Below are 57,671 nucleotides of genomic sequence, written 5' to 3' on the forward strand. Positions count from 1 at the left end.
GGAGATTCGAACTCCCGACCCCCTCCATGCCATGGAGATGCGCTACCAGCTGCGCCATAGCCCCGGTCTTTTTCTGTTATCGACTCCCGCAGAAGCCTTAGCAAGTGTAACGCATAACCGCGCCACTACCAAGTCGGCGTGTCGTTTTTACGATGGTAGGCAAGCACAACACACAGCACTGGCTCAGATCATCCAGATCATGTACAGAGACTACAACACTCGCCCAAGGCCGTGCCTATGGCTTCGTAACAGCCCCAGTGGATCCCGACGAACCTCCGGTATTGGAACCACTACCGGCAGAGCCGCTGGAGCTTCCATCCGTCGACGGATTGCTGGGGTCGGTTGAAGTTCCGCTTCCACTATTGCCGTTCGACGAGGAACCTGAGCCACTCGATGAGCTATCAGAGTTACCCGAATTGCTCGAGTTGTCGGAAGAGCCGTTTGAACTATTGCCTGACCCTGTTGATCCGCTCGAATCCCCCGGCTTGCTGGAATCATTGCCTTGGTTGGACGAATTCGATCCGCTATTGCTGGAATCGTTTTTGCCGGAATCACTTCCACTGTTTTGAGACGAACCGGAGGAATCAGACTGGTTTTTTTTATTACCAGTGTCAGTGCTGCTTCCAGTACCCGTATTGTTGTCTGTTGTTCCCGAGTTTTTGTTGGAATCCTTTGTTTTGGAATTGCTGATGATGTTACGGGCCACGTCATCAGTGCCTTGCCCTCGGGTCACCAAAGAGATAATGCCGGCCGTTAGCCCCACAGCAAGCAACGCACTGACCACCGAAATGATGATGATGGTGCGCTTATGCTTTTCCTGTTCCCTGTGCAGCTGCGAGGAAGCGAGAACGTCGGTGCCCTTCCCATGTTCGTGCGATGCGTCTTTGGACGAAGCGGTGCGAGCTCCAGTCATGCTGGTCATGGCTTTTGTGCGATCCTCGTCGCCACCTTCACCGGAGCGCCCAATGGCTTTTGTTTCATCCGGCTTATGTGCGCCGTCCTGCGCATCAACTCCATTTGAGCTACTGGCCACCAATGATGAGAGACTGGCGCTTCCCCCACCCGGATAGAGTATCGTGGTGCTTTGGGTGCTCGCGTTTCCATGACTTTGAGAATCAATGTCGGCTTGCCCACGACGGTTTGTTGACGTGACGCCATTGCCGTGAACCCCAGCAGTGGCTGCCTCATCATCATCCTCGTCCGCGCCACCGGAAAACGGCACTGCGTCCTGCAGCTTCTTTCCGGACTCATTCAACACATTCTGATAGATTTGCGATGCTATGGCGGAGACAATTGAGCCAACGGCAACGCCGATGACAGATCCGGCCACACCGATTTTCGCAGACAACAAAAAAGACGTGACTGCTGCCAACGAACCCGCCACAATCTGCGTCCATGAGATGCCCTTGAAAAAATTCTTCATACCGTTATGATAACCAATCCGTCTGTAAACTTGCTGGGCAAAAACCTACAAGCAGAATGATTCACGCAATCTTCACAACCAATGTGTCCACTTGCGGTCGCTGTAGTAATTCATTAATTTGAGTACAGCCTCACGCTTGACAATCGAGAGCAATACAGCGGCGAAAATGAAACCAAACCCAAGCAGCGTGACTCCCCCGATGTGCTCCCCACCGAACATCGTGGCGAATAGCTGAGCAAACAGGCTTTCCGTACACATGAGAATCGAGGCACTGGTGGCACTCAGATAACGCAGGCCGACGTTCTGCATAATCTGAGCAAGCGTGGTGGCACCGAGGAACAGGAACAGGAACCCGGCAATGACATTCGGCCTAAGCCAGGCGGCGATGGGTCGAGGCTCAGTGAATACAGCACCCATCAAAAAACAGACACACGCCACGGCAAATTGAACGAACGTGACGACTATGGCATCGAAACGCTTGGAATAGATGCCCAGATAGGTGAGATTGAACGAGAAGACCACGGCGCAAAGCAACGTGAGCAGGTCCCCATGCGTGAGCGATATAGACGAACCGCCAGGCTTCAATGAAACCAGACCCACTCCTATGAGACATGCAATCGCAGCGACAAGGTTCAGCAAACCCGGGCGTCGGCCGAGCACCATCCACGCCACAAACGGCGTCAACACACAGTAGGATGCGGTCAGAAAGGCGCTCCGGCCTGGGTCGATGGTCTCCAAGCCGGTCATTTGAAGCACCATGGTACCGTAATAGGTCAGACCTACAACCAGCGCAGGCACAATGATCGACCTATCGAGTGCAGCGATGATGCGCCGATGAAAGATAACAAACATGATGATGCACGCGCCGCCCGTGCGCAACGTCATGAGCCATTGCGGAGGAATGGTGCCCATCACTATTTTTGCTACAAGATAGCTCGCGCCCCAAAGCGCCGCACAGCCCAAAAGCATCAGACGTGCAACATTGGGCGAAAGGCCGTGCCCCGAGGCGGGAGCGGCAGACCCTACACTATTATTCTCACCAAGTTTCCCCTGGACCACATGCAATTCAGCTTGAGCGGCCACTGCACATCCTTCCGACTCTCGTTCTCAACGCCACGACATACAGGAAACATCCTGCAGTCCTGCGATATACGCCATTAATGTACCGCTTCCTGCAATATGGCACGCCATGGGCAGACTAGGGCAACATGGATTTATATACAGTGATAATGCTCACAGATACATTTTCGTGAACACGGACAAACAGAGTAGGATTGTCTGCAAGGAATAAAACAAACGAAAGGAGCCCAACATGGCAACACTGACCCCACAGATGAAGGAATTCATCAACAATAATCTGGCGTGGATCGCCACTTCGAGTAAAGACGGACAACTTGATCTCGGCCCCAAGATGTCGATGTTCGCGCTGGACGACAACCACCTTGCCTATCACGAGCGCACCGCCGGACAGCACTACCGCAATCTTCTGGACGGCAGCGATTTGGTGGTCTGCTATGCCAACCTCGAAAGCAAGTCGGGCTACCGCTTCCGCGGCAACGTGACGCTGCACACCGATGACGCCATCTACGACGAACAGGTGAAAGTGGCCGAGAAGAACGGCACCAAGAAGCCAGCATGCATCCCCGTGCTCGAAATCACCGAGATCGACGACCTCTCCGCTGGCGCCAAGGCCGGAACCGTGATTTCCAAGGACTGAAACCGAGACATCCGTCCGGCTGCAAGGCCAAGGTCGATATATGCACTAAACACGAGGGTGGCTCCTGACAGGGTGCCACCCTCTGCTATTGGTGCAGACGAGTGCCTACAATTGTCTAATCGTTCCAAACCAGATTCCCCCATCAACATCATTCAACAAACCGTGGTCATACAACGACTCGCATCACGGATTTACAAGGAAAGAAGCATGCATGACAACTCCACGCATCGCAGTCGGATCCAGTGACCTCAAGGTGTTCCCACTCGTTCTGGGCGGCAACACCTTCGGCTGGACCAGCGACGAGAAGACCAGCGACGACGTGCTCGATGCCTACAGTGAGGCTGGCGGCAACTTCATCGACACCGCCGACACCTACAGTGCCTGGGCTCCGGGACACAGCGGCGGCGAATCCGAGATCGTGCTCGGCCGGTGGATGGCCGTGCGTGGCAACAGGGACAAGATGGTAATCGCCACCAAGGTGAGCGAACACCCGCAGTACCAAGGCCTTTCCGCCTCGAACATCGCCGCGGCAGCGGATGCCTCGCTGCTGCGCCTAGGCACTGACTACATCGATCTGTACTACGCACACTTCGACCACGAGGATACGCCTCTCGAAGAGACCGTCGAGGCCTTCGATAAGCTTGTAAAGGCCGGCAAGGTGCGTGCAGTGGCGCTTTCGAACTACTCCACGGAGCGCATCGAGGAATGGTTCCACATTGCCCGGGAGAATGATTTCACGCTTCCGGTGGCTCTGGAGCCGCAATATAATCTGGTCTCACGAGCCAACTATGAGCACACACTGGCTCCAGTGGCAGCCAAGGAGAATCTCTCCGTCTTCCCCTACTTCGCTTTGGCCGCCGGATTCCTGACCGGCAAGTACCGCAGCGTCGATGATGCCAAAGGCAAAGCACGCGAAGGAATGATGTCCGATTATCTGAATGCGGATGGATTTGCCGTAGTGGATGCGTTGGATGCCGTGGCAAAGGCACACAACACCGAAATTACAACAGTGGCGCTTGCGTGGCTGCGCAGTCGTCCACAGGTGACCGCGCCCATTGCTTCGGCACGCATACCTGAGCAGCTGCCTGCGCTGCTGGCCTCGGTTGATCTGACACTGGGCAGTGATGAGATAGCGGTCCTTGACAAGGCCTCCGAGCCATTCGCCAGGTAAGGCAAGCCCTTCGAGGCATTTCGAGGTACAGTTTGGGGAACGATTCTCAACGAATCGTTCCCCACTTTCGGTTTGAATGCACGTCTAGCGGATAGTGAATACACTCAGAGTGGACTTTCCCCGTTGACCATGCCCTTGCAAAAATCCAAAACCGCTGGAAATCCGCCATTCCTGATTTCGCCATGTCTCAGATTCCAAGAAAAAGTCCCCTCTGAAGGAAATTGGCACAGAATCTGATGGAAATTGGGGCGAATCCCGGAAGGGATTCGCCCCAATCCGACGTTCTCAATGAGAAAACGTCAGAACATCACTCAGGATTCGGAACGGCGGCAGCATCTGCCACATCGCCGTCTTCACTTTCTGGACCCTCGGGAATCTCGAGGTCGATGGCGGGGCAATCCTTCCAAAGGCGCTCCAAATCGTAGTAGGCACGATCCTCCTCGTGCATGATGTGAATGACGAAATCGCCGTAATCAAGCAGCACCCATCGGGCATCCTCCAAACCTTCACGGCTTCGCGGCTCCAGTTTGTCGCACTTCAGATAGAGGTCCCTCTCCACCTCCTCCGCCACAGCGAGCACCTGCCTCTCATTGGACGCCGTGGCGATAAGCATGGCATCCGTGATGGCAATGGGCTTGGTAACGTCGAATGCCACAATATCCGTGGCCTTCATGCGATCCGCAGCCGCAGCAGCGACTCGCAGCGCATCAATCGAACTTTGCAGTGCCGGCATCAGGCTTTCCTTTCCTCACTCCGCAGCCACGCAGGTTTCCAACCTGGAACGACGTGCTGGGAATTCTCAGAATACACCATGGAATCATCACTCACCTCGTGGCGAATCACAGAGCCGGCTCCCGTGGTGACATCATTGCCCACGCTGACGGGTGCCACAAAGAGGTTGCCCGCGCCTACGTGCACATTGGAGCCGATGGTGGTGTGGTTCTTGTGCACACCGTCATAGTTGGCGGTGATGGAGCCACCTCCGACGTTGGTGTGATCTCCCAGATCAGCGTCGCCCATGTAGCTCAAGTGCGGCACCTTCGTGCCAGTGCCGATATGCGCCTTCTTCATCTCCACGAATGCGCCGGCCTTGCTGCCCTCACCCAGTTCATTGCCGGGTCGCAGGTAGGTCCACGGACCGATGTTCGCATCCTTGCCGATGTGTGAATCCTGCACACGGGAACGCTCCACGGTGGCTCCAGCATCGACTTGGGCGTCGATCAGCGTTGTGTATGGCCCTACCACCGCGTCATGACCCACATGGCTATGCCCCTGAAGGAAGCAGCCAGGCAGAACGGTGACGTCGGACTCCAGCATGACATCATCTTCGATCCATGTGGTGGCCGGGTCAAGAATGGTGACCCCTTCATGCATCCAATGCTCGCAGATACGGGCATTGTGTTTGCGCGAAAGCGCCGAAAGCTGGAGACGGTCATTCACACCTTCCACACTCAAGGCATCCTGGGCGGCGTATGCGCCGATCTTCTTACCCGCCTTACGCGCCGCCTCCAACGCGTCGGTCAGATAGAACTCATCCTGGGCATTCTGCGAGTCCAAGCCCGATACGGCGTGGGCGAGCACCTGTGCATCAAAAACGTATACGGAAGTGTTGATCTCATGCACCGCCAGCTCACTGCTGTTGGCATCGCGCTGCTCGACGATGCGAAGCACACTGCCGTCTCCGGCACGAATGATACGGCCATATCCGGTAGGGTCCGTTAAGTGAGTCGTCAGCACAGTGGCACCATTTCCTGATTGTTCATGGAATTGCAACAACTCGGACAACGTCTGTGTGTCGAGCAACGGCATGTCGCTGGCAGCGATAAGCACCTGGCCCTCAAGGCTTCCGGTGTCATCGAGCTGTTGCATGGCACACTGCACTGCCCTGCCTGTTCCCGGCTTGTCATCCTGGTTCACTATGGTGACGCCTGCATTGTACGAGCGAGCGGCCTGGGCCACACGTTCGGCCTGATAGTGCACGACCACGGCCAGTATACCTGGCTTCAACCCTGCCACTGAGGTCATCACTCGGTTCAGGAACGTCTTGCCTGCAAGTTCGTGAAGCACTTTCGGTTTTGTCGAACGCATGCGCGTCCCCTCACCGGCCGCCAAAATAATCGCCGCGGATAACGCCATAGCGCCGCCTTCCTCTTATACCCCAAACCAAAGGCCCATCTTCAGCATACACACCGAGAGCTGACCATACACAACAAGCGGCCGGCGAACCGTTTCACCGATTCGCCGGCCGTCTATCCGTTCCTCCACCTGGATTCGAACCAAGACTAAGGGTTCCAAAGACCCGTGTGCTGCCATTACACCATGGAGGAGTAGGTTCAGCGGAACTGAACCCAAGTATCAATTATGCCATATGCTCTCGATTGCCGCAACACACGCTGCCACGATACACTTCTAAGCAAAGAGGAAGCCCTGACCGTGATGCTCCGGGTAGGTGTCGAACAGCTTGGCCACAGAACCACCTTCGAATACCGCCTTGATGGCACTGGCCAGCAGTGGTGCGATGGAGAGCACCGTCATGCCATCCCAACGCTTCGACTCATCAATCGGCACGGTGTCGGTGAGCACCACCTCGCGAGCGCCGCAGTTCTTGAGGTTCTCCACGGCATCGCCAGAAAGCACGCCATGCGTGGCCACCACGGTGATTGATGCCGCACCGGCCTCCTTCAAGACCTTGCAGGCTCCGATGATGGTACCGCCGGTGTCGATGAGGTCGTCCACCAGCACACAGTCCTTGCCGTCCACGTCGCCGACCACACGGTTGGCCACGGCGTGGTTGGCGCGAGTTATGTCACGGGTCTTGTGCACAAAAGCGAGCGGGCCGCCGCCCAGGCGCTGCGCCCACTGCTCGGCCACACGGATGCGCCCTGCGTCCGGGGAGACCACGGCGACGTTGTCGAGATGGCCCTCGAACCGGTCGCGGATATAGTCCACGAGCACCGGCATGGCAATGAGGTGGTCCACAGGACCGTCAAAGAACCCTTGGGACTGAGCGGCGTGCAAATCCACGCTCATTACACGGTCGGCACCGGCGGTCTTGAGCAAATCGAAGATGAGACGGCAGGAGATGGGCTCACGCCCTAGATGCTTCTTGTCCTGACGGGAATAACCCAGCAACGGGCAGACAGCAGTGATGGAACGGGCGGAGGCACGCTTCAAAGCGTCAATCATGATGAGCTGCTCCATGATGGCCTTGTTGACGTCCCCTGCATGGCTCTGGATGACGAACACATCCGCCCCTCGCACGGATTCGGTATATCGGACGTACATCTCACCGTTGGCAAAATCGTACTGGGTGGTCTCCAACACATCGATGCCCAACTGGTTGGCTACATCGTTGGCCAGCTGAGGATGAGCTCTGCCCGTCACTAGAATAAGACTTTTATCGGATTTGCAATTCAGGATCGCGCTCACCATGTCTCCAAACATTGTCTGACGTTCTGGGTGCTTCTCATTCTAACCAGCCAACCCGACGGGTGAGGGCAATGGGAAGTCTGCAAGCTTTAGGAATACAGCCCGTGCTTGGCGATGTACTGCACCACGCCGTCCGGCACCAGATACCACACTGGCTTGCCCTTCGAGACACGTTCACGTACATCGGTGGACGAAATCGACAGAGCCGGAATCTCCAGCGTATCTACCCTGTCCTTGATCTTCATGCGTTCGGGGTTGGAATACCCAGGACGTGTCACTGCGATGAACTTGGCCAGAGGCCACATCTTGTCGGTATCCTTCCAGCGCAGAATCTCGGCCACGGCATCTGCACCTGTGATGAAAAACAGCTCAGCGTCGGGGTAGAGCGCACGCATGTCGCGCAGCGTGTCGATGGTGTACGTCACTCCGGGGCGATCGATGTCGATTCGGGAGACGGTGAACCGTGGATTCGAGGCAGTGGCGATGACGGTCATCAAATAACGGTCCTCGGCATTGCTCACCTTCTTATCCAGCTTGAAGGAGGGGCGGCCAGTGGGCACGAAGACGACCTGATCGAGGTCGTAGACCCAGGCCACTTCCGAGGCCGCCACCAAGTGCCCGTTGTGGATCGGGTCGAAGGTGCCACCCATGATGCCAATACGCTTATGGCGTTTTTGAGAACCGATACGTGGAATCAGGCATACGCCGCCATCTTCCACGTCCGAATCCACTGATGTCGAAAGTCCCGACATCTCTCGCTTACTCATGCCTGGCATCCTGACTGTCAGGACGCTCACCCTGACGCTGTTCGTCCGCCTGCTCGGTCTGCTGCTCGATGGCCTCCACCGTGCTGCCTGATTCCTCTGGATTGATCTTGCCCACATCCTCTTCCCATTCAGCCTGCACCACGCGACGAATCTCTGCAAAGGTCGGCAATGGGAAATCGGGCTGGTACATGTGTCGAATCTGCGAAACCCTCCCGGTGGCTCGAATAAGTGAGTCCGTCATGGCATCGATTTGCCCGTCCGCCTCCTGCACACGGAAGTCGACAATGCACTGTTCCATGCCTTTCAACAGCTCCACCATCTGTCTGAAGCTGGCATTGTCAAGCTCGACGACCTCTTTATCGTCGGATTCCGGCCAACCAATAAGCACCGCATCGGCATATTCCAAGGCGGCACGTTGGCTGGCGCTGGCAATGCCATCCTCCACCTGGACAAGAAACACATAGCGCACAATGCTCAATCGTTCAGCTGCAAGCTTCAGACCTATGTATGAATCATTGACATTGATGCCGCGATCGCTGGCCAGATCGAAATCCGCATGAATGACCTCAATGCCCTTCTTATCAGGTTCAGCGCCCGTATCGACATCGCTTGCATCCAACGGTGCGTTTACATCATCAACCACAGCAGACACCTTCCCCAACATACGCTCCACCAGTTCGTCTGGTACGAAGCCCCTCTAAAACATACCAACATTGTAAGCCTAAACGCAGTCCGGTCAATTCTGCTCAACCGTGCGGGCCCATGCATGCGTTGCCCCTCGCTTTCGCTACAATGACTGTATGAGGCTCAGGCGAATGCCTGGCCGAAAACACTTGAACATGAGGGGCAAACAATGCCGACCTACTTTCACAGCACACGCAGCAAGAGCAGCAGACTGACCTCCAAACAGGCCATACGCCGGGGATTGGCGGACAATGGCGGCTTGTTCATCACCGATGATTTGGGTTCACAACAATTTGACTTGCGCGCATTGCAAGGCAAAAGTTACCAGCAAATCGCCATGAACGTGCTGGGTGTGCTGTTGCCGGACTACAGCGATGACGAATTGCGTGAATGCATACGGGCTGCGTATGGAAGGCAATGGGATGACAGCGCCATCACACCGCTCAAACCTTTGAACTCAGGCAATGACTGCTCGGATTTCGTACTCGAATTATTCCATGGCCCGACTTCGGCATTCAAGGATGTGGCACTCCAGATGCTGCCACAGCTTATGAAACGCACAAGAGAGGATACCAGCGACGAGGCCGCCGCCGGCTTAGGACTCGAACATTCTGGACGGTCTGAGTGCGCTTCAATCATGAATAATGCCCCTGCAATCAGCAATAACAGTAACACGACAAGCGGTTCCGACGAACGCATCATGATCCTCACCGCCACCTCCGGCGACACCGGCAAGGCCGCGCTGGAGGGCTTTGCGGACACCTCCGGCACCGGCATCACCGTCTTCTACCCTGAAGGCAAGGTCAGTGAGGTGCAACGCCGGCAAATGACCACGCAGAGGGGCGGCAACGTACACGTGTGCGCAGTACGCGGCAACTTCGACGATGCGCAGAGCGCAGTGAAGCGCATCTTCGCGGACGCGGAATTCGGCAAACGTCTGCAGGACGACGACCACGTGGCGCTGTCCTCCGCCAACTCCATCAATGTAGGCAGGCTCGTGCCACAGGTGGTCTACTACTTTGCCGCCTACATGCAGCTGGTGGAGCGCGGATCGGTGCGTCACCTTGGCGACCCGGTTCAGTTCGTGGTACCCACCGGCAACTTCGGCGACATTCTTGCCGGTTACTACGCCAAGCGGCTCGGACTGCCCGTCTCTCGGCTCATCGTTGCCAGCGACCGCAACAACGTGCTGTATGACTTTCTCACCACCGGCACCTACAACCGTGAGCGCCCATTCTTCCAGACCACTTCCCCATCAATGGACATTCTCGTCTCCTCGAATCTCGAGCGGATGCTCTATTACCTCTCCGGCGGGGACTGTGAGCTCATCGCAAACCTTATGCATGATTTGGACACGAAGGGTTCATTCACCGTACCGGCGCCGCTGCTTACTGCGATACAGAACCTATTCGGCTGCGGGTGGGCGGACGAAACGCAAGTGAGCGATGCCATCCGTGAGTGCTGGCAGACCAACCACTACCTCATCGACCCACACACCGCCTGCGGCTACCATGTGCTGCGTCAGATGCCGCGCGATGACGGTGATGCACCGCGCGTGCTGCTGAGCACCGCCAGCCCCTACAAGTTCCCACGCGTGGTCGGCAAGGCCATCGGCCTGGACTGCCCAGCCAATGACTTTAGGTGCATGGACACCCTTGCTGCCGCCACAGGCACCACCGCGCCCGCAGCGCTACGCAATCTCGAAACGAAACCCGAGCGCTTCACCGACACCATTGATATCACCGACATGCCGGAATATGTGGCAAACGCGGCGCAGTTGCTTGCTGCGCACCAATGACGCATCCATTGCCGACACCGACGCTGGGGCACTACGCCGATGCTGACATCAATGCCGACACCGATGAACGACACTATCTGCCGGAGAAAAATCAACGCCTACAGATAGTGCCCCCTAACGGCACATTCTGTAGGTCGGAAAAATGTTACCGACAGATAGTGCCTTATTCTGGTACTATCTGTCGGCATGATAATCAGGGCCGACACACAATGACGCAAAACGTCACTATTCGTCGGCAGAAAATGGAAGTCCGACAGATAGTGCCGATAAACGGCATTACTTGTCGGACTTCCGGTACTACAACCACTCAGAGCTCACGACGACCGAAGAAGCGGAACGAGAGCAGCATCGAGACGATGCCAAGGGCCACTATCACGCCGACCTCGAACAACACACTCGCAACGGCATTGACCAGGATGTGCTCTGCAACCCAGCCCGTGGCCGCCACGAACACAGGCATGCTGACCGCAATAATCGCAAGGGCAATCAACGCCACATACGTCACGCAGAACGCGATGGTGAGCGTCGGTGAGCCCGGGAAACGGTAGCAGACCGGAAACAGGACCAGGCACAGCAACAATACCGTACCGAAAGTGGAGAAGTCGCCCATGATCTCGCCGCGCACTATGGCGGCAGGAATATGCGACGGGCTGAATGCAAAGTAGAGCAGCCTCACCACCAGCGTCTCCATGAGGACCAGCACCGCGAAGGCGGCGACGAACACATACCTGCCCTCCACCTGCTGGCGGCGGGTCATCGGCACCACCCCGGAAAGCCTGCGAACACTGCCGTTGCTCTCGATGGTGGCGATGATGAACGGCATCATCGTGGCCACCACGGTGAGCATGCCACACATGAAACCGGTAACGCCATCTAGATCGATGTACCCTTTGGCACCGGGCCACACCAGCGCAATGAGACCCAGAACCACCGTCAGCGCAATCGGTACCAACACAACCGCCGCCACCAGCCAACGCCGCTTGCCCAGGAGCATCACCATATTCAGTTTCACTGATCGAACTACCTGTTTCATTTCCTCACCCTCACCGCTTTCATTACCTTCGCTTCAATGCACACACCGCCATGCGCCCCGCCGCATATTCCATCTTGATGTCGATTGCCGCGCATTCAGAACTCCCTCCTACGGACGATGTGTCGGGAGACCAGGAACGATACGGCAATCGCCGCAGCGACAACCGCCACGCCGATCAGCGCACCGGTCCAAGGCCCGACGAGCGCATGGACGATAAACCCAGCAAGCGCCTTGGTCAGCGCGGCCTGCATGTGTGCGGCTACGGACAGCAGCGCGTAGATGACAGTGAACGTGACGAGATACACAATGAAGAGAGCCGTTTTCGTGTGGAAACGGTACGTCGTAGGAATGATGATGACGTTGAAGAGCACTACGAGGGCGAAGACGGCCAACGCAACCACACCAATCAGCTGCACAAGGTCCGAATCAAACCTGACTGCGTGAATCAGCATGTCGAGCACAATGCACAGCGCCCCGTCAGCGACGGACAATAGATTGGTGAAAATCACGAATACATAACGCCCGTTGACCTGGTTGGCCCGACTCACGGGAACGATGCCGGTCAGCCTGCCGCCATCGGCACCGTTATCGACCATGGCAAAAATATAAGGCACGACAATCATAGTGGCCACAAGCAAACCGATGACCACCCCAAGCATTCCGTCAGCCAAATCCGAGTCCTTCGCAAACAGATTGACCGCGGCGACCAAGACCGGCGAAAGAACAAGCTCCGCAGGCCATGCCCACTTGAGCTTGGTGCCACCGACGAACCGCAGCCAGTCAAGCACAATGGCACGGAATATCTGGGCTGCTGTTCCCGCCGCACGCGGCTCCTCAGGCAGCCGAGACGGCGAAGGCTGCTGCGGTTGCAACCGGTCTGCCGAAGCATAACGATTCATTGCAACTCCCCCACTCATTGCCGTGACGCCCTTTGTCCGCTGAGGTTCTCCTTACTGGCCGAACCTGGATTCCCGCCAAGGAGCTCCGAACCATGCCTGCCGCCTCGCGCATTGGTCAGGCGGATGATGTCGTCGATCGTGGCCGGCTCGATAACGAAGCCGTTGGTATTGACACCGGCATCAGAGCCATCGTTACCACCGTTGCCGACGTTGCGACCATCGCTGCTGCTGCCGACAACGCTGCAATTGCCAAGCCGATTTATCTGCTCGGTGCGCACCAGGGCATCGAAACCTGTGGAGTAGCGGCGCAGGCCTACATCCAGCCCTTGCACCGCCTGCAATTGGTCCAGGCCGCCCTTGACTACGCGGAAAGCATCGGTGAACTCGTCCTTCGGACCGCTGTAGAACATCGATCCGGCGGTGATGTAGGTGATGAAATCGGCGGAACGCTCCAGATCGGCTGTGATATGCGTGCTGAAAAGCACGGAGCTCATACCGTCCTCGATGTAGGCGGCGAGGATCTCCATGAGCTCGTCGCGGGCGATCACGTCCAAGCCGCTGGTCGGTTCGTCGAGGATGAGCAGCCGAGCGTTGTGGCTCAGCGCTGCAGCGAGCATGAGCTTCATCTGCATGCCGCGCGAAAGCTCCTTGATTCGCTTCCTCGGGTCGAGCCCAAAGCGCTTGAGGTAGCCGTCGAAGGCTTCCTGATCCCAGGCGTCGTAGCTCACCTGCATGGCCTTCGCCACCGTCGACCCCCTCCACTGCTCTGGAAAATAGCTGGTGTCGAAGACCACGCCAAGTTGTTCCTTGACCGCCACCTCATCGGCGATGTTGTCTTTCCCGAGGATCGTAATGGAGCCCGAGTCACGGTGAACCATGTTCAAAATAAGCTTGATGAGCGTGGACTTGCCGGCGCCGTTGGGCCCGATGAGCCCCATGATGTATCCCATCGGCAGGTCGAAAGTGACCCCACTCAGGCTGAAGCCGGACTTGTACGTCTTGCCGACATCACTGACCCTCAGAGCCAATGAGGCACTGTCCGCACCACCATTTGTGGCACCTTGCATCGAAGAGGATTCCTTCATCTTCAATGTTCCTTTCCTATTCCTGAATCATTGACAACAAACCGGTAATTTTGGGCCTAGGGACCTACGCTCAGCTCTGACGCCCATATTCCCGGCGTAGGGCCTCCACCAAATCATGCAGCGGCATGCCGGCCGCCTTGGCGGCCTTCACCGCCTCTCCGAGGTGATTGGAAACTTGGGAGAACAACTGGTGTTTCATGGCTTCCCCACCACGCTCGGCCACGAAGGAGCCGCGGCCTTGCTGATTGACCACGATGCCTTCGTCGGCCAGTTCGTTGTACGCACGGGTGACGGTGAGAACGGAGACCCGCAGCTCTCGGGCCAGCTTGCGCAATGAGGGCAACGCATCGCCAGGCTGTAATTGCCCAGAGAGCACTGCCTGACGAATCTGGTCCTTGATCTGCTCGTAGATCGGTTTGCCGGACACTGACGAGATGATCAGTTTCATCGATGCCCCTTTCCTCTATCGTTCGCGATGTCAGCCAACCGGAAGTCCGATGCGCGAGGTGATGCGATACATCGCGCTATATTGATTTGCAATATAGCGTTTTACGTCGCAACACGTCTCGTTTCGCTTTCCCGATTAACTGTTGTACATAACACTATAACAGACAACATACAACTGTGCAACTTAACACCATAACAGTGTCACGAATTCGAAGAAGTCACCCACAGAGCACAATGAAAACCAGGGCGCTCTCATTCAAATTGTGCAACATGACGTTCAGTGGGTACTTTCTGCACACAATCAACGATTGCCTAATCAGTGAACCACCGAATTCCAACACTCTTAATCCATGCATGTGCCAAATTCCGTGGAAAAGTACCCACTGAACACCCTGAATCTGGAGATTTGCCATTCAGAGGGGACTTTTTGTATCAATCTGCGTCGTATTTTTTCCAAGAATGGCTGATTTCCGCCATTCCTAAAATTCTTCTTAATTCGATCTACGTGAAAAGTCCCCTCTGAATGAAACCGGCGGCAAAATCAGCCCAATATCACCGGCGCATCGGCGAAGTCATCGATAACGCCATCAGCCTCGGCGCGGATGGCCGGCCAGTCTGCACGAGATGCCTCATCGAGCATGGACCAGACCTTCATGTGTGCACTTTTGGCGGCGCGAACAGCCGGCAACAGATCCTCGAACACCGTACAATCGCCGGGATCGACGCCCAAACGCCGGGCCGCCAGCAAATAGACCTCCGGACCGGTCTTATCGGCATCTCCTGCATCTTCGGCGCTGACTGCGAGCTCAAAACATCCATCGAGTCCGGTGTGAGCCATCGCCGGCCGGTACATATGCTCGGGGAGCGCCGTGGCAACCGCAAGCCTTGCACCTGAAGCCTTCAGGTCGGCGAGATATTCAAGGGCATGCGGTTTGACCCCGACCGTGGTGGTGTAGGCCTTAAGCGCCATCGCATTCCAATGCGCCATCAATGCCTCTGGAGTGTCATTGAGTACGAACCGTTCCTTGGTGTATTCGGCCACCTGCCGAGACTGCATGGTGGAGACCACCGCCTGATAGTCGTCAGGCATGAGAATACCCCGCTCCGCAAAGAAATCGATGTCAATCTGGTTCCAGACACCCATCGAGTCGAGCAGCGTGCCATCGAGGTCGAAAATGGCCGCCTTGCCCACATTGTCCGCATCATCCACGATATCCGCACCATCCGCGTTGCCAGAAATCTCTGCCCTGTTCACAAAGCACCACCATAACAGCACTCCCGAAATTAATGCCATAGTACGGCACAAATCACGGGAGCGACATCAGGTTCCCACGAAACTGCCGCATAACGTCACCAATCAAGGGAACATCATCAAATCCCGTGATCAGTGCCACATTACGGCATACATCGCGGGAATCACGACCGCTTGGAGCACAACCCAGAAACAACACGCCGCACGACTGACTCGGCATGCGAGAATCAGTATTACAGTTTGCTTTCGGCAAGCAGCTCACGGGCATGGTCGAGCGAGGTCTCGGTCTCGTCGCCGGAGAGCATGCGCGCGATCTCGCGGACCCGCGCCTCGCCTTCGACCTTTGAAACCGTAGTCTGGACCACCGCGGCACCGGATGTGGCTGCGCTGAACTTAGCGCCAGATTTAGAGAGACTAGACTTATCGGACTTGGCGCCGTTGGACTTGGCGACACTCTCCTTGGCGACGACAAACTGGGCATCCGCCCAAGATGCTACCTGCGGCAAGTGAGTGACGACGATGACCTGCGAGGTCCGCGAAAGACGGGCAAGCCGTTTGCCCAATTCAACCGCAGCCTTGCCGCCGACGCCGGCATCCACCTCGTCAAAGATGAACGTCATGTCATTGCCGCCGTAACGCTTCTGGGCCGCAGCCAGCTCCAAAGCGAGCATCAGCCTGCTCAATTCGCCTCCCGAGGCGCTTTTGCCCATAGGCAGCTGCGGCGAGCCTGGGAACGGAGTGAACAGAAACTCGATGTCATCCATACCGTGAGCATCGAGTCCAGCAGATGATTCGCCATCTGACACCGACGATCCTAGGCGCTCGCCTTTATGAGCTGAATCGAGCTTGACACCACGGGCATCACTCGTTCGTTGCGCCTTCGACACATCACGTATGCCAGCGATCCCTGCGCTATTGCCTCCTTGGGACTCGGCACGTTCATCGGCCGCACCATCCGCAGGGGCACGTGTTGTGCCGTTTACCATTCCCTCTACCCGCGCTGTGACGCGAATCTCAAGTGATGCGCCCGCCATGGCAAGGCTCCCCAGCTCGGCTGTGACCTTGGAAGCCAGCGATTCTGCGGCCTTTGTGCGCGCCGCACTCAGCACCTTGGCCTTGACTGTGGCATCGGCAAGCAACTCGGCACGCTTGGCCTTGAGCTCCTCAAGTTTCTCAGGCGAGGCATCCAAATCCTCAATCTCGAAGGCCGCCTTGTCCCTCCAGGCGATGACATCCGCAAGGGACGGGCCCCAACGCCGCGTCAGCTCGTCGAGCTCATGAATACGCGAGTTGATGGAGTCAAGGTTCCCAACGTTCTCATCATCGTCCATTTGGCCGGAAAGGGAATAGACGATGTCGTTGAGATCGGCGTTGAGCGACTCCAACCTATCCGCGGCCTCACCGAATGAGCCACCGGCATGGATGGTGCGCAGCGCCTGGATGGCTCGGGTGATGGCATCCGTGGCACCAGATGCGTCAGAATCGGCATCCACCTGAGAGGTGTCGAGTTGGGAAAGCGCCGTGCCCACACCACGCGCGATCTGTTCCGAATTCTCGATGCGCGACCGCCTCTCCTTGAGCTCGTCGTCCTCACCCGGCTTGGGATTCACTTTATTGATCTGGTCGACCGAATCACGTAGATAATCGGCTCTTTGGCGCGCCGACGCCTCCTGCGATTCCAAAGCCTCAAGCTTGGAATCCATGGCTGCAAGTGCGTCCCAAGCCTGTCGATAGGCGGCAAGCTCTACACCGTCGCCTGCGACCATGTCCAGGAACTCACGCTGACGCGCCCCAGCCGCAATGCGCAGCTGATCGGCCTGACCGTGAATCGTGACCAGACCCCCGGCCACATCACCCAACACCGAGCGAGGCACACTGTGTCCATCGAGCATCGCTCGCGACCGCCCCGAAGACGGCACTTTACGTGCCAGGAACAACTCCTTGCGTCCCGCCTCATCGGGATCGGGGTCTCCGGCTGCACTAGCTTCGGGGAGCACTCCTGCGTCACGGGCCGAAGCGACCGCAGCGCTTTCCTCGCTCACGTCGAACACACCTTGGGCCCAGGATCCAGGAGCCCCGGGAGTGACACGGGCCGCACTTGCGGGCCCTCCCGAAATGAGGTGGACCGCACTCAGCAGCATCGATTTGCCGGCACCCGTCTCACCTGTGATGGCCGTCATGCCCGCTCCGAACTCCATCTTCGAAGAGAGAATAGGCCCCAGATTACGCACTTCCAGTTCCTCAAGCATTTCAGGCACCCTCCTTACCAAAATCCGCAGCGTCGATGTCACGGGTCGTGTCCAATCCGGCACTATGCAAGCCGTCCTCGTAGGCGATGTCGCGTTCTCCTTCGCGCTCCTCCTGAATGGCCCGAGTGCGCAAACTGACACTCGGCAAATCGAATTTCTTAACCAAACGACTGGTAAACGGCGTGCCGGAAAGATGGGCAAGACTCAATGTATGTGGTAGTTGGGAAACCTCGACAACCGTGCCGCGCGGCAACTTCCCGCTTCGTCTGCCATCGCTGCAGATCCACCCATCGGTTACTGAAGTCTTCAATATCTCAACCGTAAACCTGGACCCGGCACCGATGATGACCGGGCGGGCAAACAAGGCATGGGCTGCCAACGGCACGAGCTGCAGAGCACTCACATTGGGCCAAATAATTGGTCCACCGGCAGAGAATGCGTAGGCCGTGGACCCGGTAGGAGTGGAGATCACCACCCCATCGCCACTAAACGAACTCATTTCCACATCGTCCACGCTGACCGACACTTCCACCATCCGACCGCCACCCGGTTCACGAATCGTCACGTCGTTAAGCGCCCAATCGCTGGCTACGCTTCCGTCGGGAAACGAGACCTTCACACCGGCGAGCATGCGTTTGTCGATGGAATAATCGTGGTCGGCAACACGATGGATGGCCTCGCCAAGCTGAAAGCTTTCGAATTCCGCCAGGAAGCCGACATGCCCCAGATTGATGCCAAGAATCGGCACATTCGTGCCATACACCATCTCAGCCGCACCTAAAATCGTGCCGTCGCCTCCGAGCACAACCACGATTTCCGTGTCATCGCCCACCTTCTTGGCGGGTTCACCGAATCTGGGTGCGTCCAGGTTATCGACAATGCGAATCTGGAATCCGGCATGAGTCAACTGCCGTACGGCCTCACGGACAACATAGCCACTTTCACGCAGCCTCGTATGTGTCACCACCACTGCCTGCCGTTGACCAGTCATACAACCCACCTTTCACACACCAAACACTGCCTCGATTTTAATCGAACACCGCCTACAAATGCCCTCGGAGTCAGGCCAATGCAACGGCACTGCCACTTCACCTTGGCAATCAATCAATATATATATGATATATTTATAAGTAAATATCATCATATCTATCGGTAGCATTAAGCAAAGGAACAGCGATGATCCTGAACTTTTACGGAAGCGTGGTGCCTTCCGGCACGTATACGACCATCATTGCCCACAGTCAAGTGCAAATCAATAATGGTGTTCGTTTTACAACACTTATCGTAAAAGACAACGCGGTGTTTAACTGCAACGAGGCGGGAAACCTCATCTTAGAAGGAGGACTGGTCCATTGCACACACGACCTGCATTGCCGCAACATCTCGGGGCATGGCAGACTCTCCATCAAAGGCAATCTCCAATGTGCCTCCGTGACGGACTTCACGGGAACGATCAGAGCCAAGGCTATGCACTGCAGCGCCTCGCTCTCGATTCGAGGCCTGATCAAGACCAGACTCATGAACATCGATGAAACCGCCACAATAACGGGGCACGTCACAGCACAAAATCTGTGTGCCGAACACCTGACCGTATCCATGTTTGAAACCACAATGCTACCCCGCTTTCGTATGGGTGCCTACAGCAAGCGAAGCTCCATCGGCACCATCCAAGGTTCGCGTGTGACCGTTCAGGCAGTGACATGCGATGCCATATATGCAGATGCTGTGACACTGCAAAAGGGATCGTATGCACAATGCGTCTTCTACGGCAACGACCTCGAATACGATCAAACATCCTATGCGTCGTTGATACAACGAAGCACACACCGACACCAGGCTTACACACCGAATCGGTTCAACGGCGACGGGGAAATTCAGACGATGTATGCACTCGAAGATGAGGATCCCGACGAATGGCCGCAGGAGGCGTAGAGCAGGTATTCATGGTTTCCGTGAGTGCCCGTAATAGGTGAGTCGCAGGTGCCCACCACCTGCAAGCCATTGGCTCTGACACAGTCGCAGACTTTTTGTTGCGCCTTTTGACGCAGATCCGGATCGCTGACAATACCGTCATGACCTAGATTGCCTTTGCCCACTTCGAACTGGGGCTTGATAAGCAGCACGACATCGGCATCAGCCGCCGCAATGTCAGCTATGACGGGTATCACATACGTCAGTGAGATGAACGACACGTCAGAGACGATGAGCTCGGGGCGAAAAGGCAAATCGCCGACAGTGACATCACGAATATTGACACCGCTCATCTCGATGACTCTGGAATCGGCAGCTATGCTGCGGTCAAGCTGGCCATGACCGACATCAAGAGCCACCACTTGGCTGGCCCCCATTTTCAGCAGCACGTCGCAGAACCCTCCGGTCGATGCACCAATATCAAGGCATTTGCGCCCACCCGGCGAACACAGCCCCAAAGGGGTGAACCGTTCAAAGGCACCCAGCAACTTATAGGCACCACGTGAAACATAGGTCGGCGCATCGATGAGCGACACCACTGCATCGGCGTCCACTGGCATCGAGGGCTTGTCGGCAGGCGCTCCATTGAGCAGAACCCGTCCCCCACGAATCAGGCGCTGCGCCTTCGAACGGCTGGTCGAAAGACCACGTGCCAACAACAGCAGATCCAATCGCATACGTTGCACGTGAGCCTCTTCATCCTTTGAATCAACCAACCCTAGAGCCATCATTCCTCTTCACAATCCAATTCACCTTGCATGTCCTTGAGCACCTTGCGAAATTGTTCAATGGCTTGGGCTTCGAGATCCTCATCGAACGGTTGGCCCTCTTCGCCCTCTTTTTGAGTCTCGTGTCGGCCTGAAGCACATACCGAGAGCTCAGGATAGTTGCTCATCAAATCCGTCATGCCGCCCTCTTCGCTATAGCATGAACTGAGGCAACACGAATTTTACGGTTGCGTCCGTGCCCTCTCGCTCGTCATACTGCCAGAACAGATTGCATGCGGCACGCAGGGCATTGATGTCATGCACGTCACTGACCTCAAGGCTGTCCTCACTTAATTTCGCCGTGGCATTCTCGCAGTTCCACTCATCGTGGCCAATCTGATGGGGTTCAGGCATCGGCTCATTGAGCGACCGCAAGTCAGACGCAATGTAGGTAGGGCGTTGATACGCAGGGGCTTCAAACAGTTGTTCTGCATCGCAAACACCGGTGAGGACGGCCAAAGAATCATACCCTCCGCGGTTTCCAGCCTCAATGTCCGTGTCGAGTCGATCTCCCACCGCCAAACAACGCTCCTTGCCTATAGGTTGCCTGCCTTTATCGGCCGCAAGCAGCAAAGCCTCGTCATACATGGCCGATTCAGGTTTACCCGCCGAATCCTCAGGCTCCACTCCAGTGGCCGTCACCACGGCATGAACCATCGACCCGCTACCCGGGGCAATCCCAAGCTCCCTGGGAATCGTCATGTCGAGATTGGTCACGAAATACCGAGCTCCACGTTCCACGGCAAATGCGGACTGTGCCAACTCATTCCAAGTGATTTCCGGATACCATCCCTGGATGACCGCCTCAGGATCGTCCTGGGCGGAGTCCACCAGTTCAAGCCCCTGCTTACGCACCTCCTCACGTAGATGGTCCGCGCCTATGACCAACACCTTGGCCCCTGGCTCCACCTGCCGCGCCACCATTCGGGCGGCCACCACAGACGACGTAATAACCTGTTCGGGCTGCACGTCCAGTCCGAACCCATACAGTTGATCGGCCACCGTTGCCTGGAAGCGTGAGGAATTGTTCGTCGTGTATTCCATCCTCATTCCACGATGCTCCGCTTCTTTGATGCTCTCGGAAGCATGAGGCACAGGGTCTTTACCCTTGTAGACCACACCATCAAGATCGAGCAACGCAAGGGAATACACCTCGCTGATTGGTTTTGCAGTACCGCTTAACAATCCTCTCAGTCCTCCGTTTCGGCTTCGTCGGCTTCGGCCTCATCTACGTCGGCATCGGTGTCAGTGCCCTCTGCCTCGACATCGTGTTCAGCGTCCAGCTCGGTATCGGGATCTACATCCACCGCACTGTGCAAGTTCTCAGTTTCTTCAGCATCGTCAGTGCCGTCGTCACCTTCACTCGCCTTCTCATCGGCTTTGTCTTGAACAACCACCGGATCGGAAGCATCCTGGGCACCGTCCTCCACCATATCCGCTGGAAGTTGAGTCTCATCGCTGTCCGGACCATCGTTTTCCGCCGATTCTTCAGGCTCATCTTCGGCCTTGACCTCATCTGGAGTCACAGCCTCAACATGAGAGGGATTCTCGGCATCGTCCAGCGACCGCTTGTCTTCGGCAGCGCCCTCATCGTAATAACCGTTGCCGTACTCTTCTTCGTCCGTGTCGTCAAAATCATCAGGAGCATATTGTGCATCCTCATCGGTAATACCCAGCTCCTCCATCAGATCGTCGGGCAAAGCCTCAAGGTCATAGTCGATGACTGGTTCCTCGGTCTCGTCTTCCTCATCCGCATCCGCATACTTCTGTTCAAGCTTCTCCAGAACGACATCGAGATCCGCCGCTTGCTCATCGCGTCCGGCCTGTTCAAGGAAGTACTGCTCGGCCTGAAGGGCCCGCATGCGGTATTCCCCAGGCAAGCCCTTGGAATTACCGAGTTTATGGACCACAGCGATGGCCTGATCCCATGCGCCCAAATCTCCCAATGCACCGGCGTACACCAGGAACATCTCCGCCTTAGCCTCGCCCTCAAGCTTTTTGGCATCCTCGGAAAGCGCGATGTTGATGGCCTTCTTAGGCTCACCCAAACCGCGTTCACAGTCCGCGATGAACGGCAGATAATCGGTGAAGCCGTTCATACGCTGTGCCGTCTGGAATTCACGTAACGCCAATTTGTAATCGCCCTGACGGTACGCCACGAATGCCAACGTCTCACGGGCAAAATCGATGCGTGATGCCTGACGCGCAACCCACTTGGCGTGGTCGAGTGCAGACTTCGGCTCACTTTCCTCCAAGGCATAGGCTGCCAAGATGTGCAGCCCTATGTTCTCGGCATGCTCCTTGGAAAGCCCCCTCAGCCGCTCTTTCTCATCCTTGGACAGCATGGACCATTCCATACCCCGAGGCATACGTGGCTCGCCCGGTCGCCGGTCGGTATATGGGTTCTGGGAGGGGAACGACGTGGTACCGTCGGAATTACGGCGAATGCCCTTGTCCATGAACTCCTCACGCTTGCGGGCACGGTATTGGTCACGATCAGATGAGTGTCCACCGTTCCTGCGATCGTAGCCATCACGCGAATTGTTTCGGTCGTTGCGATGGAAATCCCGCCTATCGTCACGGCCACGGTAACCACCGCCATTGCCACGGTAGCCGCCACGGTTGTCATCACGATGGAAATCACGGCCACCTCCATTGCCACGGTAGCCACTGTGCTCGCGACGCTCCCCACGGTCGTCACGATGGAAATCCCGCCTATCGTCACGGCCACGGTAACCACCGCCATTGCCACGGTAACCGCCACGATCGCCATCACGGCGATTGCCCCGATAACCGCCAGGGTTGTCGTCACGATGGAAATCATGCCTATCGCCACGGCCGCGGTAACCACCGCCATTACCACCGCGATCGTCCCGATGGAAATCACGTCCACCGTCGCGCCTATCGCCAGACCTTGAAAAATTGCCGTCACGGTGGCCGCGGAAGTCACCACGCTCATTGTCACGATGGAAATCACGGTCGCGGTGGCCGCGATACCCTCCACGGCTATCATCGTGACCCCGATAGCCCCTGTTGCCGCGGAACCCGTCGCCATGGCCGTAATGCCTTGGACCTTCTGCATCTGAACGATTACCCCGGTAACCGCTGTGCTCACCGTCCCGATGGAAGTCCCTGCGGTCTCCATCGTGATGGAAGTCCCGATGTTCACCGTCCCGGTGGAAGTCTTGCCGGTCATCGTGCCCACGATACCCGCCTCTACCGGAACCATAACCGCCCGAATGGCCGTAGCCACCGTGCCCACCGGAAGATCTGCGATACCCACCGCTGCGATTGCCATTTGCATGCCCGGAGCCATAGCCTCCTGAACGCGAACCGTGTCCGTGAGAATTTCCTGAGTGGAAGCCGCCTTGGTTTTCTGCCATATTAATGCCCTTATCCGTTTCTCTTACCTTGCCTGCGTACAAACTGCGCAGCTATTGCCTTACTTTTCGCACCTGCTGAATCACAATTATCCCAACTTGTTATCGAAGGCGCCTCATGCCAAATGTTCTATACCCTGCAACATTTACATTCCACATTTCCAACTTACATAGGAACCACTAAATCTTGCGGTTATTATCACTAATGCCCACACGACACATTCTCATCGGGTCTCTACAACCACTGTTCGGCGCATCAACGCAACTCCACCGCGCCCACTGCCTTCTTTCCTCGCCGAATAAGAGCGAATCTGCCTAAGAGAAAATCAGAACCCTGCAACTGTTGATCCTGATCTTCCACTCGCTCATTATTGAGATACACGCCACCGGATTTGATGGTCTTGCGTGCAGCCGAGACAGATGGGAACAATCCCGCGGCAACGCCGGCCTGAGCCACCCTGTCTCCAGGAACCGCAGAGGCAAAGGCCTTGCCACCGTTGCCGTCATCTATCTTCAGCCCATCAATGCTGGTCTCGAGCACTTCCAAGCTAAACGATGATAGGTCTCCACCACGTCCGAACAGCGCATCAGCCGCATCCAATGCCTGCTGTGTGGCCTCTTCGCCGTGTACAAAGCTGGTGACCTCCCAAGCAAGCGTCTTCTGTGCCTCACGCACACCTGGGTTGTTCCGGGCCTCGCCAACCAATCGCTCGATCTCGGCTTTCGGCAGGAACGTGAAGGCCTTCAAAAGCTTATCCATCTGATCGTCAGGCTGGTTGAACCAGAACTGATAGAACCTGTAGGGACTGAGCATGGTGGGGTCGAGCCACAACGCATTCCCTTCGGACTTGCCGAATTTCTTACCCTGACTGTCGGTGATGATGGGGCTGGTGAAGACATTGACGGATTCCCCGCGCACCTTGCGGATGAGATCCAACCCGCTGGTGAGGTTGCCCCACTGGTCAGAGCCGCCTAGCTCCAGCGTGCAGTTGTATTCATCGTACAAGTGTAGAAAATCGTTTCCTTGCAAGACCTGATAGCTGAATTCGGTGAAGGATATACCTTCGTCCGAGTCCAGACGCCTGGCCACCACATCCTTGGAAAGCATGGTGCCCAAGCGGAAGTTCTTGCCCACGTCACGCAGGAAGTCGATGACCGACATCTGCGCCGTCCAATCGTAATTGGAGACGAAGCGCACCGGGTTGGAACCGTCCGTGCGCAGGATGCCGCCGATCTGCCCTTTAAGACGCTCGGCCCAAGCCGACACCGTCTCCTTGGGATTCAGCGTGCGCTCACCGCTTTGGCGCGGGTCTCCGATAAGCCCCGTGGCACCACCCACCAACGCAATCGGATGATGACCGGCCTCTTGAAGATGACGCATGATGATAAGCTGCACAAGGTTGCCGATGTGCAGGGATGCCGCTGTAGGATCAAAACCACAATAATAGGTCAACGGTTCCCCGTTCAGCGCCTTTGCCAGCTGACCACGGTCCGTGGATTGGGAAATCAGCCCACGCCACTGCAACTCGTCAAATGGCGAATCAAAACCCGCCTTCCTGAAATCCATGACTTCAGTCATACCCTACGTCTCTTCCCACTCATGCAGGTTGATTGACCAACCTCAGCAAAACCCAAAAACCGAGTCTCATTTTCGCAGAACATCACGACACTGGTCAAGACACACGGAAGCCCGCTTTTTCTCTTTTTACCCACTTCATGCACCACTAAGAAGGTAAAAAGCGTTTGAGTCCATAAGGAGAAGGAACACAGCATTTAGGCGCGTGCGCTTGACTCTGGCTGAACATAGGCCGGTCCATCACTGCTCGACGTGGCGAACCGCCGGCATTGGGCGACCTTATCCTGCGCCTCATCCATCTGTTCACGGACCCGAACCGGTGCGGTTCCGCCTGTGCCGTTCCTGGATGCAACCGATCCGGTGACATTCAGTACATCTCGGACATTCACGGATTGTGCGGCAGGAAGAAACACCTTGAAGATATCTGCAAAATCGTCATCATGGAGATCCCACAGCTCCACACCACGTTCTTCCGCCAGCTTGACGCACGCACCCGAAAGCTCATGGGCATTGCGGAAGGGGACGCCTTGCTTCACAAGCCATTCCGCAATATCGGTTGCCAGGGCGAAACCAGTTGGTGCCTGAGCCTGCATACGCTGGGTGTCGAAGTGCATGGTTCGTACCATACCGGCAAATGCCGGCAGCACGGTCTCAAGCGTATCGACCTGGTCGAACACCGCCTCCTTGTCTTCCTGCAGATCTCGCGCATACGCCGTGGGCAATCCTTTGAGTGTGGTCATCAGCCCGGTCAAATCGCCAATAAGACGGCCTGACTTGCCACGAGTGAGCTCCGCGATATCCGGGTTCTTCTTTTGCGGCATAATCGAGGAACCAGTCGAGTAGCCATCGTCAAGACTGACGAAGGCAAATTCCTGAGTGTTCCAGATGATGATCTCCTCACTCAGACGACTGAGATCAACACCCATCATCGCCGCCACGAAAGCGAATTCGGCCACCACATCCCTACTGGAAGTGCCGTCGATAGAATTGGGGCACACCTTGGAAAAACCGAGTTCGTGCGCAACGGCCTGCGAATCCAAACCCAGAGTGCTGCCGGCCAACGCCCCTGCGCCGTAAGGACTTTCATCCGCACGTATGTCCCAATGCTCAAGGCGCTCCACATCGCGCAGCAGCGGCCATACATGTGCCATCAACTGGTGAGAGAGCAAAATGGGTTGTGCATGCTGCATGTGCGTTCGCCCAGGCATAACCGCATCCCCTGCGCGTCGCGACTGGCCTATCAAGGCGTCAACCACATCGAGCACCAGCCCTGTCACCTTGCGGGCATGACGTCGCAGCCAGAGTCGAATCAACGTGGCTATCTGATCGTTGCGAGAACGCCCGGCACGCAATTTCCCACCCAACTCGTCGCCTGCAATCTCAATGAGACCACGTTCCAAGGCCGTTGCCTCATCCTCATCCTGCTCAACTGGAGCAAAGGAGCCAGAATCGACACGACGTTGCAATTCACCCAGTGCCGACTCCATACGATTCAACTCATCGTCGCTGAGCAAACCTGCACGGCACAGCGCTCTGGCGTGCGCACGTGAACCGGCGATGTCGTCATCGGCCAGGCGCCAGTCGAATTGTGTGGATTTCGACAGGCGCGAAAGCTCCGCCGAAGGCCCCGAGGTGAATCTGCCGCCCCATAAGGCCAGCCGACCATCCCCAGCCCCGCAATCGCTGCCAGGTTCCTCCTTATGCTCTGCCATGTCCTTACTCCTGCGACGTGTCAATGCCGTTGCCGAACTTCACGTCTCGAGCGGCAGCAATCTTGCTGGGTAGACCATAGATTTCGATAAAGCCATTCGAGGCCTTCTGGTTGAACTCGTCACCGGAATCATATGTGGCCAACTTGTAGTCGTACAACGAGGCATCCGATTGACGGCCAGTGACAACGGCCCGTCCACCATGCAAGGTCATCCTCACCTTGCCCGAAACATACTGCTGTGTATCGTCGATGAATGCGTTGAGCGAATGAACGGCCGGAGAGAACCATTGCGCATCGTAGACCAGCTCAGCCCAACGTTTGTCGACGTCACGCTTGATGCGATGCTGCTCTCGCTCAAGACAGCAGTTCTCAAGTTCCTGGTGCGCGGCGATGAGCGCTGTCGCCCCTGGCACCTCGTACAACTCGCGCGACTTGATGCCGACCAGACGGTCTTCGATGATATCGATGCGACCGACGCCTTGAGCGCCTGCCCTTCGATTCATCTCCTCAATGGCTTCAAGGGGAGTGACATCATGCCCGTCGATCGTTACCGGCACGCCCTGTTTGAATTCAATCACCACCTCATCGGCAGCAGGCGAATCGTCGGGGCTCTTTGTATAGGCATAGCATTCCTCAGTCGGCCCATTCCAGGGGTCTTCAAGGAAACCGGTCTCGATGGCCCTTCCCCAGACATTCTGATCGATGGAATATGGGTTTTCCTTGGTTTGTACAATCGGGAGCTTATGCTCCTGAGCGAACGCTATCTCGACATCGCGTGTGAGCGAAAGGTCGCGAATCGGGCTGATCGCCTTGAGTTGAGGATCAATGGACTGGATGGACACCTCGAAGCGCACCTGATCGTTGCCTTTGCCTGTGCAACCATGGGAAATGGTGTCCGCTCCGAATCGGTGAGCGGCCTTCACTAAGTATTTGGTGATCAGCGGGCGGGAAATCGCGGAAACGAGAGGGTATACCCCCTCATACATGGCATTGGCCTTTAGGGCAAGCATGCAATAGTCACGGGCGAATTCTTCACGGGCGTCAACCACATATGCCTCGACAGCGCCACAGGCCAGGGCACGCTGGCGAATTGTCTCAAGACGTTCACCCCCCTGCCCCACATCCAAGGAGACTGCGACCACATCCTTGCCCGTCTGCTCTTTAAGGTAGGGGATGGCCACAGAGGTGTCAAGACCACCTGAATACGCCAATACGATACGATTCTTGTCTGTCATAGCAATCCTTTCACCGGTACATAGATTTATAATATCTATTGTTGTGTATATATAATCATATCTATGTCGTAGAGGAGACACGCCTATGTCAACCCTACACAACGAACCTCTACATACACGAATATCCTAGATTTAAAGAGTAGAATCTGCGTTCCCCAATCCAGCAAACAAATTTCTCGTCAATTATAACTATATTTGAGATGCATAATTATACATATGCTCTTCGCGTCACCAACAACAGCCTAAACACATCCACGGCTTGACTGCAGAACCCTACCCCAGAGCCTCCGGACGGCCATGTCCGCCACACTCAAGCTCCACCAACCATGTCAATAGGGCTTTCTGAGCATGCAGACGATTTTCGGCCTCATCCCATACCGCGGATTGAGGCCCGTCGATGACGGAGGCCGTGACCTAACGGCCGCGATATGCCGGCAGGCAGTGCTGGAACATCGCATCAGGTGCGGCAGCGTGCATTAATTCGTCGTTGACCTGGAACGGGATGAACGACTTGGCACGCTCGTCATACTCGTCTTCCTGGCCCATCGACACCCATGTGTCAGTGAACACACAATCCGCGCCATCGACCGCGGCATACGGATCGGTGGTGACCAAGACCGAACCGCCTTCCCGCTGTGCAATACGTTGGGCATCGGCCAATACATGCCTGTCAGGAAGATAGCCTTCGGGGCCTGCGACGCGCACGTTCATGCCAGCCGTGGCGCCGCCCAACAAATATGAATTCGCCATATTGTTCGAGGCATCTCCCACATAGGCGATTGTCATGCCCTTCAAGGCATCGACTCCACCTCGATGCTGCGCCATCGTGAGCAAATCCGCCAACACCTGGCAAGGATGGAATTGATCGGTCAGAGCGTTGACGACCGGCACCGACGCATAGCGAGCCATGGTCTCCACATTCTCCTGTCCAAAGGTGCGCCAGACAATGGCCGACGTCATGCGCGAAAGCACCCGTGCCGTATCTCCAATGGGCTCACCACGGCCCAGCTGAGAAGAGGCTTTGTCAATAACCAGCGGGTATCCGCCAAGTTCCGACACCCCTACGGAAAAGCTGGACCGGGTGCGGGTGCTTGGTTTATCGAAAATCACAGCCACGCCTTGAGGCCCCGCAAAAGGCCTGCGATAATACCGGTCCCGACGAAATTGCATCCCCAGCTCAAGAATCTGACGCTGCTCATCATGCGTTATGTCGTCGTCCCGGAGCAGATGCCTGAGTGTACCTACCATGTTGCCCCCTTGAGTTGATTCATCACAATGTCCCCACATCACAAAACCATATACCCATATTCCATGTCGTACCCTTTATGGTTTAACAACCATAAATGTCGGCTTGCACAGACTCGATTGCATCAGTCACAGCCATTGAATACGCCATAACCCTCACTTCTTACCACTGTCTCAATGACTCCAATATCATATAATATATTTATAACTTTGTATAAATATAGATTTTGTCGGCGTGTTACTCTCTACAAAAAGGGAATTTTGAAACTATAATTAAAAAAGAATCTAGAGAATGAATAATTATTCACTCAAGCTATACCGCTCATTCGCCATTGAACGAATAGGACTTCCGCACGGTCAACGTACAGCAGAGTCAAAACGACATTGAGATTCAAACAACCGACACAACATCAATGAATGCACGTCTCACGCACACGGCCGAACCAATATATGTATATGGTGCCTACACGCTTACGAATACATCGGGCGCCAACGAGCCAACAGTGCCGACAGGGCACAAAAGACAACGTTCGAGTAGGAGCCACGAAATCACATCATTGCAATACGCTGCATGAATTCTGGACCAAGTGCCTGAGCCACACCAGCGGCCATCAACCGATACCCTTTGGAGCTGGGATGAAACCGATCATCCGAGTAGAATCCCTCTGACCCGGCATGTACATCGCGATGAATCATATTGACATACCTCGCACCGTGGCTTGCACACACCTCCTCACTGACTTCTGCCTGCTCATCCATGGCCTTGAGCAGTGAGCGTCGCAGTGCCCTGCCCAATGCCGGTTCATTCTGCATCTGGCCGGGGCTGGAAACCAACACGCAATCGCTTAAGGATGAGATGATGCCCAGGGCAGCATCCAAATCATCTCGCCACTCCCCAAGGCTTCTCCCCGCCATGATGTCGTTGGAGCCAGCGCATAGAAACACGATGTCAAATCTACCGCTCACCTGAGGAACCAAACGATAACGCACCCTACGCATAGTGGCACCAAGCTTGCCATGCGCCTGCCACGAAACCGACCTGCCAGAACCCGAAGCCAACTCACGGGCAATGCACGGCACCAAACCGTCCCGCTGATTCGAAGTGCCACAACCAGCCACCATGGAATCGCCTATGGCACACAACGTCACAGGCTTGGCACCAACACCATCAACGATGCCGACTGGTGCAGTGCCAGGCACCTCCAGACCCGACCTCTCACCCTCGGGAGCCTCGGAAAGATGAATATGATGCTGCGCCCACAACGCCTCGGCCATGGCCAATGGGTTGGACAATGAACGTCCCACTTTTTCTCACCAACCTCAACACAAAGGCCACTGCACCAACTGCACAGCGGCCATCAATCGGATTACATCCTTGTTGACGACACCAATAGCGCCAACAGTCATATTCCCCTAATCAGCCGCGTTCTTACGTTTCGAAGCAACATCCAGGAGCCATTTACTGCGATCCTTGGCCGTGTCACTATCAACGCAGATGAGCAACACCGTATCGTCTCCAGCCACTGTGCCCAAGATGCCATCTATTGGCTGCCTGTCAATGACACTGGCCATATACTGCGCCGCTCCGGAAGGGGTGTGCACAACCACCAGATTCTTGGCAGCAGCAACGGAAGTAATCAGACCTGAAAGCCCTCGGGATAGTTGCTTATCGATATGCTCAGTGGCACTGGCCTGACCTTCCCAAGGCTCCGCACCGATGGTGTACGCAATATGCCCGTTCTTCATACGAGTTTTGGTGGCGTTCATCTCGTCCAAATCCCGGCTGAGCGTTGCCTGGGTCACGTTAATGCCACGGTATGAAAGCAACTGCGAAAGTTCAGCCTGTGATGCCACCTGATTGTTCAGCAACAACTCTTGAATGATACTCAAACGCGCAGCGCGATTGCTTGGATGGTGCAGTCCTACAGTCTTTGCAGTGCCATTGTTCGGTGCACCCGCCTCGACATCGCCCGGCATCATAGCCTGTTCTGAGCCATTTGCAGTACCCACACCGCCGTTACCTATAGTGTCGTCAGTTGCATTGCGATATGCTACATTGTTGGTGAATGGTTGAACGTCATCGCGCCCAACGAACTCCTGATCTGTTATATGTTCCAAAACCACTCCTTAAAATTATCCTTTGTATGTCGTGCCACCACGTGGCAACTGCCTAAACAATCAAGCCGTCAACGGATTACCCCCACTGCTACCGGTACCCGATCCACCCATCATCGAATACAACGAACCAAGCAAGCCCTGCACTGCATCGGGATGCAGCAGAAGCCAAACTTGAAAAATCAGAGCCAGTATGCTGATGACGATGGCCGCTATGGCCAAACCACGTCCACGCATGTGGTAGACCTTGGTACGACGGACGGCCAGTAGGCCCATAATGAGCCACACCAGTGAGAACTCGAAGTTCCAAAGCGAGCAAAGAAACGAAGCGACAGCCAGAGCACTCCAATGGCCCCATAGCGGGTTTTGCTGGGGGTCGTTCATATCAACGCCATTAACGATGTCCGGCTCGTGGGGGCCGTGTTGAACATCGCCACCCCAACCGCGCTGATTCTGCGGGAATCCATTGAATCCAGGTGCACCAGGGTGCTGAAAACCGTTTGGTCTACGGCCACCATCCTGCCCGTTTTGTGGCCCGAGGCCGCCTTGCTGCTGGACTGGAGGTTCGTTCGAATTGTTCTGGTTGTGACGATACGGCAACGCTGAGTTCAAAGGATGACCGTTAGCTCCATATGCATAGTCTCTGGCGGAGGATGAGGCACCCTTCTGACGATTGCCATCTGCGTCCCCAGTTTTTTGGTCATTGTCGGATTCGGGTTTGCCGAATACATAAGGGTTATAGCCAGCCGAAAACTGGTTCATCATGGCTCCGTACTCAGGAACCTTGCGCTGGCCGTACTGAGGCTGAGCAATGCCAGATTCATCAATCCGGTGATGCTGTTGCTGTGAAGCCATACCATCCGATTCTGAATCGCTCATGTACACCATTCCTTGTTTGTCGCTCGTCAAAAGCACCAAATTATTCAACTTCACTCATATTATGTAAGTATTAACTCTAATCTAGGGCAATCTTGCAATGACTATTCCTTATCTCACAGCGGAACAAGATAGCGTAGCATCATCTGTCTGATTTTTCTCCATAGAATGTAGCATACATTCTCAATATGTATACCATATGTGTGTGTCGACTTATTCGCCTGAAAATTTAGTCGACACACTCGGCAAAAACACCTAAACGCTACACTGCAATTTTCTAATTGGTACATTCTTCACGATAAGCAAATCAACGGGACCGAGGCTAATCCTGGCGCATATAAGAGCATTGGGATGAGTGCGCCGGCAACAGCTTGGCGCACTCATCCCAATGAGATTTTTATCACACTCGCAGTTGAGCTCCCAAGTGCTCAAGTTCCTGTGATATATGAGTACGTAGCAGTTCCGTATCAGCTTGGGTCAGTGTCTTGGAGGCGGAACGGAACGTGACCGAATACGCCAGAGACTTCTTATGCTCACCAAGTTGACCACCGGTATATACATCGAAGAGTTCAATGGACTCCAAGTCGCTACCTGCAGCCTGAATTATCGCGGATTGCAGCTGAGCGGCGGTGACCGACTCGTCAACAGTGAACGCCAGATCCTGCTTGACCGGTGGGAAGGTGGAAATCGGTTTGGCCTGAACCGGTTTGCCGTCCAGATGGCTGAATACATCGGTGAGGTTCAACTCAAACGCAGCCGAATGTTCCGGGAAGCCTAGAGCAGCCGCCACGTGTGGGTGCAACTCTCCCACCATGCCTACAGCCTGTCCATCCATCTCAACACGTGCAGCACGACCAGGATGCCATTGAGCAGGCACATCCGAAGGCTCTGGCTGTTGGAGTTGGAACTTGGCACCGATGCGATCCATCACACGAGTCATGGCCTCGACGGCATCGCTCCAATCCACGCTGCGATGTTCATCCAACCACCCTGATTCCTCGGCCTCGCCGGTCAGCAGCGCTGCCACATGCAATGGCTGGTCCGGCAAGCCTGCATCGAGCGCTTTGAGCTGCTCTGGCGTTGGCTTCACGCCTCCAGGAAGGGCCGGAATGGCCGGTGCATTGGGGTTCCAAAGGTAAACATGACCAAGCTCATAGAGCGAGACGTTTTCCAAGCCACGGCGAATATTCCGCTGCACAGTCTGAGCAAGGGTGGGCAGGATGGTGCGGCGCAAGTAAGGCCTGTCGCCGGCAAGAGGATTGGCCACCTCCACGCTCACCGGCTCAATCTCATCAGGATCATAGCCGAACGCCTTATAGTCAGCCGGACCCACGAACGGGTAGCTCAGCGACTCCACAAGACCGTACTCAGCCAGCTCGTCGGCCACCTGACGCTGACGCAGCTGGTCGGGGGTGAGCCCCACAACACCGCCGACCGGTGCCGCAGGAACGGTGGTAGGAATCTCATCGTAGCCAACAAGCCTGGCCACCTCCTCCACCAAGTCGCATGGCATGGTGAGGTCCGGGCGCCACGTCGGCGGCACCACGGAGATCTCACCGGCCTCGTTGCCCACTGAGACCTTGCAGCCAATATCACTCAGAATCTCATGAATCTTGGCATCCGGTGTGGTAAGGCCGGTGAGCCGGGCAACCTCGGAGAACTTGAAATTGATGGGCTCGGGCACCTTGGTGTGGTTCACATCGACTGGCGTTCCAGAAGCCTTTCCGCCACCAAATTTGGTCAGTAGATCGGCAGCCATCTGGGCTGCAGCGGGCTGAAGTGCATAGTCCACACCACGTTCGAACCTATGCGAGGCTTCAGAAGGGGTTTTATGGCGACGGGCGGAACGCGCGATGGTGACATGGTCAAAATGGGCTGATTCGAGCAGTACATTCTTCGTTTCAGCAGTCACTTCGCCGTAGAGACCGCCCATTACACCAGCGAGACCCAATATTCTGGAACCACGCTTACCGTCAGGCGAATCTGTAATCAAAAGGTCTTCGTCACTCAAGTCATGGTTTTTCCCGTCCAGAGTAGTGAGCTTCTCACCTACCTTGGCTCGGCGCACCACAATCGGCCCCGAGATTTTGTCGAGATCGTAGGCATGCATGGGCTGGCCCAAATCAAGCATGACATAGTTCGTCACGTCGACGGCCAACGAAATGGATCGCATGCCGGCACGAATGAGCCTGCGGCGCATCCAATTGGGCGTATGGGCATTGGGGTCGAACCCACGCACCGTACGAGCGTAATACCTATCGCAGCCAATCACACCGTGAATCGGATTGTCATCGTCAATCTCAACCTCGATGTCCCGCTTGCTGTCACCGGCATCGGCAGGTGCTTCACCATCAAGCGCAATTGCGGGGTCCGTGTAGGCGGCGCCGGTGGAATGGTGGTATTCGCGCGCCACCCCACGGTAGGAGAATGCGTAACCGCGGTCGGCGGTGATGTTGATCTCGAGAATCGGTTGATCCAGGTGCAGCAGGTGCATCGCATCGTCGCCAGGTTTCAGGGCTTCGTACTCCTCCTCGGAGAAGCCGTAGTGACGCAGCAGGATGATGCCGCTGTGGTCGTCGCCCAAGCCCAGCTCACGCTCCGAGGCACACATGCCGTTGGAGATGTGACCGTAGGTCTTGCGTGGCTCGATCTTGAAATCTCCGGGAAGCACAGCGCCGGGAAGCGTAACGACAACCTTCTCTCCGGCCGCCATGTTCGGCGCACCGCAGACGATGCCGCGGGGCACCTTGTTGCCGTCCTCATCGGTGTCGTTGAACTCGTCTCCGACGTCCACCCTGCACCAGTTGATGGTCTTGCCGTTCTTCTGCGGCTCAGGCTCAGCCGAGACCACATAGCCCACCACGATGGGACCGGTGACCTGTGAGGCATGGATCTGCTCCTCCTCAAGGCCCACGTGCACCAGGTCGGCGGCAAGCTGTTCGTACGTCAGATCGGCCGGGACTTCCACATGGTCCTTGAGCCAGTCAATATCTACCATTGGCATGAGTCGTTCACTCCCCCATCACAAACTGATTGCTGAACCGCACGTCGCCCTCCACAAGGTCGTGCATATCGTTGATGTCGTGGCGCAGCAGCAGCGTGCGCTCCATACCCACGCCGAACGCGAAGCCGGTGTAGACATCCGGGTCGAGACCTGCGGACTTGAGGACATTCGGGTTGACCATGCCTGAGCCGCCCCACTCGATCCAGCCGGGGCCGCCCTTCTTGTCAGGGAACCACAGGTCGATCTCGGCGCTGGGCTCGGTGAACGGGAAGTAGCTGGGGCGGATGCGGCTCTTGGCGTCCGGGCCGAACATGGTGACCGCGAGCTTGTCGAGCACACCCTTGAGATCGCCCATCGTCAGGCCTTTGTCTACCGCCAGCGCCTCGCATTGGTGGAATACGGGAGTATGGGTGGCATCGAGCTCATCGGTGCGGAACACACGACCAGGAGAAGCAATATAGAGCGGAACGCCCTTGGAGATGAGCGCACGCACCTGGTCGGACGAGGTCTGCGTACGCAGCACCATGTTGGAACCGACGAAACCGGCGGCATCCTTGGCTTGGTTGCCCTTGACATAGAACGTATCCTGCATCTGGCGGGCAGGATGATCGGGGCCGAAGTTCAGGGCGTCGAAATCGTACCACTCACTCTCCACCTCGGGGCCCGAGGAAATGGTCCAACCCATGGAGACGAAGAAGTCCTCTACGTCCTCAAGCAACTTGGGCAGCGGATGACGGGCGCCAAGCGGCTTGCGCTTGGCAGGGAGCGTCATATCGACCGTCTCGGCCTTGAATTTGGCCGCTTCCTCGTCAGCCTTCAACTGGCTTTCCACCATGCCATAGGTGCGGCCGAAGTCGGCACGCAGCTTGCCGAGCAACTGGCCCGCGCCCTTCTTCTGATCCACAGGAAGCGAACCGATGGATTTGCTGGCAGCCACCACAGCCGAACCGGCACCCATATATTGTGTCTTGATTTCCTTGAGCTCGTTCAGGCTTGAGGCCCTGTTGATCTTTTGTATGCCTTCGGCGACCGCATCGGTCACCGCACCGGCATCGAATGCCGCACCCTGTGCCACGAGTACCCCTTCTATCTTGTTTTCCTCTTAAGGTTCCTAAGGTTAAAAACACCTTGGTTATACGGCGTAAAGCCGCGGAAATCAAGGTATTTCACTCGCTTCTTATTCTTTCAACATCGCTCGACATAGTGGCCCGGCTCATTACTGGTTTACAGCCCACGATGAATCACACGGCGGGACGTGCCGCACATATGGCAAGCGGCAATCAAGACGTTCCACGACAGTATTAACAGTATTAGAGCAGTATTATTTGTCGGCGAAACATCAAACTGCGGTGAAAAGTGACGCTTCATGGCATTATCTGCCGTCAGAACGCCTAACTGCGGCAAATAATGACGTTTTATGGCAAAATACGTCGGCAAAACACGAAAATGTAACCGAAAGTGCCAATATTCGACACAAATTGCCGGTTTAGAATGCAGCTGCAACAAGAAATGACATAATACAGCACTATTTGTCGGCGTAATAATTTGCTGCGACCGATAATGACATTTTTCGTCACTATCTGTCGTGGTTTAATCCATCGCCTACAAAAAAGGACCTCTGCCGCGGTCTTTCATCACTGACACAATCAACCATCATCTATACCAACGCGTAGAGCACCCCAGCAGAACCCCAAACATGTCGGAACAAACACAGCTAAGCCATCGCCAGCGCATAGAGCATCACGGCGCTGGACGTGGCGAGGTTGAGCGACTCGGCCTTGCCGTAGATGGGGATTGAGACGATGCGGTCGACACGCTCCAACACATCGGCTGGCAACCCGCGCGCCTCGTTGCCGAAGAGAATGGCACGATGGACAGCACCAGCACCGATGGCATGGGCGGCAACATCACCAACACCTGCGCCTACAACATCACCAGCACCAACGGCACCTGCAGCATCGCCAGTGGCACCTGTGTTTGTGGCATCGCCAGCGGCTCCATCCCGATCGCTTTCAGGGTCTTGAATGCGTACGTTGGAGGCCTGGCCGTCAGCGTTGGCCCTTTCGAATCTAAGCCCAGCAGCCACATCGATCAACGACTCCGGCCTGTGCTCGGGCGTGCCGTAGACATCCGCCGCCATGACCTCGACGCGAGTCCCAACGTCGCTTACTTTGTCCGAGTCGTCACCGGCATGGTCGCCATCACTGCTGCGGGCTTTACCGGTCTTGCCTCCGGTCCACCGGAAGAACTCATCCGTGCCCATCGTCAGCACTGGCAGGTGGAAGAGCGAGCCGGCAGTGGCGCGGATGACCTTGGGATTGAAACGGTCCACACAATCATCAACGAAAACCACAGCCCGGCATCCGGCGGCGTCCGCAGCTCGAATCACAGTGCCAGCATTGCCCGGGTCGCGCACCTGCCAGAATGCGGCGACGGTATCCGCCAAACCCGAACCAGATGAATATGCCGCACCGGCATGCCTATCCAACTGGCGCGAGGAAACCCGAAAATCAGCGGCATGGTCTACACCCAATCGACGTGCATCAACAGCGCTGTCACCCGAACCGGCCATCAACGAGTCAACACCAAACTTCATGGCATCGATGATGCCGACCGCCGCAATCCCCTGCGCGTCCGCGCTGATCTTGTGCATCACCGCATCGGTCACACGATGGACATACAGATTGTTGGCGAGCGCATCGTCCACAATCGAAGCGACGGTGTCATCAAGGAACTCGCCATCCTCGCCGATCTGCGCATAACAGTCCATCACCGCGTCCGGCCGCCAGCGCACCAATTCACGCACCGACTGCGGGCCCTCAACGAGGAACCGGCCGGCCTTCCTGCGCCGCTGCGAGCGCTCCAGCCCGGCCACGCGGCGCACACGATCGGATTTGACATTACTGATCACATCGGGGTTCATAGGCATGACTTCAGTCTACGCGGAACTTGCACCGTTAACACAACAATCATGCGAAACCGTAACCAGTTCGACAACGACTGTGAGACAATGGGCAAGAACGGCAATGAAGAAGACGGCGGTCGAAAATGGAAACAGACGAATCAATCATGCACAACAACGTGTGGGACAGCGAGTTCGGTCGATTCGCATACCTGACCAACCATGAGAAGCTCGACGGCAGCCGCACCGCCATTGTGTTCCTTGGCACGATGGGCATCAACAGCACCTACTTCGACTTCCGCGACGTCTTCACAGCGCTGGGAGAATCTGGCGCCGAACGATTCGACATCGTCAGCGTCGACATGCTTGGCGCCGGATTCAGTGGTGTCCCGAACGAGGTGAGACGCAGCTGCGAGCAATACGGACACGAAATAGCCGCCTTTCTCGACCATGTGTGCCCTGGCCCCTATGTTGTGGTCTCGCACAGCTTCAACGCCATTTACATGCTGCACGCCCTGGCTGATGGCAACAGCTCCGAGGCGAACGCCGGCGACATATCCATTCCGCGGTTCGAAGACCTGCAGGGTTTTATCGGCATTGATCCGACCGCCCCAAAGACCATGCTCCAACACCTCGATGAGCTTGAGAACAACCTGGCGGAAGCACGGCAAGGCGAAGGCATCGAGATCGACATCAACCCTGCGCTGCCGGTCGAACTGCAGAATCAGGCGCGCCACCTCTACTCCTCCATCTCGGGCAATCCATACGAAATCAGCGAGCTGGAAGAGGCACCGCGGACGCTGAAGCTGACCGAAAACGAGTGTATGCCCGACGATGTGCCGACGCTTTCCATCCTCTCGACGCTCAACTATCCTGATTACGCAGCGCATGGCAATCCTTACGCCAACGTCAACCCGCACTCGATGCAGGTGGTACTGCACGGCCACCACTTTATTCAATGGCAGCACCCCAGGCTCATCGCACGGCTCATCAGTTGCTTCATGGACGAAATACAGAGCTTGGACTAAACAGACGCCTCTAGCTCAATACACCAAACCATCACTTCGAGCAGGATTACTCATCCTAGTTGGCCCACAGTGACGGAAAACGACCCGAAAACGTCACTTTGAGTCAACTCACGTATCCAGGCTGACCGAAAGTGACAAATTCGGCAACGAACCGTCACTTTGCGTCAATCTTTGCCCTTGCTAAGTCTCACTTGACTTCGAGCACTTGAACAGCCTTAAACTATAAAACATTATTCGATGACTTTTGACGGTGCCGTAATCACAATGCGGCAACGCAATCACCGAGATTTACCAAGACAAAGGAACGCATCATGACAATCGCGAACAAAGTAGTACTCATCACAGGAGCCTCCTCGGGCATTGGTGCCGCATCAGCGAGACTACTGGCCAGCAAGGGGGCCAAAGTGGTGCTGGGCGCCAGACGTGAACAGAAGCTCGCCGACCTCGCAGACAAGATCACCGGCACTGGCGGTCAGGCCGCCTACAAGGTGACGGATGTCACCAAGCCCGAGGACAACGAGGCACTCGTCAAACTGGCGCAGGACCGGTTCGGGCAGGTCGATGTCATATTTCTCAACGCCGGCCTCATGCCGAGCTCGAACCTCTCCGAGCTGCACACCGGCGAGTGGAACCGCATGGTGGATGTGAACCTCAAGGGCGTGCTCAACGGCATCGCGGCCGTCATGCCGGTGTTCACCAAGCAGAAACATGGTCACATCATCGCCACTTCGTCGGTCGCAGGCCTGAAACCATATACCGCAGCGGGAGTGTACGGCGCCACGAAGTTCGCCGTCAAGGACCTGATGGAGATCCTGCGCATGGAATCAGCCCAGGAACACACCAACATCCGTACGACGACCCTGTTTCCCGCGGCAATCAACACCGAGCTGCTCAACACAATCACCTCCCAAGCCGCGGGCGACGACCTGCACGCCACCTATGAGCAGTACGGCATCACACCGGACCGCATCGCCAACACGGTGGCATTCGCCATCGACCAGCCCGAGGACACGAACATCAGCGGCATCACCGTCGGCCCAACAGCACAGCCCTGGTGAGCCACCGTCCACACCGCAGGATTCGGAAGAATCCAGGAATCGCAGACAATACGAAAACACCTGATACTCATAGAAAAGAACAATGATGCAAAAACGCAAAGTCGGCAGCCTTACAGTCTCACCTATCGGCATGGGTTGCATGAGTTTCTCACACGGATACGGCAAGGTGCCTGAGCGAAGCTACAGCATCGAGACAATCCGCGAGGCGGTCGAACTCGGCTGCAACTTCATCGACACCGCGGAAAGCTACGGCGAGGAACAGTTCCACGCCGGACACAACGAGCAACTCGTCGGCGAGGCGATCAAACCGATGAGGAAGGATGTCGTGCTGGCCTCGAAATTCCATCTGCGCGACGGGGTGGTTGACGCTCATTCCAATCTGGACAAGACCATACGGAAACATCTTGAGACGACGCTCAGAAACCTGCAGACCGACCATCTCGACCTGTATTACCTGCATCGAATCAACGAGGACATCCCGATCGAGGAGGTGGCCGCGGTGATGGGGAAACTCATCAAGGAGGGACTAATCGGCGAGTGGGGCATCTCCCAGGTCACCCTGCCACAGCTTAGGCGGGCGCAGGCGGTCACACCGCTGGGCGCCATCCAGAACATCTACTCAATGGTGGAACGCGACTGCGAAAAGGAGCTCTTCCCATACTGCAGAAAGCATAACATCTGCGTCGTGGCGTTTTCGCCGACATCCAGCGGTCTGCTCAGTGGCAAAATCACCGATAAGACCGAATTCAGAGGAGACGACGTGCGTAAGTTCGTTCCCCAGCTCACACGCGAGAACCTCAGGGCGAACCAGCCGCTCATCGATCTGCTTGACAGAGCCGCCGCCGCGAAGCACGCAACACCAGCGCAAATCTCGTTGGCATGGATGCTGCACAAGTACGACAACGTCGTGCCGCTGCAGGGTTCGAAGAACAAAAAGCACGTCAGGGAGAACCTCAACACCTGGAACATCGAACTCACCGACGACGAGTTCCGTGCAATCGACGACGGGCTTGACGCGCTGACCATCCACGGCCACCGCGGTGTGGAGGAATCGGAGCAGTCGTCGTTCGGCAACAACTGGACCAGCAAGTGAATCATGATTCGGTGACAGTCTCAGCGAAACTGTCTGCTGTGCATCTTGGTCAATCGTACAGATGCACAACAGGCCAGTACCACAATGATTGTTCCCGGATGATGCTGCATCATCATCCGGGAACAATCCTGACATTCGGCATATGCAACTCAAAATCTGATCGGTCATGGGAAACAGGCAAAACCACCGTTGTACTGCATCGTCTATTGAATTTATCGTTACTCACTACAATAGCGGGATGACGCTTGGGCTGCTCATGGCCCACGCCCGGATCAAGACTCACCAGCGCCACATCGCCATATCTCCATCGACTCACCATGCCTCGTTTCCCACAGCCGGACCAAAGGGATCCTCAGTGGCATGGTATTCCCCCGTGCAATCACGAAACACCTCATCCAAATCAGGAACCCTGATGACACGTAGATTATCGTGCACGGGCTTCAGCACAATGGCATCGCCCTTGACGCTTGCCTCGACCGCCGAACCATCCTTCATACCGACCTGCTCATGCATCCTCTTGGGAATCCTCAACGCCTGGGCATTGCCCCGCTTCGAAAGCTTCAATGTAGCATTCATGACACTCCCTTCCATAGAGATACGAGTATATACATTTCTGCATTGACGCAGCAACTGACTTCATGCAGCAAAACGCTGTCACCGCCTGTTCAAGTCGGCCTTATATCAGTGGACGGCAACGTCGAAAGGCTCCGGCCGCCGAGTTCGGCCAATACACTGCCTGCCGAGTACGAGTCGATACCTGATGAAACTCCGATGCCACCCATTCTTTCGACGCTCAACTATCGGAAATATGCGACGCACGACAACCCATGCACCAACGCCAGTGCAGGTGATGAACACTACTTCGTCCAACGGCAGTACCCTCAGGCTCATCGCACAGCTCATCAGTTGCTTCGTGGATGAGGTGCAAGCATCAGTCTGACGCAAACGGTCATTTGGAGCGCCGATTATGACCACTTGCGTCAGATTATTTATTTCGCCTGACATAAACGGTCGAATCTCGACTTCAAAATGACCGTTTGCGTCAGACCCTCCTCCTACCACCGGGTTGTAAGGCGTTATAACATACCTCGATAATCGCGCTGAGGCGCATCGGCGCGTCACGAAGCAGTGCATCTTACAGTTTGAAGGAAGAGAGGCATACGTCGCCTCACCGATCCAATCTAAGGAACGACAATGAGCGAAGAAACCAACACAACCCAAACACCGCACAAGTACCATTTCGAGACGCTGGAGCTGCACGCCGGCCAGGAGCACGCCGACCCGGTCACCGACTCGCGCGCCGTGCCGATCTACGCCACCACCAGCTACGTGTTCCATGACTTCGACCACGCCGAGGCCCGCTTCGCGTTGACCGACGACGGCAACATCTACGGGCGCCTGACCAACTCGACCGAAGGCGTGTTCGAGACCCGCATGGCCGCACTTGAGGGCGCCACCGCAGCGCTGGCCGTGGCATCGGGCGCGGCGGCCGTGGAGTACGCCATCCGCAACATCACCCAGAACGGCGACCACATCGTCTCCTCCAAGCACATCTACGGCGGCACGTTCAACCTCATGAAGCACACCCTGCCGCGCGACGGCATCACCACCACCTTCGTGGACCCCAGTGACCCGCAGAACTTCGAGGACGCCATCCAGCCGAACACCAAGCTCATCTACTTCGAGACCTTCGGCAACCCGAACGCCGACCTGCCTGACTTCGAGGCCATCAGCAAGATTGCGCACGACCACAAGCTGCCGGTCTTCGTCGACAACACCTTCGCCACCCCGTACCTCTTCCGCCCGCTGGAGCATGGCGCCGACATCGTGGTGGAGTCCGCCACCAAGTTCATCGGCGGCCACGGCACCACGCTCGGCGGAGTCATCGCCGAGGGCGGCCACTTCAACTGGGCCGAAGTGCCCGGACGCTTCCCCACTCTCACGGAGCCCGACCCCTCCTACCACGGCATGAATTTCTACGAGGCCTTGGGCGGCACCGCCTTCGTGACCCGAGCCCGCGCCATTCTGCTGCGCGACACCGGCGCCTGCATCAGCCCATTCGCCGCGTTCCTTCTGCTGCAGGGCACCGAGACACTCTCCCTGCGCGTCGACAAGCACGTGAGCAACGCACTTCAGGTGGTGAACTACCTGAAGACGGTGCCCGAGGTCGCCTCGATCTCGCACCCGTCCATCGAGGGCCGGCCGGACCACGCCCTCTACGAGAAGTACTTCCCAAACGGCGCCGGCTCCATCTTCACCTTCGACATCAAAGGCGGAAAGGACGCGGCACGCGTCTTCATCAACAATTTGCACCTCTTCAGCCTGTTGGCCAACGTGGCCGATGTCAAGAGCCTGGTGATCCACCCCGGCAGCACCACCCACTCGCAGGAGACGCCCGAAGAACTTGAGGACCAGGGCATCCACGAGGGCACCATCCGCCTCTCCATCGGCACCGAGCACATCGACGACATCATCGACGACCTCAAAGGCGGCTTCGAGGCTCTGCGCGAGTCCGGGCTGGCCAAGTAGACCAGCAACCCTGACCGTATAACCTTCAAAAGCTCCGGCAACAATCGTCACAAAAGCGAATGTTGCCGGAGCTTTTCGTTTGCGCATCCAAAGCCTGTCCCGTTGCACTGACTGACAACGGCTGAAAGCGATTGAGAGCAAAAACCGCACGCGTATCACTCGTCAACATACAACGTTCTTTGCTTGTTCCGCAAAAGCATAACACAACTACTTTATAAAACACTATTACTTGACAAAGTTATTCTTGTCGATTTATTATCAATCATTAGTGTTATATCAATAATTATCCTATCAGTTATCGCAAGGAACTCTTATGAAACTTAAAATAAATCTGATGATGCTGGGCATGTTCGTCATTGGCACAGACGGATACGTCGTGGCCGGAATCCTGCCCCAGCTGGCGGCCACCGCGCACGTGTCGGTCACCTCAGCCGGTCAACTCATCACCGTATTCGCACTGTGCTACGCCGTGTTCAGCCCAATTACCGCCTCGCTATTCGGACGAACCGACCGCAAGCGACTACTGATCGCCGCGTTGACGATATTCTCTTTGGGAAACATCGGCTTCGCAGTGGCCCCCACCTATGCGCTCATGGCGGCAGGCCGTATAGTGGCGGCGTTCGGCGCATCCATGTACACGCCGGTGGCCATGACCATAACCGGAGCCATCACTCCGCCGCAGACCCGAGGCAAAGCCATCGCCTACCTGACCGGCGGCATGACCGCGGCCACCGTCATCGGCGTACCCATAGGCACATTCGTCGGCGAGCGGTTTGGCTACCGCATTCTCTTTCTTGCCATCAGCATCGCATCTCTCGGGGCTGCGGCCGCCATCGCGGCACTCTTTGCACAGCTGCCTTCCCAAACCTCCGTATCGCTTCGAACCAGGCTTGCCGTGCTGAAACTGCCTGGCGTTGCATCCACGGCGCTAGTATCACTGTTCGTCTTCGTCGGCGCTTTCACCATGTATTCCTATGTCTCCCAATATCTCAAAGACGTGGCACACATGCCGGCGAACATGCTCTCGGCGGCGCTCCTGGCATTCGGCATCGGTGGCATGATCGGGAATTGGGCCGGAGGCAGGCTCACCGACCGTATGGGCGTAGCCAAAACCGTTGCACTCAGTGCCGGACTGCTGGCATTTGTGTTCATGACGATGCGCCTCTTTGCAGGCAACCCGACGCTCGCTTTCGCACTTACCCTCGTTTGGGGCGTCTGTGGATGGCTGCTTGCACCCGCCCAACAGGTTCGGCTTCTGGAACTTGGCGGGAACCAAGGCCAACTCCTCGTCTCTTTGAACTCCTCGGCCATGTACCTCGGCATCGGGTGTTCCGGCATCACCGGGGCCTTGTCCATCAACCTGCTCGGGACCAAAAACCTCCCTCTCGTAGGGCTTGCCTTCGCCCTTATCGCGCTAGGCATCACCCTGAAAACCTACCGCACCACCAATCATGCAAGATAATGAACTGTTCAGAGGGGACTTTTTCCTGATACGATGCAAATCTAACGTATTAGAATGGTGAAATTCCAACGAATCGTAACCAGTGCATCCCGTCGGTGTCTATAAAAGTCCCCTCTGAACGGCATTAAGGCCGCGAATAGCACACTTCGAACGCAGCAGGCCCTATATCTACGTCATCAAACATGAGTACTATGAACAGCATTGGTGAACAATCAACGTTCGAGGTTTCATGGCACATTTGACTTCACAGACTGCATCCGTCCAAGCGGGCGACGCGCTAAAAGACTGCGACCAATCCACAATCGCCTTCTGGACAGCCTTGCGCAAGGCCGAACGCGTCTTGACTGCTTCGGACACATCGGCACTGAAGACCCTTGACATCACGTTGACACAGTACGCAGCCCTCATGGGACTGCACACCCGTGGCGGTCGATCAGCCGCCGACATGGCACGCTGCCTAGGGGTTTCAGCACAGGCGGCACACAATGTCGTGACCGACTTGCAAACACAGGGGCTGGCGCAACGCGATGCGGACGAGTATTCCGATCTGATCATCATCAACACCCTCACCCACCGCGGTATACAGACATTCGAAAAAGTAAACGCCAGATTGGACGCCCTTGAACAGACGAGAATCGACACGTTGGGCAAAGTCGATCACCATGCACTGGTGCATGCTCTTGAACCGGTCGTCGTATTCGGCGATCCGTCACAACAGACGCAAGATGCGCACAACGCTCAGGACGATGCGGACAACCGCAACATCATCATCTCACACTTGGGCGCCGCCATCCGCAACGTCCATCGGCAAGCCACATACATGGCTACCGATGTGCTCAAGGCGACCGGAACCGGAATCAGTCTGAGCCAGGCGCTGGTGCTTGGCGAGCTGGGCCAGGGTGAACGCCCGATTCAGCGCATCGCGGATGCCATCGGACTGCCACAGCAGACCGTCTCATATGCAACCGGCAAACTCCTCACAACCGGATATGTCGTAGGCCGGACAGCCCCCAGACACAAGCGTCTCAAGATCTATTCCCTGACTCCATCGGGAGCGCAGATCATCAATCGGCACGCACCATCCGTCATCGCACCAGTATCTCAGCTCATCGGCGACTTTGACGTACCGGTGGAGAAACTGACCACGTTGCTCGATAAGGCGGGCCAAAAGCTATGACTCTCATTCCCAAAGTCCGTATCAGTGCCTGCTTTTGGCAAACAGCCATTACCTTATTCTCTATGAAACTCTTCAGCTGCCCAACCAGATGAATCCAACTGCAGCTTTTTGCAGAATTTCTGGTTTTAAAGTGCAGAAAATTGCAGAATTTGTCAATTTTAACTGCAGATTTTTGCACGAAACTGCTTTTTCAAGTGCAGAAAATTGTATGATAGATAGAAGAAAAGGCAAAATCACTGACTTTTATAAGGAAACCCATGTATCGAGATATAGACGCACAACTTGTGCAGTGGAGTCACTCCTCACGTCGCTTGCCTCTGGTGCTCAGAGGGGCCCGACAGGTCGGTAAGACATACGCATTACAACATCTTGGAGCGACGGCTTATGACTCCTGCGCCTACGTCAACCTCATGGACACTCAAAGCCGCGAAATGTTCGATGAACGTTTTGATGCCGGTCAAGTGTTGGAAAACATCGGCATACGCACTGGTGTAGATATCGTTCCCGGTCGTACGTTGATTGTCATCGACGAAATCCAGGAGAAGCCGCACGCCCTTGAGCTGATGAAAGCATTCCAAGAGGAATACCCTCAGCAGCATATCGCTTCGGCAGGCTCCTACCTCGGCATCGCCTATCACTCGGGAGCTTCGTTCCCAGTCGGAAAAGTAAAATTTCTCGACATGCACCCCATGAGTTTCTTGGAATTCCTGCGCGCAAACGGGGAGGATAGACTCACAGACCTGGTGACTCACCTCGAATTCGACCGTTTAGAACCTTTCAATGCACGTCTGGAGCGCTACCTGCGGCAATACTATTACGTCGGCGGCATGCCAGCGGCAGTCTCGGCTTTTCTCGACCAACAAGGCGACGCGCAAAACATAAAAAACGGCGCCAACCAAGGAACCATCGGTACGGAAGGCTACCGCTCGGCACGCGAGGTGCAAACCAATCTTCTCGAAGCCTACGATGCAGACTTCTCGAAGCACAGCGTGGAGAGCATCGACCCTGAACGTGTACGCCTTGCCTTCCGATCAATACCAACGCATCTGAGCCGTGAAAACCATAAATTCATCTTCGGCCATATTGCCAAAGGTGCACGAAGCGCCCAATACGATACGGCAATTCAGTTCATCGTCGATTCCGGCCTTGCCACGCGCGTATACAGAACCAATAAGTTGGCATTGCCGCTACGCGCCTACGAAGACCTTTCCGCGTTTAAGATGTATCTACTTGACGTCGGCCTTCTGGGGGCCTCCATGGGAGTGCACGTGGAAGACCTGCTTACCAGCGATTCCGGATTTGAGGAATATAAGGGTGCCATGACCGAGCAATATGTATGTCAACAACTGGTCGCTGCTGGAATCACACCATATTATTGGTCGGCCCAGGATTCTCGTGCGGAAGTTGATTTCGCGCTGCGGCACGGCAATCGCCCGGCGCCGCTGGAGGTCAAAGCTGAAGGCAATGTACACGCCAGGAGTCTGCGCTACATGTGTGATAAGATCGGTCTACACGGATACAGAGCCTCCATGCTCGGCTATCGAGAGCAGAGTTGGCTCACTGACATTCCATTGTGGGCAGTTGGCCCTTACTTCTCTGCCAAAGAGTAATCGTCTAATCTGCACAATCAAGCAAACAAGATTCCTTCACGCACTCAACAAAAAGATACGGTTCCAAGTGATTGACCATCCTCATCCGCAGCCATATCCTTGCCCTTCTTCCAGTCTTCTATCACTTACGCCACCGGCTTACGGGCCACGATCGCGAAGGTCAGCGGAATGCGCGGAGCACCTGCTGGCATGTGCCACGAATCGCGCTCCTTGCTGTATTCGAGCATCGGGATGGACTGCCAATCCGTCTCCTGCAGCTCCTGAACAGTCTCGATTTCGAGGCCAGCCGCGCGTAGCACACCAATCATCTCTTGGAAATCATGCGCCCAGTTGTGGTTATGAATGTGAGTGATGGCTGGCGAAGCAACGTGTCCACTTGAAACTCCACCATTGCCCACTGCACCTTTACTACCATTTTCCTTCGCACCATGGATGCCGTCTTCTGTTTCAATACCATTGACAGCATCAGAGCAAACATCGTTAGCCACCATATCGGCATTGTTGGCCACCCCAGCTGCGCCACCACCGCTGATATCGCCGGCCACCACAGCCGAGCCGGCAGCTGCACCATTACTATTGGCATCGCTCGATTCGTCAGGTGCAGCCATGGTGTAGGTCTCATTGGTGTCGTAGGAGTCCTCGGCACCGGAGCAATAATCCATCGCGATTTTGAGGCTGCCGTCCGTCTCGTCCTGGTCTAAGGCGAAGAGCAACGGGTGGTTGTCTCGAATCATGAAGATGCCGCCAGGCGCCAGCAACTCAGCGATGGACCGCGCCCACTCATCCAACTTGGGCAGCCAGGTGACGGTGCCGGCGCTGGTGACAATAACATCGAACGTGCGCTTCGGCAAAGTGGCTGAGGCATAGCGGGCATCGGCCTTCACATAGTCGATGTTCTCACCGGCCCGCGCGGCCAGATCGCGTGCATGTTCCAACGACTTCTCGGAGAAATCCAGCCCACACACATCGCGAGCGCCGAGCCGCGCCCAGCTGATGGTGTCGGTGCCGATGTGGCATTGCAGGTGCAGCAGCCGAAGTTCGGACAACGGCTTTGCAACACCCATTGACGCTGCATCATCGTCATCATTATCATCGTCATCGCCGGTATACCCGAATGAATCCAGCGCAGTGGACGAGCCTAGCAGCACCCGCTTGCCAAGTCCCGGCAGATACGGTTTCAGCACTGCCAGGTCACGACGTGCCACGCTGGTGATGGCATCGGGATCAGCCACGAACGCGTCCAGGTCGCCGTAACCGCTGGCGAAATGCACCTCCGCACGGTCGTCCCAATTCTCCTGGTTGTCTTTTACCGCAACATCATCGTCACAATCCGCAACATCCTCGTTATCCATTCATAACCTCATTCATTTGTTTTCCAGTGCGCTACCTTTTGCGACATTCTGCGTCGCAAAAGGTAACAGCAGAAGGATTCAGCCCAAGATGCCGTCGACGAAGCTCTCGGCATCGAACGGAGCAAGGTCGTCCGGGCCTTCACCCACACCCACCAGCTTGACCGGCACGCCGAGCTCCTTCTGCACGGAGATGACGATGCCGCCCTTCGCGGAGCCGTCGAGCTTGGAAAGCACCACGCCGGTGATGCCGATGGCCTGGGCGAACACCTTGGCCTGCTCCATGCCGTTCTGGCCGGTGGTGGCATCGAGCACGAGCAGAACCTCGTCGACAGGCAGGTTCTTCTCTGTGACGCGGCGAATCTTGCCCAGCTCATCCATGAGGTTCGACTTGTTCTGCAAACGACCTGCGGTGTCGACGATGAGCACATCAGTGCCTTGTTCCTTGGCTTGCTTGGAAGCCTCGAACGCCACGGAAGCCGGGTCAACGCCATCCTTCTCACCGCGCACCACGGGCACGCCCACCTTGCTGCCCCATGTTTCTAGTTGGTCGGCAGCCGCCGCACGGAACGTATCCGCAGCGGCGAGCATGACGGACTTGCCTTCAGAGACGAAGAGACGGGCGAGTTTGCCGGCCGTCGTGGTCTTGCCCGTGCCGTTGACACCCACCATGATGATGACGCTCGGCTTCTTGGCATCCGGCTTGTTGGCCGCAAGTGCTCGATCGTTCTGCGACTCAACTTGTTCGATGAGCTTGGAACGCAGGGCGGCTTGCACGTCCTTGGCCTCGGAGGTGCCGGTGATGCGGGCATCGTTGCGCAGACCCTCCACCAGTTCCTCGCTGGCCTCACTGCCCACATCGGCGAGCAGCAACGTATCCTCCACGTCTTCCCAATCGGACTGGGATAGTTTGTCCTTGGCAAGGATGTTGAACAGCACACGACCGAAGGGATTCGAGGATTTGCTGAGTCTCGACTTCATACGGGTGATGCGGGATTCTGAGGTGGCCGGAACGTCAAGCGACCCCTGCCCGCTCACCGGGTTGGAGGCGGAACCTTCGCTCTGTTTCTCTTGGACACCTGCATTGCCAGTGACATTGCTTTCCGAGGAAGTTGTATTGGTCGACTGTGCAGAATCAGCACCTGCAGGACCACCACCAGCCTCAACCGTTGAATTCCTTTGGACCTCGGATGCCGCTTGCCCTACATTCTTGCGCCTGTGGGAACGCTCAATCAACACTGCAGCGACGATGCACACCACCGCCACAAGCACCAGTACCGCCACTGCCACCATTACGTTCATATTCATAGGTACTAGCCTAAAGTCTTCAACCGACAGCAAGCCCTGAGCAAACGCTCAACAGGCCAACCGCCGACCCTCTTTGCCACGGACTGCGAATCGTAGTCCATAGTCACCGATGCCGTTACACACAATGCCTCCCAGCAAACATATCACCAGCCGCACCGACCGACGAAGCAGAACTTGCATCCAAACCGACAAATCATGCAAAAAGGAATGAGAATATCCAGCAGCGGCAGAAAATACCGATTTGATACGTGAAATTACAGTACGATGAAGTATAGGCAACGGAACGAACCGAGGGAAGGTAGCCACACATGCGAGATATCAGGATTGCTGTGGTGGAAGACGATCCAGCCTCATGCCAGCAGATACTCGGCTACCTGGAACGCTATGGCAGCGAGACTGGCGAAAACTTCACTACCTCCACATTCGACGACGGGGCGAAGATTGCGGAGCATTACCATGCGAACTTCGACATCATTCTTATGGACATCGAGATGAAGCACATGGATGGCATGGAGGCGGCCAGACGCATCAGATCAGTCGACAAAAGCGTCATCATCGTCTTCATCACCAATGCCGCGCAATACGCCATCAACGGATACGAGGTGCAGGCCCTCTCCTACCTGCTCAAACCGGTGCCCTACTTTGCCTTCAGCCAGGAGCTCAGGCGCTCCATCGAACAGTCCCGCCGCTACGAAAGCAAATCCATCATGGTGGAGGCCGGGGCAAGGCAGATGCGCTTGGAGCTGGGCGACATCCTCTACATCGAGTCGATCCGCCACACCATCATCATCCACACCACAGGCGGCAAACTCTCCATCACCTCGACGCTCAAAAGCTTGGAATCCCAGCTGGCCTCCAAGGACTTCTTCCGTTCCAACTCCTGCTATCTGGTCAACCTGCAGCACGTGTCCGGCATGGCGAACCAGGACTGCCTGATGGACAACGGCGACCGACTACGCGTGAGCAGGCCGCGCAAAAAGGCGTTTATGGCAGCGCTCACCGATTACATCAATGGCGAGGCGCTATGAACGGCACCATCACGAACGCATTGCCGGACATCCCACGGGTTTTCACCGCCATCAGCGAATGGGCGGCGTGCATGGTCTACCTTTTGGTGATTCATAGGCGCGTCAAGCCAGCACGCACAGCTGCTACTTCAGTGATTGGACTCGCTCTCATGATTGCAGTCCAGTACCTTGACGGCATCGCCCCGTTGTTCTTCTGGATTTTCGGCATGCTTCTGGCGTTCGGAGCGATGTACGCCATTGTCATGGTGGGCTCAGGCGCCAGTGCAAGAACGACGCTCTATATCACCACACGCGCCTTCGTATTGGCGGAACTGGTTGCCTCGTTACAATGGCAGATAGCCACATTCACCGGAGTCGACCTACACAACGCGCGTATGCCCTGGCTCAACGACACGCTCCTGCTGCTGGTCTATCTCGCCTGCTTCGCCATGGCATGGGCCATTGAACGGCGGAATTTCAATCGCGGTCAGCCAGACGCACCGAGCCTGAATTCCACCCTCGCATCGGTGGCCATCTGCATCGTCACCTTCGCCATGAGCAACCTCAGCTTCGTCTCCACCAACACCCCGTTCTCAGGAACTGTAGGCAAAGAGGTGTTCTACATCCGCACACTGGTGGACCTTTGCGGCTACGTCGTTCTCTACGCACAGCAGGAACAGAACAGGGTTCTGCAGACCAGAACAGAATTGAACTCAATCAACCAAAAGCTCATCAGCGAGCACCAGGAGTACCTGCAGTCACGTGAGAATGTGGAGTCCATCGGACGCATGGCCCACGACTTGAAACACCAGATCGTGGCTCTGCGCGCGGAGGTGGATCCGGAACATGCCGCGGCCGGGTTTGAACAACTGGAACACTCCGTGCAGAAATACAGCGTCCAGCAGCACACCGGCAACCCCGTGCTTGATGTCATCCTGACCACCAAGATGCAGACCTGCGCACGGCGCTTGATAACCCTCACCGCGGTGGCAGACGGCAAACTGCTAGAACCGATGAGTTCGATGGACATCGCCACACTGTTCGGCAACGCACTCGACAACGCCATCGAAGCCGCATCGAAACTCGGCAATCCCGAGCAACGGCTGATCCGGCTGGCACTCTACTCCCACAATTCCATGACGGTAATCCGAGTGGAGAACTACTACGATTCCGAACTTTCCACTGACGAAAACGGCAACCTGCGCACCACGAAAAACGACGCACCCTCCCATGGTTTCGGCGTGAAATCCATCCGCCACATCGCCCAGCAATACGGCGGCAGCATGAACATCAAAGCGCAGAATCACTGGTTCACTCTGACCGTGCTGCTACCGCGCAAGAAAGCTTGATTCACACCTGCCCCACACCAAAATCACCCTACACAAAGGCTTTATTCGCTCTTCTTGTTCTTGGGCATGATCCACCACTTGAGCAATGGATAGCTGACCACGACCGCCAGCAGCGTGTTGACAACGGTGGCGATGGTGGAGGAAATGGCGTTGTTCCAACCCCAGCCCTTGCAGATTGCCGTCACGTAGCCCGGTAGCACAAGGTTCACGACCACAATGATGACGGCGAGAATCACATACTTCCAAGCCGCATCCCTGAAGCTGGAATCCGACTTGAACACCCATTTCATCTGCACCACGAAATTGACGGCCTGAGCAGCCACCTCGGCGATGAGGAAGGTAAGGAATCCGCCCAAACCGTTGGTATCCGGCTTGGAATAGTTGAAAATCAGGAAGCTGAACGGCTGGGTCATGTGCATGAGACTGACGAAAATCGCCGTGAAGACCCAGACCAACACCATGCGCGTGATGGTGGAGATGTTCGAAAGCACATTGAACTTGATGAACTCCCAAATGTTCGGATACTTGTTGATCAGCTGCTTGCACGCGGCCAGGAAGCCACCCTTATCTCCGGGGTCCTGCACCTCGCCGTTATTCTGCTCACTCACTTGATTGCTCCATTCCCTTGAAAGATGTACATCAGCTGAAAACTGACTGCTTTTGAACCGCAGGGTCTCGCCGCACGCTCCAACCGACCCACTACGGACTACATATCCGCAAGTTCCTTCGCCATGCGTTTGTTTGCCGAGAAATTGCGGAAGAAACCGATGACGAACGATCCGATGCCGCGCCATGTATGCCCATTGGCGATCTTGACCACAGCCTGGACCATGGCCTGATCGACCAATCCGCCGGTCATCTTGCACATCGCACGCGGCGGCATGTTGAGAATGAACAAGGTATTGAGATCGGGCGAACCCGTCTTCTGACGAACATTCGCCTCGCGTTTCGTCAGGAACCTCGCGACGGTGCGGGCAGCGAACCCGCGGGAACGCACCCAGGACGAAATGGGATCATTCTCACCGAACACCTTGGGTTCGGGCGTGATCTCAACCTTTCGTCCGAAGAGCGCGTCGAGCTCGGAGTCGGTGACATGCCTCACGTCGGCATTGAGGTAATGCCCGAGCGCAGGATCCGCCGGCTGCGGATCGACTGAACCCGAGACCTGAAGCTTGGCTTCAAGAGGCAGATGCTCCACATCCGAGCCGACAAGAATGGTCCACTGACCCGATTCAACCTGCCAATCGTTCGTCTTCACATCGAAATGGCGGAACGTGGTGTCGTCAAAAGCAATATGCACCTGAGCGCTTTCGTTGGCATTCAGCGCGACCTTCGCAAAGCCCTTGAGCTCACGGTCCGGCCGAAGCACCCCACCTTTCGGCCCCCGCACATACAGTTGCGCGACGGCGGCACCAGGCACATCGGATCGATTGGTGACGGTGAAGTCCGCACCGCTTTCGTTCACTTTGAGGTCACTAAAGGCAAAGCTGGAGTAGCTCAGACCGAAACCAAACGGGAACCGCACCGGCACGCCGGCGGTTTCGTAATACCGGTAGCCCACGAACGGACCCTCGAGATAGATGGAATCACGCGTGGCTGCAGGGTACCAGCTGGAACTCGGGCAATCCTCATACTTCATTGGCCAGGTCTCAGCCAAATGACCGGAAGGATTGACCGCACCGGTGAGTATACGTGCGGTGGCGGAGGCACCGGCCTGACCGGAAAGCCCCACATACAGCATTGCCGAAACACCGTCGAACCAAGGAAGCTCAACGACCGATCCAGAGACCAGCACGATCACCAACGGCTTGCCCGTCTTGATGAGGGCTCCAACCAAGTCATTCTGCGCCTTCGGCATCGCCATCGTAGTGCGGTCAAGGCCTTCGGATTCGCTGCGCTCGTCCAAACCGACCACGGCGACAATGACATCTGATGCGTTGGAGGAGGCAAGCGCCACAGCCTCATCGATCAGCTGCTGATCCGCCTCACCCTTGCGTTCATAGCCTTGGGCGTATCCAGCCACGTCCACCCCATCAGCGGCCTTCAGCTCGTCCAATAGATTTTCCACGTGTGTGGCATTGATCTTCGAAGAACCTGAACCTTGGTATCTTGCGGTTTTGGCCATGTCACCAATCACAGCCACACGAGTTCCCGGTTTCAAGGGCAATGTTGAAGCGCCGTCTGCGGCCGCGTCGTTCTTGAGCAATACGGCAGACCCCTCAGCGATGCGTCGGGCGATTTCGTGATGATTTTTCACAATTTCTTCTGAGAGCAGATCATCACGACCCACACCCTCGAAATGCGTGCGTTGCGCGGTCTTCACCACCTCAGAAGCACGCAGATCTAGGTCGGCTTCCGAAAGCTCGCCGCTGCTGACGGCTGCAGTCAGCTCACGAACCGATGTATACCCCGGAGACGGCATCTCCAGCGACGCCCCGGCCTGTACAGCCTTCACCGCGGAATTCGAACCTCCCCAGTCGGAGACGACCATGCCGTCGAAGCCCCACTCACCCCGAAGAATGTCGGTGAGCAAATGCTTGTTTTCGTGGGCATAGGTGCCGTTGATTTCGTTGTAGGAACTCATGATGGCCCAAGGATGGGCCGTCTTCACCGCAATCTCGAAGGCGGTGAGATACAGCTCACGCAATGTGCGCTCATCGACCACCGAATTCGAAGCCTGACGGCGCAGCTCCTGGCTGTTGACCGCGAAATGCTTGGGACAGGCGGCCACACCGTTGCTCTGAATGCCCTCAATCAGGCCTGCGGCCATATGCCCCGCCACCTGCGGGTCTTCGGAATAGTACTCAAAGTTGCGGCCACAGAGCGGGTTGCGTTTGATGTTCATACCAGGGCCGAGCAGCACATTCACATCGAGGTCATGAGCCTCGCGGCCGAGCGCCTTTCCCATCGTCTTTGCAAGCTCCGGATCCCATGAATTGGCGACCGTTCCTGCAGTGGGGAAACACGTGGCAGGCTTGGAACCGCCGAGCCCGAGGTGGTCTCCCGCACCGAGCTGGCGACGCACCCCGTGGGGCCCGTCGCTCATCACAAAGCTGGGAACACCGGCCTTCTTGCTGCCGCGCGAGTCCCACTCGGATGCGCCCGAAAGCAGCGCCGCCTTTTGAATGACAGTTAGATTCCGAAGTTTCGGGTTTACCGCAAGCTCATTATTTACAGAATCTTTATCACTCATTATTTCTCATTCCCAATATCTAAAAACTTATTAAAAAATAAAATGATATTGATTGCGAACAAAGAGGGAATCCTTGCTCGCAATCAATTTCAGCACAACTGCCGCCGTCTACTTCGTACTACTGTTTTCCGTAGAGGTCTCTGTCTCTCTGCGTCGCTTCAAGAAACGACGAATGGACACGACTTCCACACCGGCCATCAAGACGATGACAACAACATCGACGATGTACAGTGCCGTCTTCCACATCGGTGTCTTCATCGCATCACTGTCGGCGTCATAGGCGCCGCTGTTGACCACAGTGTAGAGGATGTGCTTACTGGCAGTGCGCAGATGCTTGACGGATGAAGGATTCTTCTTGTCCTTCACCACGTTCGGCCCGCTGCCATAGGTGGAAAGCATGGTATCGACCCCGTTGGGGAAGGCGTTGTCCGCGTTCATGAAGCCACGGCCGTCCTCACCGAAGGAATCGGTAATCGCCATGCCATTGAAGCCCCATTCGTCGCGCATGATGGAATTGACCCATCCCTGCTCGCCACTCCATTTGGTGCCGATGAAGGCCCAAGCCACCATGGTGGCATCGGCCTTGCCGTTCTTCACGCTCATCTCGAAGGGCCTCAGGTAGACCTCACGGGCCGCCTGCTCGTTGCTCCAGACACTGACCATCATGGCATTCGAATCATAGAGCGCGAAGTGCTTGATATAGGCGTACATACCCTTTGACTTTGCACCTGCAACGACGTTCTCGGAGATTTCGCCGGCCAGTTCGCCGTCC

At 56.2% G+C, this 57,671-nt stretch carries 47 protein-coding genes, 2 tRNA genes and 1 pseudogene (2 of these 50 running past the window's edge); 13 read left to right on the forward strand and 37 right to left on the reverse strand.

Annotated elements, in window-relative coordinates:
• The 3 genes from ACSYSS_RS05520 to ACSYSS_RS05530 form a co-directional block, all read right to left on the reverse strand.
• A tRNA-Ala gene (locus ACSYSS_RS05520) sits at nucleotides 1–64 on the reverse strand; it reaches 9 nt to the left of the window's first position.
• Between the two features lie 171 nt (nucleotides 65–235).
• The gene (locus tag ACSYSS_RS05525) at nucleotides 236–1,423 is read right to left on the reverse strand and encodes a hypothetical protein (protein ID WP_491703056.1); all 1,188 of its coding nucleotides are present in this window, start codon (nucleotides 1,421–1,423) and stop codon (nucleotides 236–238) included.
• 72 nt (nucleotides 1,424–1,495) lie between these two features.
• Nucleotides 1,496–2,392, reverse strand: a complete 897-nt coding sequence (locus ACSYSS_RS05530) for a DMT family transporter (protein WP_491704244.1) — start codon at nucleotides 2,390–2,392, stop codon at nucleotides 1,496–1,498.
• A 343-nt stretch (nucleotides 2,393–2,735) separates the two neighbouring features.
• Here ACSYSS_RS05530 and ACSYSS_RS05535 point away from each other — a divergent pair, with 343 nt between their 5' ends.
• Nucleotides 2,736–3,140 (forward strand): pyridoxamine 5'-phosphate oxidase family protein, encoded by a 405-nt coding sequence (locus tag ACSYSS_RS05535; RefSeq protein WP_491703057.1) that lies wholly within the window; start codon nucleotides 2,736–2,738, stop codon nucleotides 3,138–3,140.
• 211 nt (nucleotides 3,141–3,351) lie between these two features.
• Nucleotides 3,352–4,311: an aldo/keto reductase gene (locus tag ACSYSS_RS05540; RefSeq protein ID WP_491703058.1), complete on the forward strand. Its 960-nt coding sequence runs from the start codon at nucleotides 3,352–3,354 to the stop codon at nucleotides 4,309–4,311.
• Nucleotides 4,312–4,618: 307 nt separating this feature from the next.
• On the opposite strand, the gene rsfS is transcribed toward ACSYSS_RS05540, so the two are convergent.
• The 6 genes from rsfS to ACSYSS_RS05570 form a co-directional block, all read right to left on the reverse strand.
• Nucleotides 4,619–5,044 (reverse strand): ribosome silencing factor, encoded by a 426-nt coding sequence (gene rsfS / locus ACSYSS_RS05545; RefSeq protein ID WP_491703059.1) that lies wholly within the window; start codon nucleotides 5,042–5,044, stop codon nucleotides 4,619–4,621.
• A complete protein-coding gene (glmU, locus tag ACSYSS_RS05550) occupies nucleotides 5,044–6,447 on the reverse strand; it encodes a bifunctional UDP-N-acetylglucosamine diphosphorylase/glucosamine-1-phosphate N-acetyltransferase GlmU (protein WP_491703060.1) in 1,404 nt (467 codons plus the stop codon). The genes rsfS and glmU overlap by 1 nt, the downstream gene beginning before the upstream one ends.
• A 120-nt stretch (nucleotides 6,448–6,567) precedes the next feature.
• Nucleotides 6,568–6,638, reverse strand: a tRNA-Gln gene (locus tag ACSYSS_RS05555).
• A gap of 82 nt (nucleotides 6,639–6,720) precedes the next feature.
• Entirely contained in the window at nucleotides 6,721–7,743 is a 1,023-nt protein-coding gene (locus ACSYSS_RS05560; RefSeq protein ID WP_491703061.1) for a ribose-phosphate diphosphokinase, read from the reverse strand.
• A gap of 86 nt (nucleotides 7,744–7,829) precedes the next feature.
• Nucleotides 7,830–8,507, reverse strand: a complete 678-nt coding sequence (nadD, locus tag ACSYSS_RS05565) for a nicotinate-nucleotide adenylyltransferase (RefSeq protein WP_491703062.1) — start codon at nucleotides 8,505–8,507, stop codon at nucleotides 7,830–7,832.
• Nucleotides 8,500–9,069, reverse strand: a complete 570-nt coding sequence (locus ACSYSS_RS05570; protein ID WP_491704245.1) for a phosphoribosylglycinamide synthetase — start codon at nucleotides 9,067–9,069, stop codon at nucleotides 8,500–8,502. Before ACSYSS_RS05570 ends, nadD begins: the two co-directional genes overlap by 8 nt.
• Before the next feature lie 291 nt (nucleotides 9,070–9,360).
• Between ACSYSS_RS05570 and thrC the strand changes: the two genes are divergently transcribed.
• Nucleotides 9,361–10,989, forward strand: coding sequence for a threonine synthase (gene thrC / locus ACSYSS_RS05575; RefSeq protein WP_491703063.1), 1,629 nt, complete (start codon nucleotides 9,361–9,363; stop codon nucleotides 10,987–10,989).
• 307 nt (nucleotides 10,990–11,296) lie between these two features.
• Here thrC and ACSYSS_RS05580 read toward each other — a convergent pair whose 3' ends face one another.
• From ACSYSS_RS05580 to ACSYSS_RS05610, 7 genes are all read right to left on the reverse strand, one after another.
• Nucleotides 11,297–12,022, reverse strand: coding sequence for an ABC-2 transporter permease (locus ACSYSS_RS05580; protein WP_491703064.1), 726 nt, complete (start codon nucleotides 12,020–12,022; stop codon nucleotides 11,297–11,299).
• Nucleotides 12,023–12,117: 95 nt separating this feature from the next.
• The gene (locus ACSYSS_RS05585) at nucleotides 12,118–12,921 is read right to left on the reverse strand and encodes an ABC-2 transporter permease (RefSeq protein ID WP_491703065.1); all 804 of its coding nucleotides are present in this window, start codon (nucleotides 12,919–12,921) and stop codon (nucleotides 12,118–12,120) included.
• Between the two features lie 14 nt (nucleotides 12,922–12,935).
• The gene (locus ACSYSS_RS05590; RefSeq protein WP_491703066.1) at nucleotides 12,936–14,006 is read right to left on the reverse strand and encodes an ABC transporter ATP-binding protein; all 1,071 of its coding nucleotides are present in this window, start codon (nucleotides 14,004–14,006) and stop codon (nucleotides 12,936–12,938) included.
• 70 nt (nucleotides 14,007–14,076) lie between these two features.
• Entirely contained in the window at nucleotides 14,077–14,454 is a 378-nt protein-coding gene (locus ACSYSS_RS05595; RefSeq protein WP_491703067.1) for a GntR family transcriptional regulator, read from the reverse strand.
• Nucleotides 14,455–14,994: 540 nt separating this feature from the next.
• Nucleotides 14,995–15,645, reverse strand: coding sequence for an HAD family hydrolase (locus ACSYSS_RS05600; RefSeq protein ID WP_491704246.1), 651 nt, complete (start codon nucleotides 15,643–15,645; stop codon nucleotides 14,995–14,997).
• A gap of 293 nt (nucleotides 15,646–15,938) precedes the next feature.
• Nucleotides 15,939–17,954: a DNA repair protein RecN gene (gene recN, locus ACSYSS_RS05605; protein ID WP_491703068.1), complete on the reverse strand. Its 2,016-nt coding sequence runs from the start codon at nucleotides 17,952–17,954 to the stop codon at nucleotides 15,939–15,941.
• Nucleotide 17,955: 1 nt separating this feature from the next.
• Entirely contained in the window at nucleotides 17,956–18,945 is a 990-nt protein-coding gene (locus ACSYSS_RS05610; RefSeq protein WP_491703069.1) for an NAD kinase, read from the reverse strand.
• 185 nt (nucleotides 18,946–19,130) lie between these two features.
• Between ACSYSS_RS05610 and ACSYSS_RS05615 the strand changes: the two genes are divergently transcribed.
• Nucleotides 19,131–19,886, forward strand: a complete 756-nt coding sequence (locus tag ACSYSS_RS05615) for a bactofilin family protein (RefSeq protein WP_491703070.1) — start codon at nucleotides 19,131–19,133, stop codon at nucleotides 19,884–19,886.
• Here ACSYSS_RS05615 and ACSYSS_RS05620 read toward each other — a convergent pair.
• The 14 genes and pseudogenes from ACSYSS_RS05620 to ACSYSS_RS05685 all read right to left on the reverse strand — a co-directional run bounded on the left by ACSYSS_RS05620 (nucleotide 19,829) and on the right by ACSYSS_RS05685 (nucleotide 38,763).
• Nucleotides 19,829–20,656: a TlyA family RNA methyltransferase gene (locus ACSYSS_RS05620; protein ID WP_491703071.1), complete on the reverse strand. Its 828-nt coding sequence runs from the start codon at nucleotides 20,654–20,656 to the stop codon at nucleotides 19,829–19,831. The genes ACSYSS_RS05615 and ACSYSS_RS05620 overlap by 58 nt on opposite strands.
• On the reverse strand, nucleotides 20,653–20,832 hold the full coding sequence (locus tag ACSYSS_RS05625; protein ID WP_491703072.1) for a hypothetical protein: 180 nt from the start codon (nucleotides 20,830–20,832) through the stop codon (nucleotides 20,653–20,655). Before ACSYSS_RS05625 ends, ACSYSS_RS05620 begins: the two co-directional genes overlap by 4 nt.
• Nucleotides 20,833–20,845: 13 nt before the next feature.
• Nucleotides 20,846–21,877: an HAD-IIA family hydrolase gene (locus tag ACSYSS_RS05630; RefSeq protein WP_491703073.1), complete on the reverse strand. Its 1,032-nt coding sequence runs from the start codon at nucleotides 21,875–21,877 to the stop codon at nucleotides 20,846–20,848.
• 5 nt (nucleotides 21,878–21,882) lie between these two features.
• Nucleotides 21,883–24,075 carry a tetratricopeptide repeat protein gene (locus tag ACSYSS_RS05635; RefSeq protein ID WP_491703074.1) on the reverse strand — a complete coding sequence of 731 codons (2,193 nt, stop codon included), beginning with the start codon at nucleotides 24,073–24,075 and terminating at the stop codon, nucleotides 21,883–21,885.
• 253 nt (nucleotides 24,076–24,328) lie between these two features.
• Nucleotides 24,329–25,651, reverse strand: coding sequence for a tyrosine--tRNA ligase (gene tyrS, locus ACSYSS_RS05640; protein ID WP_491703075.1), 1,323 nt, complete (start codon nucleotides 25,649–25,651; stop codon nucleotides 24,329–24,331).
• Between the two features lie 194 nt (nucleotides 25,652–25,845).
• Nucleotides 25,846–27,360 (reverse strand): argininosuccinate lyase, encoded by a 1,515-nt coding sequence (gene argH, locus ACSYSS_RS05645; protein WP_491703076.1) that lies wholly within the window; start codon nucleotides 27,358–27,360, stop codon nucleotides 25,846–25,848.
• Nucleotides 27,361–27,364: 4 nt separating this feature from the next.
• Nucleotides 27,365–28,594, reverse strand: a complete 1,230-nt coding sequence (locus ACSYSS_RS05650; protein WP_491703077.1) for an argininosuccinate synthase — start codon at nucleotides 28,592–28,594, stop codon at nucleotides 27,365–27,367.
• A 273-nt stretch (nucleotides 28,595–28,867) separates the two neighbouring features.
• Nucleotides 28,868–29,842, reverse strand: a pseudogene (gene argF / locus ACSYSS_RS05655) (ornithine carbamoyltransferase).
• A 546-nt stretch (nucleotides 29,843–30,388) separates the two neighbouring features.
• Complete coding sequence (locus tag ACSYSS_RS05660; protein ID WP_491703078.1) at nucleotides 30,389–31,144, reverse strand: SGNH/GDSL hydrolase family protein; 756 nt, start codon at nucleotides 31,142–31,144, stop codon at nucleotides 30,389–30,391.
• A gap of 108 nt (nucleotides 31,145–31,252) precedes the next feature.
• Complete coding sequence (gene argR / locus ACSYSS_RS05665) at nucleotides 31,253–31,816, reverse strand: arginine repressor (RefSeq protein WP_491704247.1); 564 nt, start codon at nucleotides 31,814–31,816, stop codon at nucleotides 31,253–31,255.
• Between the two features lie 201 nt (nucleotides 31,817–32,017).
• Nucleotides 32,018–32,833 (reverse strand): DUF4190 domain-containing protein, encoded by an 816-nt coding sequence (locus ACSYSS_RS05670; protein WP_491703079.1) that lies wholly within the window; start codon nucleotides 32,831–32,833, stop codon nucleotides 32,018–32,020.
• 397 nt (nucleotides 32,834–33,230) lie between these two features.
• Nucleotides 33,231–35,834 (reverse strand): phenylalanine--tRNA ligase subunit beta, encoded by a 2,604-nt coding sequence (pheT, locus tag ACSYSS_RS05675; RefSeq protein WP_491703080.1) that lies wholly within the window; start codon nucleotides 35,832–35,834, stop codon nucleotides 33,231–33,233.
• A 7-nt stretch (nucleotides 35,835–35,841) separates the two neighbouring features.
• Nucleotides 35,842–36,909 (reverse strand): phenylalanine--tRNA ligase subunit alpha, encoded by a 1,068-nt coding sequence (pheS, locus tag ACSYSS_RS05680; protein WP_491703081.1) that lies wholly within the window; start codon nucleotides 36,907–36,909, stop codon nucleotides 35,842–35,844.
• A gap of 639 nt (nucleotides 36,910–37,548) precedes the next feature.
• Nucleotides 37,549–38,763, reverse strand: a complete 1,215-nt coding sequence (locus tag ACSYSS_RS05685) for a TrmH family RNA methyltransferase (RefSeq protein WP_491703082.1) — start codon at nucleotides 38,761–38,763, stop codon at nucleotides 37,549–37,551.
• Nucleotides 38,764–38,903: 140 nt separating this feature from the next.
• Between ACSYSS_RS05685 and ACSYSS_RS05690 the strand changes: the two genes are divergently transcribed.
• The 3 genes from ACSYSS_RS05690 (at nucleotide 38,904) to ACSYSS_RS05700 (ending at nucleotide 41,915) form a co-directional block, all read left to right on the forward strand.
• Nucleotides 38,904–39,764: an alpha/beta fold hydrolase gene (locus ACSYSS_RS05690; RefSeq protein WP_491703083.1), complete on the forward strand. Its 861-nt coding sequence runs from the start codon at nucleotides 38,904–38,906 to the stop codon at nucleotides 39,762–39,764.
• Between the two features lie 311 nt (nucleotides 39,765–40,075).
• Nucleotides 40,076–40,822 (forward strand): SDR family oxidoreductase, encoded by a 747-nt coding sequence (locus tag ACSYSS_RS05695; protein WP_491703084.1) that lies wholly within the window; start codon nucleotides 40,076–40,078, stop codon nucleotides 40,820–40,822.
• Nucleotides 40,823–40,904: 82 nt separating this feature from the next.
• Nucleotides 40,905–41,915, forward strand: a complete 1,011-nt coding sequence (locus ACSYSS_RS05700; protein WP_491703085.1) for an aldo/keto reductase — start codon at nucleotides 40,905–40,907, stop codon at nucleotides 41,913–41,915.
• Nucleotides 41,916–42,027: 112 nt separating this feature from the next.
• On the opposite strand, the gene ACSYSS_RS05705 is transcribed toward ACSYSS_RS05700, so the two are convergent.
• Together ACSYSS_RS05705 and ACSYSS_RS05710 are read right to left on the reverse strand one after the other, a co-directional pair.
• Nucleotides 42,028–42,234 carry a type II toxin-antitoxin system PemK/MazF family toxin gene (locus ACSYSS_RS05705; protein ID WP_491703086.1) on the reverse strand — a complete coding sequence of 69 codons (207 nt, stop codon included), beginning with the start codon at nucleotides 42,232–42,234 and terminating at the stop codon, nucleotides 42,028–42,030.
• The gene (locus tag ACSYSS_RS05710; RefSeq protein WP_491703087.1) at nucleotides 42,228–42,491 is read right to left on the reverse strand and encodes an AbrB/MazE/SpoVT family DNA-binding domain-containing protein; all 264 of its coding nucleotides are present in this window, start codon (nucleotides 42,489–42,491) and stop codon (nucleotides 42,228–42,230) included. The genes ACSYSS_RS05705 and ACSYSS_RS05710 overlap by 7 nt, the downstream gene beginning before the upstream one ends.
• 618 nt (nucleotides 42,492–43,109) lie before the next feature.
• Between ACSYSS_RS05710 and ACSYSS_RS05715 the strand changes: the two genes are divergently transcribed.
• The 4 genes from ACSYSS_RS05715 to ACSYSS_RS05730 all read left to right on the forward strand — a co-directional run bounded on the left by ACSYSS_RS05715 (nucleotide 43,110) and on the right by ACSYSS_RS05730 (nucleotide 48,693).
• Complete coding sequence (locus ACSYSS_RS05715) at nucleotides 43,110–44,444, forward strand: O-acetylhomoserine aminocarboxypropyltransferase/cysteine synthase family protein (protein WP_491703088.1); 1,335 nt, start codon at nucleotides 43,110–43,112, stop codon at nucleotides 44,442–44,444.
• 313 nt (nucleotides 44,445–44,757) lie between these two features.
• Nucleotides 44,758–45,906, forward strand: a complete 1,149-nt coding sequence (locus tag ACSYSS_RS05720; protein ID WP_491703089.1) for an MFS transporter — start codon at nucleotides 44,758–44,760, stop codon at nucleotides 45,904–45,906.
• Between the two features lie 229 nt (nucleotides 45,907–46,135).
• The gene (locus tag ACSYSS_RS05725) at nucleotides 46,136–47,083 is read left to right on the forward strand and encodes a MarR family winged helix-turn-helix transcriptional regulator (protein ID WP_491703090.1); all 948 of its coding nucleotides are present in this window, start codon (nucleotides 46,136–46,138) and stop codon (nucleotides 47,081–47,083) included.
• Between the two features lie 257 nt (nucleotides 47,084–47,340).
• On the forward strand, nucleotides 47,341–48,693 hold the full coding sequence (locus tag ACSYSS_RS05730; protein ID WP_491703091.1) for an ATP-binding protein: 1,353 nt from the start codon (nucleotides 47,341–47,343) through the stop codon (nucleotides 48,691–48,693).
• A 125-nt stretch (nucleotides 48,694–48,818) separates the two neighbouring features.
• Here ACSYSS_RS05730 and ACSYSS_RS05735 read toward each other — a convergent pair whose 3' ends face one another.
• A complete protein-coding gene (locus ACSYSS_RS05735; RefSeq protein WP_491703092.1) occupies nucleotides 48,819–50,045 on the reverse strand; it encodes a class I SAM-dependent methyltransferase in 1,227 nt (408 codons plus the stop codon).
• 78 nt (nucleotides 50,046–50,123) lie between these two features.
• Nucleotides 50,124–51,350 (reverse strand): signal recognition particle-docking protein FtsY, encoded by a 1,227-nt coding sequence (gene ftsY, locus ACSYSS_RS05740; protein ID WP_491703093.1) that lies wholly within the window; start codon nucleotides 51,348–51,350, stop codon nucleotides 50,124–50,126.
• A 308-nt stretch (nucleotides 51,351–51,658) separates the two neighbouring features.
• On the opposite strand from ftsY, the gene ACSYSS_RS05745 reads away from it, so the two are divergent.
• On the forward strand, nucleotides 51,659–52,378 hold the full coding sequence (locus tag ACSYSS_RS05745) for a LytR/AlgR family response regulator transcription factor (RefSeq protein ID WP_491703094.1): 720 nt from the start codon (nucleotides 51,659–51,661) through the stop codon (nucleotides 52,376–52,378).
• Nucleotides 52,375–53,706, forward strand: a complete 1,332-nt coding sequence (locus ACSYSS_RS05750) for an ATP-binding protein (RefSeq protein ID WP_491703095.1) — start codon at nucleotides 52,375–52,377, stop codon at nucleotides 53,704–53,706. The genes ACSYSS_RS05745 and ACSYSS_RS05750 overlap by 4 nt, the downstream gene beginning before the upstream one ends.
• A 41-nt stretch (nucleotides 53,707–53,747) precedes the next feature.
• Here the strand turns inward: ACSYSS_RS05750 and ACSYSS_RS05755 are convergent, their stop codons facing one another.
• The 3 genes from ACSYSS_RS05755 to ACSYSS_RS05765 form a co-directional block, all read right to left on the reverse strand.
• Nucleotides 53,748–54,290, reverse strand: coding sequence for a GtrA family protein (locus ACSYSS_RS05755; RefSeq protein ID WP_491704248.1), 543 nt, complete (start codon nucleotides 54,288–54,290; stop codon nucleotides 53,748–53,750).
• A gap of 122 nt (nucleotides 54,291–54,412) precedes the next feature.
• Nucleotides 54,413–56,899, reverse strand: coding sequence for a glycoside hydrolase family 3 C-terminal domain-containing protein (locus tag ACSYSS_RS05760; RefSeq protein WP_491703096.1), 2,487 nt, complete (start codon nucleotides 56,897–56,899; stop codon nucleotides 54,413–54,415).
• A gap of 108 nt (nucleotides 56,900–57,007) precedes the next feature.
• On the reverse strand, nucleotides 57,008–57,671 hold the 3' portion of the coding sequence (locus ACSYSS_RS05765) for a glycoside hydrolase family 3 protein (RefSeq protein ID WP_491703097.1). Its footprint extends 2,240 nt past the window's final position; 664 of the gene's 2,904 nt are visible here — the last part of the coding sequence; its start codon lies beyond the right edge, outside the window; it ends in the stop codon at nucleotides 57,008–57,010.

This window comes from Bifidobacterium sp. ESL1118, from assembly GCF_058505595.1.

Excerpts from the sequence above, each read along its gene's own strand:
- ACSYSS_RS05700 (WP_491703085.1), top strand. The coding sequence starts at position 40,905 with ATGATGCAAAAACGCAAAGTCGGCAGCCTTACAGTCTCACCTATCGGC.
- ACSYSS_RS05710 (WP_491703087.1), bottom strand. The coding sequence starts at position 42,491 with ATGAATGCTACATTGAAGCTTTCGAAGCGGGGCAATGCCCAGGCGTTG.
- ACSYSS_RS05540 (WP_491703058.1), top strand. The coding sequence starts at position 3,352 with ATGACAACTCCACGCATCGCAGTCGGATCCAGTGACCTCAAGGTGTTC.
- ACSYSS_RS05705 (WP_491703086.1), bottom strand. The coding sequence starts at position 42,234 with ATGGTGAGTCGATGGAGATATGGCGATGTGGCGCTGGTGAGTCTTGAT.
- ACSYSS_RS05650 (WP_491703077.1), bottom strand. The coding sequence starts at position 28,594 with ATGACAGACAAGAATCGTATCGTATTGGCGTATTCAGGTGGTCTTGAC.
- ACSYSS_RS05610 (WP_491703069.1), bottom strand. The coding sequence starts at position 18,945 with ATGACTGGTCAACGGCAGGCAGTGGTGGTGACACATACGAGGCTGCGT.
- ACSYSS_RS05620 (WP_491703071.1), bottom strand. The coding sequence starts at position 20,656 with ATGATGGCTCTAGGGTTGGTTGATTCAAAGGATGAAGAGGCTCACGTG.
- ACSYSS_RS05690 (WP_491703083.1), top strand. The coding sequence starts at position 38,904 with ATGCACAACAACGTGTGGGACAGCGAGTTCGGTCGATTCGCATACCTG.
- pheT (WP_491703080.1), bottom strand. The coding sequence starts at position 35,834 with ATGCCAATGGTAGATATTGACTGGCTCAAGGACCATGTGGAAGTCCCG.
- ACSYSS_RS05760 (WP_491703096.1), bottom strand. The coding sequence starts at position 56,899 with ATGAGTGATAAAGATTCTGTAAATAATGAGCTTGCGGTAAACCCGAAA.
- ACSYSS_RS05720 (WP_491703089.1), top strand. The coding sequence starts at position 44,758 with ATGAAACTTAAAATAAATCTGATGATGCTGGGCATGTTCGTCATTGGC.
- ACSYSS_RS05735 (WP_491703092.1), bottom strand. The coding sequence starts at position 50,045 with ATGGATAACGAGGATGTTGCGGATTGTGACGATGATGTTGCGGTAAAA.
- argH (WP_491703076.1), bottom strand. The coding sequence starts at position 27,360 with ATGGCAGAGCATAAGGAGGAACCTGGCAGCGATTGCGGGGCTGGGGAT.
- tyrS (WP_491703075.1), bottom strand. The coding sequence starts at position 25,651 with ATGACTGAAGTCATGGATTTCAGGAAGGCGGGTTTTGATTCGCCATTT.
- ACSYSS_RS05580 (WP_491703064.1), bottom strand. The coding sequence starts at position 12,022 with ATGAAACAGGTAGTTCGATCAGTGAAACTGAATATGGTGATGCTCCTG.
- ACSYSS_RS05595 (WP_491703067.1), bottom strand. The coding sequence starts at position 14,454 with ATGAAACTGATCATCTCGTCAGTGTCCGGCAAACCGATCTACGAGCAG.
- ACSYSS_RS05635 (WP_491703074.1), bottom strand. The coding sequence starts at position 24,075 with ATGGCAGAAAACCAAGGCGGCTTCCACTCAGGAAATTCTCACGGACAC.
- ACSYSS_RS05560 (WP_491703061.1), bottom strand. The coding sequence starts at position 7,743 with ATGGTGAGCGCGATCCTGAATTGCAAATCCGATAAAAGTCTTATTCTA.
- ACSYSS_RS05535 (WP_491703057.1), top strand. The coding sequence starts at position 2,736 with ATGGCAACACTGACCCCACAGATGAAGGAATTCATCAACAATAATCTG.
- ACSYSS_RS05745 (WP_491703094.1), top strand. The coding sequence starts at position 51,659 with ATGCGAGATATCAGGATTGCTGTGGTGGAAGACGATCCAGCCTCATGC.
- ACSYSS_RS05725 (WP_491703090.1), top strand. The coding sequence starts at position 46,136 with ATGGCACATTTGACTTCACAGACTGCATCCGTCCAAGCGGGCGACGCG.
- ACSYSS_RS05585 (WP_491703065.1), bottom strand. The coding sequence starts at position 12,921 with ATGAATCGTTATGCTTCGGCAGACCGGTTGCAACCGCAGCAGCCTTCG.
- ACSYSS_RS05525 (WP_491703056.1), bottom strand. The coding sequence starts at position 1,423 with ATGAAGAATTTTTTCAAGGGCATCTCATGGACGCAGATTGTGGCGGGT.
- ACSYSS_RS05695 (WP_491703084.1), top strand. The coding sequence starts at position 40,076 with ATGACAATCGCGAACAAAGTAGTACTCATCACAGGAGCCTCCTCGGGC.
- argR (WP_491704247.1), bottom strand. The coding sequence starts at position 31,816 with ATGCCGGGCGATGTCGAGGCGGGTGCACCGAACAATGGCACTGCAAAG.
- ACSYSS_RS05670 (WP_491703079.1), bottom strand. The coding sequence starts at position 32,833 with ATGAGCGATTCAGAATCGGATGGTATGGCTTCACAGCAACAGCATCAC.
- nadD (WP_491703062.1), bottom strand. The coding sequence starts at position 8,507 with ATGAGTAAGCGAGAGATGTCGGGACTTTCGACATCAGTGGATTCGGAC.
- ACSYSS_RS05530 (WP_491704244.1), bottom strand. The coding sequence starts at position 2,392 with ATGCTTTTGGGCTGTGCGGCGCTTTGGGGCGCGAGCTATCTTGTAGCA.
- recN (WP_491703068.1), bottom strand. The coding sequence starts at position 17,954 with ATGCTTGAGGAACTGGAAGTGCGTAATCTGGGGCCTATTCTCTCTTCG.
- ACSYSS_RS05615 (WP_491703070.1), top strand. The coding sequence starts at position 19,131 with ATGATCCTGAACTTTTACGGAAGCGTGGTGCCTTCCGGCACGTATACG.
- ACSYSS_RS05750 (WP_491703095.1), top strand. The coding sequence starts at position 52,375 with ATGAACGGCACCATCACGAACGCATTGCCGGACATCCCACGGGTTTTC.
- rsfS (WP_491703059.1), bottom strand. The coding sequence starts at position 5,044 with ATGCCGGCACTGCAAAGTTCGATTGATGCGCTGCGAGTCGCTGCTGCG.
- ACSYSS_RS05730 (WP_491703091.1), top strand. The coding sequence starts at position 47,341 with ATGTATCGAGATATAGACGCACAACTTGTGCAGTGGAGTCACTCCTCA.
- ACSYSS_RS05685 (WP_491703082.1), bottom strand. The coding sequence starts at position 38,763 with ATGCCTATGAACCCCGATGTGATCAGTAATGTCAAATCCGATCGTGTG.
- ACSYSS_RS05625 (WP_491703072.1), bottom strand. The coding sequence starts at position 20,832 with ATGACGGATTTGATGAGCAACTATCCTGAGCTCTCGGTATGTGCTTCA.
- glmU (WP_491703060.1), bottom strand. The coding sequence starts at position 6,447 with ATGGCGTTATCCGCGGCGATTATTTTGGCGGCCGGTGAGGGGACGCGC.
- ACSYSS_RS05715 (WP_491703088.1), top strand. The coding sequence starts at position 43,110 with ATGAGCGAAGAAACCAACACAACCCAAACACCGCACAAGTACCATTTC.
- ftsY (WP_491703093.1), bottom strand. The coding sequence starts at position 51,350 with ATGAATATGAACGTAATGGTGGCAGTGGCGGTACTGGTGCTTGTGGCG.
- thrC (WP_491703063.1), top strand. The coding sequence starts at position 9,361 with ATGCCGACCTACTTTCACAGCACACGCAGCAAGAGCAGCAGACTGACC.
- ACSYSS_RS05590 (WP_491703066.1), bottom strand. The coding sequence starts at position 14,006 with ATGAAGGAATCCTCTTCGATGCAAGGTGCCACAAATGGTGGTGCGGAC.